Below are 40,419 nucleotides of genomic sequence, written 5' to 3'. Positions count from 1 at the left end.
CTGATACTCCCCTATAAAAATGGCTATTTATCAACTGTTTGTTGTGACATAGCCTAATAAAAAAATACTAAAAAGTGCAAAAAAATGCTTAAAATGTGTAAAGCATTTATGCATAGAAAATGTATAATATAGTCAAGATAGTTATTGTTTAAAGAAGAAAGCGCTATCAGGAAGGAGAGAGAATATGCCAAATATCTTATTAACGAGAATCGACAATCGTTTGATTCACGGTCAAGTTGCAACTCAATGGAGTGGAGTTCTAGGAGCTAACTTATTATTAGTTGCAAATGACGCTGTCGCAAAAGATGAATTCCGTCAAGGTTTGATGAACATGGCTGCTCCAGCTTATGCTCAGACTCGTTACTTCTCAATTCAGAAGACAATCGACATTATTGGAAAAGCAAGTCCTGCTCAAAAAATCTTCATCATTTGTGAAACACCTCAAGATGTATTACGTCTAGTTGAGGGTGGTGTTCCAATTAAAAAATGTAATATTGGAAACATGCACATGTCTGAAGGTAAACGTCAAGTTGCTACTACTGTAGCTGTAAATGACGATGATGTTGCTGCATTCAAGAAATTGCAAGAATTAGGTGTTGAATTAGAAATTCAACGTGTACCTGACATCGCACCTGAAGATATTAATAAACTTTGGAGTTAATCCAAAAAAAGGAGAAAATGAAAAATGAATATTGTAGAAATTGTGTTATTGGCAATTGTAACATTCTTTTTTGCCATCGACCAATTCTCATTAACTGAAATCGTTTATCGTCCTATCATTGCTTGTCCAATTATTGGTGCAATCCTAGGTGATGTAAACACTGGCTTAGTTGTTGGTGGTACATATGAGTTAATGATGGTTGGTAACATGCCAGTTGGTGGAGCACAGCCTCCTAACGCTGTATTAGGATCAGTTGTTGCTATGATTTTCGCTGTTAAAGCAAAAATGGACATTAATGCTGCTTTAGGAGCTTGTATGATTTTCGCTACATTCGGACAATACGTTGTAACATTAACATTTACAATCATGTCTGGTTTAATGGCTAAAGCTGATAAAGCTGCTAATGAAGCTAACCCTAAAGGAATTACAGCTGTATGTAATACTTCTATGGCTATCTTAGGTACTTTATTTGCTGTAATCGCTATTTTAGCATATGTTGGTGGAACTGCTGCTTCTGGTGCTTTACAAAGCTTAAGTGAAGAAGCAAGCTGGTTCATGGGTGGTTTAAGTGCTGCCGGTGGAATGATGCGTTTCGTAGGTTTCGCTGTATTGTTAAAGATTATGCTTTCTAACGACTTGTGGGGATGGTTACTAGGTGGTTTTGCAACTGCATTGCTATTTGGTAACGTTGAAGCTACTGCTTCTGCTTGCTTGATCTTAGTTGCATTCATCGGTGTTGCAATCGCATTATTAGACTTCAAGATTACTTCTATTGAAACAAAAGCTGCGCAGGGAGGTGTAAGTGATGGAATCTAATGCAATGACTTCTTACAAGGATACTACTCCTGCTGCAAGATTAGATAAACAAACTTTAAATAAAATGGTATGGCGTTCTTGCCAATTACAGGCTGCGTTCAACTACGAACGTATGCAATCTGCTGGTTGGTTATGGGCTATGTTACCTGGTTTGGAAAAAATCCACACAAATAAAGATGACTTAGCTGCATCTATGACTCACAATATGGATTTCCTTAATACTCACCCATTCTTCGTAACATTCGTTATGGGTATCGTATTATCAATGGAACAACAAAAAACGGATATTCAGACAATTCGTTCTGTACGTATCTCAACTGCTGCTCCATTAGGTGGTATTGGTGACGCATTGTTCTGGTATACATTAATTCCTATCACTGCTGGTTTAACTGCAAACATGGCTATTGATGGAAGTATCATGGGACCAATCTTATACTTCGTTATCGCATTCGGTGTTGAAATGGTTTTACGTTATGCTTTAATGTACTGGTCATACAACTTAGGTTTAACTGCTGTTAAGATGATGACTGCTAACGCTAAAGCATTCACTCACGCTGCAAGTGTATTAGGTGTATTCGTTGTTGGTGCTTTAATTTCTAACTATGGTGGAGGAACTAAATTAGGTATCTCAATCGCTAATGGTGAAGGTGATCCAATTGTAATCCAAAACTACTTAAATATGATTTTACCTTGCTTAATCGCATTCGCATTCACTATGATGTGCTATGTATTGATTAAGAAGAAAAACTGGACTCCAGTAAAATGTATCGCATTATTCTTAGTAATCGGTATTGTTGGAGCTGCATTCGGAATCTGGGCAGGTTCATATACACCTCTAGTACCAGTTCCATGGTCAGTAGTTGCGTAGGCTAATCTAACGAAGTTAGAATATTTTCTCTCAAATATAAGGTTGTAACGGATTATATCCTTACAACCTTTAATTTTATTTTTAGCTCATTAAAAAATTTTTTGATGATTTAAAAATGAAATTAAGGAGGTACAAATTATGGCTGATAAAAAATATCCAGTTCTTTATGCAACAAGTATTAAAGGAACAATTTTTAGACATTGTGGAGTATACAATACAATTTATTTCAATATTTATAATAATAAGGAATTAGAGGATAAACCTTATTACTTAGAGTATATGGAAAAGACAAGGGAAGAAGTTTATAAGGCAATCCAGAATAAATTTACAATGTCTCAACCATTAAAAGTGACAAATGATCATAAGGTTTTCATTATTTTTAGAGGCAATGTTGATATGCGTGATGTGAAAACTTTCTGCAAAATGATGCTACAGGAATTAGAATATTTTACAGAAGGTATTCATGTAGCAGATTATGCTGAATTAGAAACGATGTTTATGGAGATTGGTCGTGCTCCAAGTTTTTTGAAAGCTTCAAAAGTTGGAGAAAAGTTGACACAAACCGATATTCTTGACAAAATAATGGTACATATGGATGGTCATGATCAACCGCAGGATAATGGTTGTCTGACACCATATACAGATTATGTTGATTTTAAAGAGGAAGAAAAACGACAAAATCTAAAAAAAGAAGAACTCGAAGAAGTAGTTGAGTGGTAAGGAGATATTTATGGCACAAGGTAGAAAGACAAGACAAAAACAACAAGCAGATTTAAAAGGAAGTGTATCTGGTTGGCATGTTTATAAAGATGAACGTGGAAGAGCGGTATATTATGATGTGTTTTCTAAAAATGGATATATTTTAGCAAATAATGAAGATCGATATAAACAATTCAGTATGCGCTTTGTGATGGGAGCTATCGGATTCATTTTGATGTTGATGTTTGATATGCCTATCTGGTTATGTGTTTTAGCTGGTGTTGGAGTATATGGATTTTTAGAATTTAGATTTAGACGATTCTTGAAAAACTTAGCTCGCGTTGAAAACTTTAAGTGTAATGAAAAAATGAAGAGTGAAGCTTCTATTAAAACTTTAGATACGAATAAAATTATTTTGAAAATGGTTCTTTTATTAGCGTTAGCTGTATTGATTATTATTAATGCATATAACGAAAACTATACAGGTTGGATGTTAACTCTTAATTATGTAATTAGTGCATTAACATTTATCTTTGCGTTATATCATGCTAAAGAATTGATTTCAAGAAAGAGTAAGTAAAAGGTTCGGTTGAACCTTTTTTTTGCAAAAAAAATGCGCATCTATAAGATGCGCAATATTTGTTTTAGCGAACTAATTCTTCCTGGTGACTAGCATAAGTATATTCTTCAATTGTATACATAACACGAGCTTTAATTAAATCTTCAGGTGTGTTGTTCAATTTACCTTCACGTACCAATGTATATTGGAAAGGCATATACTGACTTAGCAATGGTAATGGTACTGGGTGTTCTTTTAAGTTTGCCAATAATTTAGCTAAAGCATTCTTAACATTTTCTTGAGGTAAATAGTAACGGCAACGGTCAGAGAATGAATATTTACGTTTGAATGCAATTTCATTTTCTGTTCCATGATAATATGGAGCCCATTTACCAGGGTTTGCTAACATGGCTTTGTCTAATTCTTCACGGAAGTGACTCGTTTCAAATCCATAAACAGCAGCCAATTCTTCTTCAATCATGCATAATGAGAAGATTCCTTCACGAGCGGCATAAGTAAGTCCAGGACCAACTTTTAAGATGCCAACACCATCTTCTACTAATTCACGTAATTTGTATTTAGTTTGATAATCAGTTGAGTGTCCTTCAAATACTAATTTGTCAAAATCTTTAATGCTTGCCATTAAATCTTTAGCACGTCCACGATCGTATTCTTCGCATCCGGCATCTTTTTCTTCAACACCTGGCTGAACAACAGCAGCAATAACGTGGTTCCAAGCATCTGCGATTCCCATATCATCAAATGCTTTTTCAAATGTAGCTACAGTACTTTTGAAGTCTTCAGGCTTTGTAACTTGCATACCAGCATTTTCTTCTTGTGCTCCACCTGGAATTGGAACTTCACTACCGACGATATATACTGGGTGAATTGCTTCTGGATTTTCTTGAAGTAATTCTTGGTAAGCTTCTTCGCAAACTTTAGCTAAAGTAGCTCCACGACGAGCAATTGTTTCATCACTTAAACGAGTATTTGGATCATCATCAGCAACTTTCATACTTGTATCAATATGAATTTTAGTGAAACCAGCACGAACATAGTCGTGTACTAATGTTTTTGCGTATTCCATAGCTTCTGCTTCTGGTTTGTTTGCGACTGTTAATGGTCCTAAGTGGTCCCCACCTAAGAAAATACGATCACTTGATAATCCAGCTTCTTTTGCTTTTTCATGACAGAAGTTGAAGAAATCTTTTGGTGTCATTCCTGAGTAACCACCATTTTGATCTACCTGGTTAGCAGTTGATTCAATTAAAACACATGAATCTTGTTTTTTTGCGGTTTCCATCGCAGCTTCAATAACGAATGCATTACTTGAACAGCATGAATAGATAGCTACGGCTTTACCTTCTTTTTGTTTTTTAACAATGTTTAATAATGGGTTTTGTTTAGGCATTGTATGTCCTCCTTAACTGTTTTTATTATACAGTATCTTTAACATTTTTTCTTCTTTTTAACATAAAGTTAATTAAAAAGTGCAAATATTACTAATTTGTTAAAAATGACAAAAGCATTACTAAAATGTACATTTTATTTTGAAAGCGCTATGCTATAATATTAGAAGAAATATGGAGGAGATAACAATGAAGGTTATTGTATGTGAAAACTATGATGAAATGTCAGCAAAGGCATTTGAAGTCATCAAAGAATTATTGGATGCTAAGAAAGATGCTGTCTTAGGTTTGGCAACAGGATCTAGTCCAGTTGGATTATATAAGGAAATGATCCAATACCACAAAGATGGATATAGCTATAAAGATATTAAATCTTATAATTTAGATGAATATGTAGGAATCGATCGTAAAGATCCTCAATCTTACTATACTTTTATGTATGAAAACTTATTTAAAGATATTGATATTGATTTAAATAATACACATGTTCCTTATGGAAATACAGAAGCTGATTGTAAAGCTTATGAAGATGCTTTAAGTGAAGTATCAATTGACTTACAGGTATTAGGAATTGGACAAAATGGACATATCGGATTCAATGAACCTGGTACACCATTTGAAACATTAACTCACATCGTTGATTTAACAGAAAACACTCGTGAAGCAAATGCTCGTTTCTTTGATAACGATATTAACAAGGTTCCAACACAAGCTATTTCAATGGGAATTGGAACAATTATGAAATCTAAAAAAGTATTATTAGTGGCTAATGGTGAAAATAAAGCAGATGCTATTAAAGCTATGATCGAAGGACCAATCGATACTGCATGTGCTGCAAGTGCATTACAAAATCACGCTGATGTAGTTGTTGTATTGGATAAAGCTGCTGCTAGTAAATTAACTAAATAATTGCGATTATCTTTATAGGATAGGGAATTCATTTCTCTATCCTTTTTATTTGTGTTAAAATTAAGTTGTATGAAAAAATGGATATATAGAATCGTTTTTGTCGTTAGCCTTTGTGTATTTGGGTACAGTGCCTATAATTTATGGGATATATATTCACAGAAACAACAAGTTGCGACACAGACAAAACAATTAGAAAAAAAAGTAATTAAGAAAAAAAGAGAAAATAAAGTAGTAAAGAATGTTTTAGAACCTGATTGGGCAGTACTTCAAGCAGAGAATCAAGATATAGTAGGATGGATCTATGTTCCAGGTTGTGATATTTCTTTTCCTGTTATGCAATCGAAAGATAATGAATATTATTTGAATCATACAGTGAGTGGGGAATATAATAATAGAGGTTCGATTTTTTTGGATGCGAATGCGAATGCACAATTTCAAGATGATAATTCCATTATATATGGCCATTCTGTTGAAGGTGGAGGCATGTTTACCTTGTTAAAGAAGTATTGTGATGAAGATTTTTTTAAATCGCATCCAGTATTTTATTTATTAACACCAGGTGCGAATTTTAACTGTCATGTATTTACATTTGCGAAAACTACAGACGATAGTGTATTCTATACAACGTCATTTGGAGATTATAGACAAGAGACTTTAGATTCTATGAAACAGTCGTCTACATACTTCAATGATTTGGTGAATACAGATCAAAAGTTTGTTTCTTTATCCACATGTGATTTAGATTATGGATTTGATTCGAGTCATCGTTTTGTTTTAACTGGACAACTGGAAAAGACAAGTGACGATATTGTTTTAAAAGATTGATATATGATATACTTGGTGAGGTTTTTAATATGAAAATTTGTTTTGTGACAGGAGGAACAGGGGGTCATATTTATCCGGCTTTAGCTTTAGCAGATAAAATGAAAGAACTTGATTCTTCGACTGAAATATTATTTATTGGAAATGATGATCGCATGGAAAAGGATTTGATTCCGCAAAATGGCTATGCGTTTAAGGCTCTACATACTTCTGGATTAGTAGGAAATGCATTAAAAAAATGTATGGCGGTTTGTCAGATGTTTAAAGCAGAAGGTAAGGCAAAAAAATACTTAAAAGAATTCAATCCAGATGTTGTGATTGGATTTGGAGGATATGTGAGTGCGCCAGTTATTATGGCGGCTCATTCTTTAGGAATCCACACCGTAATTCATGAACAAAACTCCATTGTTGGTAAGGCCAACCAGCTTGTTATGAAGAAAGTGGATGCGATTATAACTTGTTATGAAAAATGTAATGAGGTTTTTCCAAAGGAAAAGATTCATATGTTGGGAAATCCAAGAGCAACAATTGCCAAAGAGGCAACATTTGATGAAGACTATTTTAAATCATTAGGTTTAGATTTAGATAAAAAAACAATTCTTATTGTGATGGGTTCTTTGGGCTCTAGTTCTGTAAATGAATTAATGAAGAGTGCTTTAAAGGATGTCAATGATGATTTACAATTTTTGTATGTCTGCGGAAAAGACAATTCTCAAGATTTGAATTTATTTGAAAGCCAAAAAAATATTCATGTTGTACCATATGTAGATACATTGCGTATTTATGGACATGTAGATGGAATGGTTTGTCGTGCAGGTGCTACAACGCTTGCAGAAGTAACGGCTTTAGGGATTCCTTCTATCGTGATACCAAGTCCTTATGTGGCAAATAACCATCAATTTTATAATGCGAGTATGCTGCTAAGACAACAAGCTTGTCGTATTATTGAAGAAAAGGATTTGAATGCAGAAACTTTGCAAGGTCAAATTGTATCTTTATACGCAAATCCAGTGGTATATGAACAAACACATGAACATGCATTGCAGATGGGTAAACCGAATGCGGCATATGATATTATAGATTTATTAAAAAATATATGTAAAAAGGGGAAATAATATGAGCATAAAGGATCGTTTAATGACGTATGCAGAAGTTTTAGAACATGAGCCTATGAAGAAACATACCACTTTTAAGATTGGTGGTTGCGTAGACTATTATATATATCCCAAAAATTGTACAGCACTAATGTGTGTGCTTGAAATACTTGCACAGGAAAACATTCCATATTATGTACTTGGACGTGGATCTAACGTTTTATGTTCGGATACAGATTTTCATGGTGCAATCATCAATCTAGATCGTACTTTGAATGATTTCTATTTTGAACCAGATGGAGTTCTAGTAGCGCAAGCGGGATGTTCAATTATAAATATGGCAGTAGAGGCCATGAAAAGATCACTAACAGGTTTGGAATGGGCAAGTGGAATTCCAGGCTCGATTGGTGGTGGACTTTATATGAATGCCGGAGCCTATAAGGATAATTTGGCTAATCATTTAATTGATGTCTGTGTTTTAAAAAATAATACAATTTGTTGGATGAAAAAAGATGAATTGGATTATGCATATCGCCATTCTATCTTCCAATCACACAAGGATTGGACTATTTTAGTGGGTCGTTTCCAATTAGAAAAAGGAAACCAAAATGATATTCGTGATTTGATGGATTCTAGACGTGAAAGAAGAATGAGTGCACAGCCTTTGGATAAGCCTTGTGCAGGTAGTGTGTTTAGAAATCCAGAAGAAATTCCAGCTTGGAAATTGATTGAAGAGCTGGGATTAAGGGGCCATAAAATTGGTGGTGCAATGATTAGTGAAAAGCACTGTAATTTTATTGTGAATGATGATTTGAATGCGACAGCTCAAGATGTTCGTGATTTGATTCATGAAATTAAAACTCGAGCAAAAAAAGAATATAATATTGACATGGTTACGGAAGTTGAGCAGTTATATTGGTAAAGAAAAAAGTTAAGCTAACTATTAAACAATCGATTATTTTTAGTCTTGTTGTTATGATGGTAGCTAGTATTTTTGTGTATTATTTTTCTACAGATTCCCATGTCAAGGTTTTATCATGTAAAAACAACTATTATTTGTCAGATAGTGAAGTCTACGATTTGGCAAATGTGAGTACGAAGACACGTATCTATTTAATGCCTTCGATTATATTGGAGAAGAGAGTAGAAAAGATGCCTTTTGTACAGTCTTGTGATGTTTCAAAGAAAAATCGAAAGCTTACTTTTAATGTGCAGGAAAAATTGATGGTTGGCTATTATGTGAAGGATAATAAAAATTATGCCCTTTGCCAAGATGGCTCTTCGATTGAAATAGATGAACAGTATTTAAATATAATTGTACATTTTCCTTTGTTGTCAAATTTTAATGCAAAACAAAGAAAGCAGTTGTGTGAACAATTTCAAAAACATCGAAAAGTGTTAACTCGAGAATTAATTGAAAAGTTTGCAGAAATCGTACCTTATAAAACAAGTTATGATAAAAATATGTTTAAAATCACAATGCAAGATGGGAATATTGTTTATACCAATTTAAAAAGTATAAAAATGTTATCTAAATACCAAAGTGTTTTGACAAAACTAAAAGGACAGTCTGTTTGTCTGGTTTTGGATTCTACGCATTCAACAATTGAAAAGGTGAATTGTGATGATTTAAATTCGAAACAAAAGGTTGAAGAAAAACAGGAAGAGAAGACGGAAAAGGCCGAAAAGACTGAAGCAACAGATGAAAAAACTTTGGAAAATACCGAGGTTCAAGAAGAACAACAGCCAACAGAAGATGAATCTTGGAATCAGGTTGAATGGGTTTATGATGATAACACAGGCGTGTATTATCATGAAGACATTGGAATGTATTATGATCCAAATACAGGTGAATATTATGATGGAAATGGTACATATTATTATTGGGATGAGGAATCTCAAAGCTTTGTAGAAGCGTATTAGGATTTGTGTTTATATTTTAAGTAGAGTATAATTAATAAAAACGGGAGGTTTTATTATGCCTATTAATAAATCAACAGAATACGGAAATATCGAAATTTCATTAGATGCGATTGCCAATTTAGCTGGTGGAGCAATTACTGAATGTTATGGTATTGTAGGTATGGCTAGTCAGAAGACATTGAAAGATGGCTGGGCAGAATTATTGAAAAAAGAAAACTATGCTCGTGGTGTTGTTGTGACACAAGATGAAACGGGATTAGTTTTGAATCTTTATATTATTGCATTACAAGGAATTAAATTAAGTCAAGTTGTGTATGAAGCACAAAAACGTGTTAAATACGTATTGGAGAAAACTTTGGAAGTAAAATGTAACGCTGTAAACATCTATGTCCAAGGTGTTCGTGCGGTAAAGTAGGGGTTAAGAGATGGAAAGAATTAATGGTATTTTATTTAAACAGATGCTTGAATCCGGAATGAATAACTTATCAAATCATTCAGCGGAAATCGATGCATTGAATGTTTTCCCTGTGCCAGATGGAGATACAGGTACAAATATGCATTTAACCGTATCAAATGGTGTAAAAGAAGCACTTAAAACGAATTCAGATTCTGTAAAAGATATTGCGAAAACGTTATCTCGTGGATTATTAATGGGCGCACGTGGGAACTCTGGTGTTATTACGTCTCAGATTTTTAGAGGAATCTATCAAGCAGTTGAAGATTTAGATGATATGGATGCATCCCAATTGGCTCATGCATTGGTTAATGGAAGTCGTGTGGCTTATCGTGCTGTTATGCGTCCAGTAGAAGGAACAATTTTAACTGTTGTTCGTGAAGCTGCAGATTATACATATGCATACACTACAACTGAAGATGTTACAGATTGTATGGATGTTATGAAGAAGATGGTGGAAGAAGCCAATGCTTCTTTACAAAGAACCCCTGAATTATTACCTGTACTTGCAGAAGTAGGTGTAGTTGATAGTGGTGGAAAAGGTCTTTGTGTGATCTTAGAAGGATTCCTAGCTGCTATGGAAGGTCATCCAGTTCAACTTGAAGGTGTAAAAGCAGCTGGTGAAAGTGCACAAGCTAAAGTAGAGGGTGGAGAAGAAGAATATGGATTCTGTACAGAATTTATTTTGAAGTTATCGGAAAATGGTGTTCGTCATTTCTCTGAAACTAGCTTTAAAGATGAATTAGCAACAATTGGTAATTCAATTGTTTGTGTGCAAGATGATGATTTAGTAAAAGTTCATGTTCATACATTAGAACCATTCACAGCGATTAAAATGGGACGTCGTCAGGGTCGTTTTATTAAGTTAAAAGTTGAAAACATGCAAGAGCAGCATGACAATATTATCGAAAAAGAAGAAGAGGAAAAAATGGCAGAACACAAAAAATATGCCATTATTACCGTAGCTCCTGGTGATGGAATCAAGAAGATGTTTACAGAACTTAGAGCTGACATTGTTGTTGGTGGTGGACAAACAATGAATCCGAGTACAGAAGATTTTGTTTCAGCCGTTGAAAAGTTGAATGCAGATCATATCTTCATTTTACCAAACAACTCAAATATTGTTTTAGCTGCTAGTCAGGCTGCACAGGTATGCTCAGATCAAGATATTCATGTACTTCCAAGTAAAACAATTCCACAAGGATTAAGTGCTTGTGTTATGTTTAATCCAGATGTTGAATTAGAAGATAATTTAGCTGAAATGAATGAAGCTATTGAAAATGTTAAATCTGGTGAAGTGACTTATGCGATTAAAGATACAACATATGATGGTCTTGAAATTAAAAAAGATGAATATATGGGCATTTTTGGAAAAGATATTTGTGTATCTTGTCCAGACTGCATGGAAGCAACAAAAAAATTGTTGGATAAAATGTTAGATGACGATAGTGAACTTGTTACTTTGATTTATGGTGATACAGCTACAAAAGAACAGGCTGAAGAAATCGCTGCTTATATCGAAGATAACAGTGATGCAGAAGTTGAAATCCATGAAGGAAATCAACCGGTTTATTCATTTATTATTGGTGTTGAATAGTAACAAGCAATGAATCCATCAGACTTAGTTCTGATGGATTTTTAGTACAATAAATTTTGTAGGGGGTTGCTGAATTTGCTCTCCAGGAATTTAAGGGACGATATATACCCTAAAACGGTTTGTAGCTGAGATTAGGCTCGGACAACATGTTGTTCGGGTCCTTTTTTCAACCATTTTAACGCTTCCGTCATCCTTGTCGATTTTAGTAAAAGAAAAGACCGCTTGATGCGGTCTTGACTGTTTTATGCGTTTTGTTCTTGTTCTTGAAGCTTTGCCTTTTCAACAGGTTGAACTAATTTCTTTCCAGAACCAATGAAGATCATCAATCCTAATGCCATTAATAGAATAGCAAAGAATAATTGTAGTCCGTCTGTCATAAATACGAATCCGCCAGTAACGAATAACTTTAAGCAGATGTTGTATACTGACATTCCTAAGCTTGTCATTGTTACAACTAACATCATAACCATTGGTACATATAACATATATCCTTTACGTCCTGTAACTTTTAAGAATACAGATAACGAAACTAATACCATCGCAGCTAATAATTGGTTAGCACTACCGAATAATGGCCAGATATTTAAATATCCACCTAGGCTTAATAGGTAACCACCGGCTAATGTGATCAATGTAGCAACATATTTATTTGTTAAGAAAGCGACAACACTGTTTGTTTCAGCGTCTTCATTGACTTCAAATAATTCTTGGAATGATAAACGTCCGATTCTAGCGACAGCATCTAATGAAGTTAATGCCAAAGCAGAAACGAACATTGTCATGATGCATAGACCCCATTCTTGAGGGAATCCAAATTGAGAAATCAATCCAGTAACACCAACTGAAAATTTAATAAATGGAGTTGCAGTATCAGCAAAGGCCATAGAAGATAATGTTTCATTTAATACGCCTTTGCTAGCTAAGCTAGTTAAAGATCCAACAACAACGATTACAAGTACAGCAAGTAATGATTCAAGTAACATACTTCCGTATCCAACTTGTAACATATCACTTTCGTTGCGAATTTGTTTAGAACTTGTTTCACTAGATACAAGTGAGTGGAATCCACTAACAGCACCACAAGCAACTGTAACGAATAATGTTGGGAAGATATAGCTTCCTGTTGCAGATTTAAATCCTGTGAATGCAGGTGATGTGATTGTAGGATTTGATACAAATACACCAACAACTCCAGCAACGATCATTCCGATGAATAAGAATGTAGTTAAATAATCGCGTGGTTGTTTTAACACCCAGATTGGTGTGACACTCGCAAAGAAGATATAAACGAATACTAGATATACCCAAGTTTGTTTAGTGAAGTAAACTGGGAATGCGATTCCTAATGCTAACATAGCGACGATTAGTGCAATGCCTAAAACAGCTTGTTTCCATCCAGAAAGCCCCGTTTTCTTTAAGAAGAAACCAAATGCGATCGCAACAAACACATATAGAATTGTGATTGAACTAGCAGCTCCACTAGGTAAAGATTGTGCACCTGTAGCATTGTATCCGTTTAATGATCCTGCAACCATGTCAGCAAAAGCAGCAATAACTAATAAAGTAAATAACCAGCAGAACAAGAAGAATAATTTACGTCCTGTTTTACCAATGTATGTTTCAATGATTTGTCCCATTGATTTACCATGAGATTTAACAGATGCGTATAGAGCACCAAAGTCTTGTACGGCTCCAAAGAAGATTCCTCCGACCATTACCCATAAAAATGCAGGTAACCATCCAAATACCATCGCAAGTACTGGACCAGTTACTGGACCGGCTCCGGCAATTGAAGAGAATTGGTGTCCAAATACTTCCCATTTATTACTTGGAACATAATCAACTCCATCTTCTTTTTCATAAGCAGGTGTCTTAGCTTTTGGATCAATTCCCCATGTTTTAACTAAATAACGTCCATAAACTAAGTAAGCTGTAAGTAATAATGCAGCAGCGATAGCTAATAATAATAGACCATTCATAAATAATTTTTCTCCCTTAAAACTTTCTATTCAAATATTCAAATAATAAAAAAAGACTTCGTCTATCTAAGACGAAATCTAACACTATTCCGCGGTACCACTTAGTTTGCAACTACATTATTGCCACTTAGAACTTCTTAACGCGAAGGACGAATCATCTTACTTATAATTTCAAATGATTAGCTCACAAGTGATAGCTCTAAGGACCGTTGTTATCATTTCACCAAATTTGATACTCTCTTAAACCGGGCTTGCTTAAAGTCGTGTCTTGCTCATTGCTTTGAATATTTGTGTTTGTATAATATACCATCTTGAAAAGTATGTCAATAAAAAATGTAACAAAATGAAAATTAACATTTTCATAATTTACATTAATTACAATTACCATTTATTTGTTAACATGTGAACGTTTGTGCTATAATATAAAAATGTTGTTGGAGGGGAATAGATGATTTATATAACTGGAGACATTCATAGAGAACAAGATATTCATAAAATCAATCCTAGAGAATTTACAGTTGGCAATTCTTTAACAGAAAATGATTATGTTATTATATGCGGAGATTTTGGTTGCGTTTGGGATGGAAGTACAGGGGATAACTTCTGGTTAAAATGGTTAGATTCACTTCCTTGGAACACTTTATTTATTGATGGGAATCATGAAAATTTTGATGTTCTTAATACGTATCCTGTAGAAGAGTATAAAGGTGGTAAAGTACATCGTATTCGCTCGAAAGTATTTCATTTAATGCGCGGTGAGGTTTTCAATATTGATGGTTATAAATTCTTTACTATGGGTGGAGGATTTTCCCACGATGTTAATTATCGTACAGAACATAAAAATTGGTGGAAAGATGAAATTTGTACGATTGAAGAAGCGAAACATGCTTTTGCAACATTAGAAAAAAATAATTGGGAAGTTGATTATATTTTATCGCACGATACATATTCATCGCATCCATTGGCTCATAAATATGAAACGGATATGGCTTTATATGGAGATGATTATTATGATTTACACGATTGTTTAGAAACAGTTGAGAAGAAAACAGATTATAAAATGTGGTTTAGTGGACATTATCATGATGATATGATTCATTATTCGGATTCCGATAAGCCATGTTTGACTTTATTTGATAAAGTTTTATTACTAGATAATATAGATGAAGAAATTAAAAGCCTGGCTAAAATTTAGTCAGGCAATTTATTTAAAGAATGTCTTGAAGATTTTCTTCAATTGTATTTTTTAATGTATCGAATGAATGATCAAATCTTTGTTGATCATTTTCATTTAAGTGTAAACGAATCACTTGTTCTACACCATTTGAACCAACAACGCTTGGTGTTCCAATAAAGTAGCCTTCTTTACCATATTCACCATTTTGATATGCACTAACTGGTAAGATAGCACGTTCATTATTTAAGATACAAGATACGATACGTTTTAATGCCAAACCAATTCCATAGTAAGTGGCGCGTTTTAATTCGATGATTTTATAAGCTTTATCACGAACGTCAATATAGATTTCTTGTAGTTCACTTAAAGAAATGTTATTTTCATCTAAGTATTCAAGTAAGTTTTTACATCCAATATATGAATGGATCCAAGGAACGAAACTAGAATCTCCATGTTCACCCATAATATATGCATGGATATTACTGTCTGCAAATCCTAATCTTTCGCTTAATGCGTGACGTAGACGAGCTGTATCTAATACAGTACCTGATCCAATAACGTGGTTTTTAGGTAATCCACTTTCTTTCCATGCAACATATGTCATGATGTCTACTGGGTTGTTGGCAACAACTAAGATACCGTTGAAATTATTTTCTTTTAAGGCTTTACATACACCTTTTGTGATGTTTGCGTTGATTTTAACTAAATCCAAACGAGTTTGACCTGGCTTTTGAGCAGCACCAGCTGTTAAGACAACAATGTTAGTATCAGCTGCATCTGCATATGTTCCAGCAGAGATTTTCATTTTCGTATCTGCATATACTAGCCCATCATTAAGGTCCATTTGTTCACCTTTTGCCTTGTCTTCATTGACATCGACTAAAACAAGTTCATCGATTCCTTTTTCTGAAAGCATTGAATAGGCAAAACTCATGCCGACAAACCCTGTACCAACAAGCATGATTTTTCTTTTTTTGATTTTTTCAGACATAAACTTCATTCTCCTTCTTATATGTACACAACTATTATAGGTTAGTTTCAACTAAAAAGCCAGTGTATAACTGGCTTAATTAGTTTGGGTTTGGGCTTGTAGAGTAATTTCTACTGTAATCTTCTTAGAATCTCTTTCAACGACCATTTTAATGGTATCTCCAATTTTATGCTTTTTTAGAACATTTTTTACATCACTTGTTGATTGGATTTGTTCACCATCAAAACTAAGAATACGATCATTTTGTTTTAGTCCTGCTTTATCAGCTGCTCCATTTTTAACAATTTGTACGATGTAGCAGCCATCTTCGTATTTTGAATATTGACCTTGATTGTTTGAAGTATAGTCATATAAACTAACATTTAATGCAGGTCTTGAAGTGACACTTCCATTTTGCATAAGCTCTGTGATAATGTCTTGAGCAGGTGTGATTGGAATCGCAAAGCCTAATCCTTCAATTCCAGTTGAACTTTCCTTTGCGTTAACAATTCCAATTAGATTACCGTCAGCATTGAACAATCCTCCACCAGAATTTCCTGGATTGATGGCAGCATCTGTTTGTAGAAGTGTCATAGTTTCATCGTCAATTGTGATTTGTCTATCTGTTGCAGAAATAATTCCCGTTGTAACTGTACCACCAAGTTCTCCTAATGGATTTCCGATGGCAATGGCAGGATCTCCAACTTGTAAAATATCACTATCACCAAGTGTTGCAGCCTGCAAGTTGTTCGCATCCACTTTAATAACGGCTAAATCTGTCTGTGAATCTTTACCAACAACACTCGCGTCATATTCTGTGCCATCTGTAGTTGTCACTTTTAAACTTGTTGCTCCACTTACTACATGGTTATTCGTAACAATATATCCATCTTTACTGATGATGACTCCACTGCCGGCACCTTGTGAAACGTATTGTCCAAAAATGGAATTTCCACTTGAAGCAGATTCAGTTGTGATTTCGACAACACTATCTTTACATTTTTCTACGATGTCAGAAACATCCGATACTTGAACGGTTCCAAAATTGGATTTATTAGTTTGTTGCTGAATAGTGACATTAGCATTATTAGATAGATGGCTTCCGGCATAGCCAGCACCAAATCCAACGACACCCGATAATAGGATTATACCTGCAGTGGTTATAATTTTATTTCGAACAGGGACATATTTTTTGGGCCTAAATTCAGGTGGTGTTTGCATGTTGATTCCTCCTCATATAATATGCTACATTCTGTAGTATACACCAAATTAAACAAAATACATGCATCAAATACGCTATTTTGTCTATACAAATTTTGGATTATTTCTATTCAGTGATATAATAGCGTTATAGAAAGCATGTTTAAGGGAGGTTCCGTATGCCAACAAAAAAAGTTACAAATAAAAAAGTAGTTGATAAAAAAGAAGAAGTTAAAGCGGTAAAACCTGTTGAAGAAAAAAAAGTGGAAACTAAACCTGCAGAAGAAAAGAAAGCACCTGCTGAAAAAGCAACTGCAGAAAAAAAGGCTCCAGCTAAAAAAGAAGAAGCTAAACCTGCAGAGAAAAAGAAAGTAGCTGTTAAAAAAGTAGCTGCAGAAAAAAAGGCTTCAGCTAAAAAAGAAAAAGTTAAACCTGCAGAGGAAAAGAAAGCACCTGCTAAAAAAGTAGCTGCAGAAAAGAAGGCTCCAGCTAAAAAAGCAGCTGCTAAACCAGCTACAACAAAGAAAGCTTCTACTAAAAAGACAACTACTAAGAAAACTACAACTAAAAAGGCTACAACTAAGAAAATGACTAAAGAAGAACAATATGCTAAGTTATCATTGGATACATGCCTAGATTTAGCAAAAGCTATGTCAATGGATGTAACTCGTGAGTCAATTATTCAACAATTAATCTTAAATCCGGATGTAAAATCTGTTTCAGAAAATCTAGTAAACAAATATCAATTGACTGGTAAGTTTAACTTTGAAGAAGATGGTTATGATGAAGGATTAGTAGAAGTACTTGTATCAAAAGTATTTGAGACAGCTGATATCAAACCTCAAAAACCAGAAGATTTACAAGCAGATGTTGCACATGCATTGAATTATAAATTTACAGATGTTGTTGCGGATGGAGAAGAATATAAAGATCAATTTGATACAATGCGTAAAGTATTGATGATTGCACAACACAAAGATATTCATGATTCAAAGAAATTAGAAGAAGAAGTTGGCGTTGATGTAGAAAAGTTTGTCGAAGAATTCATGGATTTAGCTTACAGTGTTTTAAAAACATGGAAATATGAAGATGTAGATTACTATGAACACTTTATTTTCGCAGTATTATCACAATTAGAAGACTTACATAACAAGTACAGTAATCGTATTATGATGGATGTAGCTGATCTATATATCTTGCATGGTGATTATGGATTAGGTGATGCAGATTATGCTTATATCTTAAGAGAAAATCAAATCAAAGATTATATCTATTATCGTTATGCTTCAATTTATGAAGGTGTTGATAAAGATAAGGCAAAACAAATCGCAAACCAAGCTTTGCAGTTTGTAGATGATCGTTTTACATATTATCCAAATATTATTGCAGTTTTAGAAGGTTAAATTGGATTCTACTTGATTTTTAAAGGTGTTTTGCATATGATATAACTTGCGAATACTTTTAATCAAGGAGGATACAATGGCAGCTTCAAAAATTCCTGTGTGGATTAAACAATGCCTTGATCAATATGGTAACTGTGCATGTGGACGTGCAATTACTAAAAAAATTGGTAAGGATAATCTTTTACAGATTCTTGAAAACGAAGGATATCCATGTGAATTGGAAATCTTGAGTGATCAAAAAGACAAAAGTGCATATCCCAAAGATGGAACATATATTTTGACATTAAAAAATCGCCAATCATTATTGGCTGACGAAGATGAAGACGATGAATAAACATCGTCTTCCTTTTTTTATAAATTTTTAATGATTTCCTCTGTGAACTGTTCAGTTGTTGCGCTGCCACCAAGATCTGACGTTAATACACTATGTTCTTCGAACACTTTATTTAAAGCTTTACGGATTTTATTAGAAATCACATCTTGATGTAAATCATCTAACATCATACAAGCTGACAATAATAAAGCGCTTGGATTGGCAATGTGTTTGCCAGCAATATCAGGAGCACTGCCATGTACAGCTTCATACATCGCATATTCATCACCTTTATTGCAGCTAGGAAGTAATCCTAAACCGCCAATTAATCCACTCGTTAAATCGGAAACGATATCTCCATAAAGATTTGGCATGACCATCACATCAAATTGTTCGGGATGAATAACCAACTGCATACAAGTGTTATCTACAATTAAAGAATTGGCTTCAATTTGAGGATAATCCTTGGCAATATCTTCAAAAATATGAAGGAATAAACCATCACTCATTTTTAAGATGTTAGCTTTATGTACACAAGTTAATTTTTTGCGATTATGTTTTACACAATATTCAAAAGCAGCCTTGATAATTCTTGTGCTCGCTTTTTTTGTGATGATTTTATATGCATATACTGTATTCTCATCAATCTGTTCTTCTTTTCCTACATATAGATCTTCAGTGTTTTCTCTAAAAGTTACGATATCTACATTTTCAAAACGAGTAGGAATACAAGGATTCGATTTAGCTGGACGAATATTTGCCCACAAGTCATATTTGTTTCTCAAAGTGACATTCAATGAACGAAAACCTTTACCAACTGGCGTTGTGATAGGAGACTTCAATAGAATTTTATTCTTTTCGTAAGATTCAAACGCTTTTTCTGGTATATATTCTTTCGCTTCTTCATATACCTTTGCACCTACGTTAAAGAATTCATATTCTAAATCTGCTCCTGCAGCATTCAATATTTTGATTACAGCATCCGTAATTTCAGGACCAATCCCGTCCCCTTTAAAAACTGTTATTGTAGTCATTCGTTTTCCTCCATTCCTCCTACATATACATTGGCAGGTCGTATTAATTTTCGGTTTGATTGACGATTCTCTAAATGATGGCTAACCCATCCGGCTGTACGACTGATCGCGAATAGTGGTGTAAATAAGTCGTTTTCAATCCCCAGCAATGAATAAACATAGCCGGAATAATAATCAACATTGGCACATACATCGATGCCTTTTCTTTCTTTCATGACTTCAACGGCAACTTTTTCAAATGCATGGATACAATTGTAGATATCTTCTTGTCCTTTTGATTTTGCGAGCATTTCACATTGTTGCTGAATCAATAATGCACGAGGATCACTCTTCGTATAAATCGCATGTCCAATTCCATAAATTAATCCACTATGATCAAAGAAGTCTTTATCTAACAAACGATTCGCAATCTTTTTTAGTGTTAATTTATCTGTTGTAAATCCAACCTCATGGAAGATAGCTTTAAACATATTGGTAACTTTACAGTTGGCACCCCCATGCTTAGGTCCTTTTAAAGAACCAATGGCAGCCGAAATACAAGAATAGATATCTGTTCCTGTACTCGATATTACGACATTGGCAAAAGTTGAGTTGTTTCCTCCACCATGATCGGCATGAATCATTAATAAAGTATCCAAGATCCTTGCCTCTTCTAAAGTATATTGATCATTCCCTCTAGCCATACATAAGATATTTTCAGCTAGGCTTTTGTCGGGATAAGGATAGGATTTAAAGACTTTGTTGTGGGCATATGAAAATGTGAAAAGTGGAATACTCGCTAGAATGTTTAATCCTTTTATCATTCGTTCTTCTAAGTCATCTGTATCAGCGCTTGGATCTTTTGCATATAACTTCAACACTTCAATTTGAAGTGCATTTAGTATGTTTGGTGTTTCATACTGTAAGTCTACAGGCCCCATTTTAAAGTTCAATAAATAATCTTTAAATTCTTGTAACTGTTCTTCTGTTGGTAATGTGCCAAAAATCAAAAGGAATGCGACTTCTTCAAATCCAAAAATACGATCTTTAGGTTGTTTATCAACTAAATAATTGATGGGATATCCCCTGTAAATTAGTTGTCCATCAATGTTGTATTTCTTTTCATGAACAAATTTATATCCAATAACATCACAAATCTTAGTCAGACCCACCTTAACTCCCGTGCCATTATCATTTCTAAGACCAGCTTTTACACGATATCTAGAGTATAAGGAAGAATCGATATAATTGAGTTCTTCATTAGCTTGATAGATTTCTTTAAGTGTCTTCATTTTCTGAAACCTCCTTTCATGTGTTTCATATTATAACATAAACTTTCATTTTGTTACATTTTTTGTTATAATTCCAAACGGAGGATATTGTCTATGCAAAATTTAACGTATAAGATTCTAGAAAAACATTTATTAAAAGGGAAATTAGAAGCGGGGCAACCTATTGAAATCAAAATGGATCAGACTCTAACACAAGATGCCACAGGAACTATGGCTTATATGCAGTTTGAAGCTATGGGCGTAAAAAAAGTAAAAACAGAATTATCTGTCAGCTATGTGGATCACAATACATTACAGAATGGATTTATGAATGCAGATGACCATGCTTACCTTCAAAGTGTAGCTAGTAAATATGGGATTTATTTTTCAAAACCCGGAAATGGAATTTGTCACCAAGTTCATCTAGAACGTTTTGCCAAACCAGGAAAGACATTGATTGGTTCCGATTCACACACACCAACATCTTCCGCTATGGGATGTATCGCCATTGGTGCTGGAGGATTAGACGTTGCCAAAGCTATGGCAGGAATTGGTTACCGCTTAACATGCCCTAAAGTAGTCGAAGTAAAATTAACGGGTACTTTAGCACATGGTGTTTCAAGTAAAGATATTATTTTAAAATTGTTAGAATTACTAAGTGTAAAAGGCGGAGTTGGAAAAGTATTTGAGTATACCGGAGAAGGCGTTAAAAATTTAAGTGTCTACCAAAGATCTACCATCACAAATATGGGGGCAGAACTTGGTGCAACTACATCTATTTTTCCAAGTGATGAAGTAACTCGTGAATTTTTGAAGCGCCAACAAAGAGAATCAGACTACATTGCTTTAAGTGCAGACGAAGGTTGTCATTATGACGAAACAGTTGAAATCAATCTGGATGAACTTACTCCATTAGCGGCATGTCCAAATTCACCAGATGCTATAAAAAATGTTTCTGAACTAGCCGGAATGAAAGTGGACCAAGTTGCGATTGGATCATGCACTAACTCAGGTTATGAAGATTTAATGAAAGCTGCATCCATTTTAAAAGGGAAAAAGATTGCTCACAATGTAAGTCTTGTGGTTTCACCAGGATCTAGACAAGTTTTAATGAAATTAATTGAAAACGGAACACTTGCGACATTTGTATCTTGTGGAGCAAGAATTCTAGAATGTACATGTGGACCATGTATTGGTATGGGACAAAGTCCAAAGAGTGATGCAGTAAGTTTACGTACATTTAACCGTAACTTTTATGGTCGAAGCGGCACATTAAGTGCAGGCATTTATTTAGTATCACCAGAAGTAGCTGCAGCCAGCGCAATTACAGGAGTCATCACGGATCCAACCACTTTGGAATATGTGGATGAATTTGAAAAAGAACAAAGCTATATCGATGATTCATTGATCTATGCTCCAAGTAAGGATTCAGAAAATGTAGAAATTGTTCGTGGACCCAATATTAAACCACTACCAGTAAATACGCCAATGGATTCAACAATTGATAAAAAAGTTGTAATAAAATTACCAGACAATATCACAACCGATCACATTGCTCCAGCAGGAGCTAAGGTTTTACCGTATCGTTCAAATATCGAAAAATTATCCACATTTGTATTTGAAAATAATAAACCTCATTTCGATGAAGTATGTAAAGAAAATAATGGTGGAATCATTGTAGCTGGAGAAAACTATGGACAAGGATCAAGTAGAGAACATGCAGCACTTGCACCTATGTATTTAGGCATTAAAGCTGTTTTGACAAAATCATTTGCCCGTATTCACTTGGCTAATTTAGTCAACTTTGGCTTGTTGCCACTGATATTTACAGATAAATCAGATTACGATAAAATCGATGAAATGGATGAATTAAAGATAGAAATTGTAAACTCATTATATGATTCATTAGATTTGATCGTTGAAAACGTGACAAAGAATGAAACATACAAAGTACATGCACCAATTAGTCAAGAAGATATTGATATTCTTATGGTGGGTGGCGCATTAAACTACATTCGTAATCAACAATAGGGACGTTTTATCAAGCGTTCCTTTTTCTTGTGATATAATAATGAGGAAATTAGGTGAGAAAATGAAAGAAAAACAGGAACAAATTGTGATGCGTATTTCATTTTGGTCCGGTGTTGTATTTGCGCTTGCAGAACTTATCATGGCAATCTTTTCTAAATCGCAATCTGTTTTGGCAGATACAGTCTATGATTCAACTGAACTTGTCGTGATTGGATTAACGATTTATATTATTCCTTTATTTTATAAGCCGGTTACAGAAAAACATCCCTTTGGATATGCACAACTTGAAAGTATTGTGATTCTTTTGAAAGGATTTATGTTTATTGCGGTTATGATGGCTCTAATAATGAACAATGTTCAAATTATGTTGAATGGAGGGAATGATATTGACCACATGCAGGTATCTTTGTTTGAAACGATATTAACATGCTTTTCTGCACTGATTTTATTGATTTTAATGCGAATTAATAAAAAAGTAACATCTCCAACTGTAGATGTAGAAATTTATGGATGGAAAATCGATGTGTTTTCAAGTATAGGTGTATCACTTGCGTTTTTCCTATCTTCGTTTTTAGGGCACACACCACTCTCTTGTATATCTCCCTATTTTGATCAGATTGTCGCAATCGTCCTTGCCTTAGGCATGATGAAAGAACCAATTCAAATGATAGGAGAAAGTTTTCGTAGTTTGATGTTGTTGAGTCCTGATGAAAAAGAAGTCGCAAAAATCAAAAGCATATCCTCTTCTGTGTTGGATAATTATCCATATGATCCGGTATTTTATGATATTACGACAACAGGAAGAAAAATGTGGATATCCATCTATTTCACAACACGAATTGATATGATGTCGTATACCGAATTGGAAGTAGCCAATCGAGAATTGAAAATAGCACTTCAAGAAGAATATGAAGATTGTTTTGTCGAACTTGTACCCAATGTATTAGCGAATAAAGAGGAGTAATTTGGAATGGAAAATAAAATAGAATTAGTATGTCCTGAATGTAATGAAAAGTTTAATGTTGATATTTTTACGTCGATCAACGTTCAAATGGACAAAGATATGAAAAATAGAGTGTTAAGTGGAAAACTCTTTGATATGGAATGTGCACATTGCCATTCTAAATTCCATATTCCGTATCCAGTTTTATATCACGATATGGAAAAAAAGTTGTTGATTCAATTTACAGAAGAAAAAGAACTGCAACCCATTAAAAAAATCTTAGATCATGCCAATGTAGGTGAAGATTATACAGTACGAATCGTAGATAATGAGCGAGACTGGATCGAGAAGATTTTGATTTCAGATAGTGGATATGATGATCGTATTATGGAACTTTATAAACTCCTTGTACTATCTCAATATGAAGATGCTGATAATGTAAATGCTCTTTATTATTGGAATATTCAAAATTTTGAAAATCCACATTACGTTATGGTATTGGATGAAAAAGAAAGTGATAAGATGCATTTTATGCCGTTTCATGGAGGTGTCTATAAACAAGTGGAAGAAGTCTTTTTATCAGATATTAAACAAGATTATATTGTAGATGCTTCTTGGGCTGTTTCAAATACGAAGTAGGTGATTCAATGATTGAAAGCATTCATGCATGTGTAGATTTATTACACGTGGGATATCGCGTAAAAGATGCATATGATCCGATTATATTAAATGTGTATCATTGTTTACAAATGGAAAATTTGAACGATGAACAATATATGTTGCACATTGATTCCGTGTTAAATAAAAGTATTCATGATTTGAATGAAACGGAAGTATATACCTATATTACATATGTTTTTGAAAAAGAAAATTATGTTCCTTCCTTTTTAAAAAGTGTTATTGAATCTGGGGTGTTTAAAGAATTATTGTTGAGATATTTATCTTTAAAAGAATCAGATACACTTCAATGTGTTAAGTTAAATCGTAACTTATTAAGTAAGTGGCATTATGCGCACATCTCTGAAGAGGTGGCACAGAACTTGACAATCAGTGCTAATGGAAGAGTCTATCTAACAAGGTATGTTATGTCAAAAGAAGGTGTACAGGCTTTAAAAACGCAACAAGCTACGATTTCTAAAGAAGATGCCTATGCCATTTTAGAAGCGATGGCAAGTTTGGATCTAGAGACCAAAGAAGTAGAAGAAAATGGATGGCAATTAAGGATGTATAAAAATGTCGGTGGAAAGAATCGCTTAGTGAAAACAATTGTCCACGATGAAAAGAATCCAAAAGGCTTCAATGAATGGATTCGTTCTTTATTACCTTTTGAGCATCTGTTTGTGTTTGGAGGTTCCTATTATTCATGGGAAAAATAATGTAAAAATTTACATTTTAACTTGACAATTATTTTCATTAAGACTATATTATTTTCAAAGCAATGAAAAGAAATAGTAAAATAGTACTGCTTCAAGAGACTTTCTGGTTGGTGAAAAGAAAGAGTAAGGCTATTTGAACACGTCTTTGAGCTGTAAAGATGAAACTAAGTAGTTTTTAACGTATTCCTGGCGTTATCAGGTTTGAGGCTAATTTATTAGTAAAATAAGGTGGAACCACGTAAGTTAAACTTTCGTCCTTAGGACGGAAGTTTTTTTGTTTATAAGGAGGTTTGTTTACATGCAACAAATACAATTACCACAAGGAATGAAAGATACGATTTTGAATGAGTGCGAAAAGAAAAAATATCTACAAAATACTTTGGAACAGATTTTTGAATCCTTTGGATATGAAGAAATCATTACACCAACGATTGAGTATTATGAAACATATGAAAATGCATTTAAAAACATTCAAACAACAGATATGTATAAATTCTTTGACGAAAATGGAAGAATTCTAACATTAAGAACGGATATGACTGTTCCAATTGCACGTGTTTGTGCATCGAAATTTAAAGATTCAAAACCTCCGTTTCGCTATCGCTATACTTCAAATGTATTTAAAGTACGTCAAAAATTTGCAGGCAAAAGAAGCGAAGTTACAGATTGTGGCATTGAATTGATTGGATTGGATTCAAAAAGTGATGTACAAGTCTTGTGCTGTGCTTTAGAAGTCATGAAAAACTTTAAAAACTATACGCTCGAAATTGGAAATGTGAAATTTTTTCAGGCGGCTTGCAAAGTTGTTCGTTTGAGTACAGAAGAAGTCAATACTCTAGCCAATTTAATTGATAAGAAAAGCATGGTCGATCTGAAATTTTACTTGGATTCATTGTATCTCAGCGAAAAAATTGTGGATTTCTTTATGCACCTTCCGTTCCTATGTGGAGACGTGAATATATTAGATGAAGCATATACGTATTGTTTCGATGATTCATTAAAGGATGTCTTAGATTCTATGAAAGAATGTATCCAATCTTTAAAAGAATTAGGATATTTAGAAAATGTAACCGTCGATTTAGGAAAAGTTGCCCATTTGGATTACTATACCGGAATTATTTTTGAAGGATATGTTTCAGGTGTTGGAACAAGTATCTTAAGTGGTGGTCGATACGACTGCTTATTAAAGAAGTTTGGTCGTGATCTTCCAGCTTGTGGCTTTAGTGTAAAGCTAGATCCACTCATTGATTATGTGGATGTACAATCGAAAAAGAAATATAAATTGTATTATCCACAAGACAAACAGATTGAAGCTATGAAACAAGCAAAAAATTTGAGAAAAGAAGGAATTGTCATTTTAGAACCATCAACAAATGAATCTATTTATGTAGAGGAGGTACAAGCATGAGCTTATCGATTGCGCTCACAAAGGGACGTTTAGAAAAACAAACTGTTGCTATGTTAGAAGAACTTGGTTATGGAGTAGAAGCTTTAAAAGACAAAGGCCGTGCCTTGGTGTTTAAAGATTCTGTACATGACGTTCAATATTTTTTAGTGAAATCCAACGATTGTATTACCTATGTTAATCATGGTGTTGCTGATATTGGTGTTGTTGGAAAAGATACCATTTTAGAAAATGAGAATGATAACTATGAATTGTTAGATTTGAAGATTGGCAAGTGTAAATTCATTGTGGCTAGCCTACCTCAAAATCAGTTGTTTTCAAAAGTAGGACACATTAAGATTGGAACCAAATATCCTCGTGTAGCTAAACAATATTTTTTGTCCAAAGGTATGGATGTTGAAATTATTAAGATTGATGGATCTGTAGAATTAGCACCTATTTTAGGTCTATGTGACGGAATCGTAGATATTATGGAAACAGGAACAACCTTAAAAGAAAATGGTTTAGTTGTGCTAGATACAGTATGTGACATTAGTACACGTGTTATTGTGAATAAAGCGAGCTTTAAGTTAAAACACGAAGAAGTGATGAAAGTAATCAACGATTTAAGTAAGAGGGTGAATGAAGATGTTGACTAGAATTTATAAAGAAGATAAAGATGCATTGAAAGAATATTTGATGTCACGAACACAAGATTTAAGTACAGATGTCTTGGTTACAGTGTCAAATATTATTCAAGATGTAAAAGAAAATAAAGATGAGGCTTGTCTAAAATATACACAACAATTTGATAAGGTAAGCTTAGATACAATGGAAGTATCTCAAGAAGAATGGGATGCACAAATATTAAAATGTGATGATTCGTTTGTAGAAGCAATGAAACTTGCTAAAAAAAATATCGAAGATTTTCATAAACTTCAAAAACAAAATGGATATTTGTTGCAGAAAGAAAAGGGAATCTATTTAGGCCAAAGAGTACTACCTCTTGAAGCAGTAGGAATCTATGTTCCAGGAGGACGTGCACAATATCCAAGCAGTGTTTTAATGAATGCATTACCCGCAAAAATTGCCGGTGTTCAAAATGTTGTTATGGTCACTCCACCAGATAAAAATGGAACTATTCACCCTAATATTGCGTATGCGGCTAAACTTGCCGGTGTAGATAAAATCTATAAGATTGGTGGAGCTCAAGCTATTGCTGCTTTGGCCTATGGTACACAAACCATTGATCGAGTAGATAAAATCGTAGGTCCAGGAAATATTTATGTTGCAGCAGCTAAAAAATTAGTGTATGGAACGGTCGATATTGATATGATTGCAGGGCCAAGCGAAATTTTAGTTATTGCCGATGAAAAGGCGAATGCAGAATATGTAGCAGCCGATCTATTATCCCAAGCCGAACATGATCCAATGGCGAGCGCCATTTTGTTGACTACAAACGAAGAACTTTTGGATTTGGTGAATCAAGAGCTTTTAAAACAAAGTGCTGTATTACCTAAAAAAGAAATAGTGGAACAATCCCTAAAGAACTATGGTAAAGCCATTGTCTGTGATTCGATTGAAGAATGCATTTCTATTAGTAATGAAATTGCACCAGAACACTTAGAATTGATGATTCAAAATCCAATGGAACACCTACAAGAAGTAAAAAATGCAGGTAGTGTTTTCTTAGGCTACTACACATGCGAAAGCATAGGTGATTATTTTGGGGGAACAAACCATGTTTTACCAACTAGTGGAACGGCACGCTTTTCAAGTGCTTTATCCGTAGATAGTTTTATTAAAAAATCATCCTATTTGTATTATTCAAAACACGCAATCGAAGACTATGGAAAATATATTGAAACAATTGCCAGTGAAGAGCACTTACAAGCACATGCTAATGCAGCTAAAGTGAGGGTGAAATAATGAAGGGTTATCAAACACATACACAAACAGGAATTCTATTGAATGCCAATGAGGCAAGTCAAAACGTAGATGATAATGTCAAACAAGAAATTTTAGATGCGATTTCAAACCTTGCACTCAATCGATATCCAGATACAACTTGTCATGAATTACATGATTTATATGCCAATATTATGAATGTTCCATCCTCATGGATCTTATCGGGAAATGGATCGGATCAAATGTTGGGATTTTTGATTCAGTATTATGTACAAGGAAATAAAACACTGTATACATTAGCACCTGATTTTTCGATGTATGACTATTATGTAGAATTGAATCATGCAAAAATTGAAAAATTTGAAACAGCTTTAGATGGATCCTTTGATGTCGATGCATTTATTTCAAATGGGAAAGATAAAAAAGTGGATATGATCTTATTCTCAAATCCAAATAATCCGACGGGACATGCGATTTCGAAATTAGAAATGATTCAAATTTGCGAAGCCTTTTCGAATATCCCAGTCATTTTTGATGAAGCCTATATGGAGTTTGGTAATGAAAGTGCCATTGATTTATTAAAAACATATCCAATGGTTTTTGTTTGTCGAACTCTATCCAAGGCGTATGGACTTGCAGGAATTCGTTGTGGGTTTATGATTTCTTCACAAGTTGAAAAATTAGCTCCACTTTTTATTCCTTATGCACTAAGTAGTGTCACTCAAACGATAGCAAGTGTTGTATTAAGACATGCCGATGCATATAAAGCGAATATTGCGGCTATTATTTCAGAAAGAGAAAGAATATACCGAGAAGTGAAGGATTATAAAACAATTAGTTTCTATCCTTCAAATGCGAATTTCTTGTATGGAAGAACAGATAAAAAAGATATTTTAATGGATATGTTTAAAGAAAAGAACATCACAATTCGAAATTATGCGGATACTAGTTTTCGTATAACGATTGGGACAAACGAAGAAAATGAAATGGTATTAGATGTTCTAAGGAGATTTGAGTATGAGAATAGCTGAAAAAAACAGGGATACAAAAGAAACAAAAATATATGAAAAGATCAACTTAGATGGAAATGGAAATAGCGACATTGGTACAGGAATTGGTTTTTTTGATCATATGTTGACATTGTTTGCGTTTCACTCGAATTTTGATTTAGTTGTAAAAGCGGATGGCGATCTTGAAGTGTGTGATCATCATACAATAGAAGATTGTGGAATTTTATTAGGAAAATTATTTTTAGAAGCTTTAGAGGATAAAAAAGGAATTGCCCGCTATGGAAGTGTGAATCTTCCTATGGATGAAGTTTTATGTAATGTCACATTAGATATTAGTGGACGTCCTTATTTGGTTTTTAATTGCGAATTGATACGAGAAAACATTGGAACGATGTCTTGTGAAATGGTTGAAGAATTTTTTAGAGCCTTTTGTGTGGCAGCTGGGGTAACGTTACATATCAATGTGTACTATGGAAAGAATGATCATCATAAAGTAGAGGCTATATTTAAAGCATTTGGCCGTGCCTTGAAACAAGCTGTAAAAATAGAATCGGATCGTATTCCTAGTTCTAAAGGAGTAATCGAATGATTGGAATTATTGATTATGGCATGTCCAATTTATACAGCGTAAAAAATGCTTGTGACTATTTAGGCTTAGATAGTGTTGTTTCAAAAGATGTTTCTATTTTATCTAAATGCGATAAATTGATTTTACCAGGAGTTGGAGCTTTTCAAGACTGCATGCACACACTCCATTCTATGGGGCTCTATGATTTTATTGTTCAACAAGTAAATAAAGATGTTGCGCTATTGGGGATTTGTCTTGGTATGCAGGCTTTGTTTGAAACGAGTGAAGAAAATGGCTTATGCGATGGTTTTGGCTTTTTAAAAGGTCATGTTTGTCATATGGAAGATCCAAGTGTAAAAATTCCCCAAATCGGTTGGAACGTATTGGAAAGTAATCATCCTCAGGCAATATTTAAAGAAAATACGTATGTGTATTATGTCCATTCATATTATGCCAAAGATATGGATGATCAAGACTTAATTGGATATTCCATGTATGGAAGTATGAAAATACCAGGTCTTGTGATGCATGATCATATTATGGGATGTCAGTTTCATCCTGAAAAAAGTGGAGAAGATGGATTAAAAATATTGGAATATTTTGGAAAGGAGTTCTAAATGATTGTATTACCTGCAATAGATATATTAGATGGAAAACCTGTTCGTTTGTACCAAGGTGATTATGGCCAATCCAAATGTGTGGCGGATGATGTACTTGTTTGTGCTAAAAATTTTGAAGCGGCAAATGTTCGCTATTTACATGTTGTGGATTTAAACGGGGCAAAAGAAGGAAGTCGAGTTAATGAAGATTTGATTTGTGAAATTGTGAAGACATGTGATATACCCATTGAAGTGGGTGGAGGCATTCGTACGATGTCTGCTATAGATTTTTATATAGAAAATGGTATTTCAAGAGTTATTCTAGGAACTTCAGCAATTCAAGATATAGGTTTATTAAAAGATGCGGTTTCAAAATATGGTTCTAAGATTGCGGTTGGACTTGATTGTAAAGACGGATATGTATGTACGTCAGGCTGGTTGGAAACGAGCAAAGAATATTATTTGGATTTTGCAAAAAGAATGGAAGAGATTGGGGTAAAGACATTGATTTGTACAGACATTTCAAAGGATGGAACTTTACAAGGACCTAACTTTGAGATGTTAAAAGCACTTAAAAATCATGTATCATGTAACTTAATCGCATCTGGCGGTGTTCGTGATTTATCACATGTCCAAATATGTAAAGAATTAGGGTTGTATGGTGTAATTACGGGTAAGGCCATTTATGAAAAGACGTTAGATTTGAAAGAGGCGTTAAGCATATGTTGACAAAAAGAATTATACCTTGTCTAGATGTAAAAGATGGGAATGTTGTGAAGGGAATCCATTTTTTGGGTTTAAAAGAAGTGGGAGATCCTGTATCTCTGGCAAAGAAATATTATTTAGGTGGTGCTGACGAATTGGTTTTTTTGGATATTAGTGCCACAGTAGAAAAAAGAAAAACTATGGTTGATATTGTAAAGAAGGTTGCAAAAGAAATCTATATTCCTTTTACGGTTGGAGGAGGCATTTCAACGATTGAAGATGTTCGTGCCATGTTGATGGCAGGAGCCGATAAAGTAAGCTTAAATAGTGCTGCAATTCGTAATCCGGACTTAATTAAAGAGGCAAGTAAACGTTTTGGAAACCAATGTATTGTGCTTGCGGTGGATGCTAAGCGAAGAAAAGATGGTTCGGGTTGGAACGTATACATTGAAGGTGGCAGAAAAGATACGGGTATAGATTGTATTGAATGGATTTTAAAAGGTGTATCTTTAGGAGCTGGAGAAATCTTGTTAACGAGCATGGATGCGGATGGCACTAAGGATGGTTTTGATTTAGCCTTGTATGAAGCTGTATCTAAAGTGGTTCAAGTGCCAGTGATTGCGTCTGGTGGATGTGGAAAGATGGATGACTTTGTGGATGCGTTAAAAGTCAGCGATGCGGCTTTAGCAGCTAGTATTTTTCATTATGAAGAATCGAATGTTCAAAATGTGAAAAAGTATTTAAAAGAAAAAGGAGTGGCAGTTCGTATATGATGCGATTGGATTTTGAGAAACAAAATGGCTTAATTCCTTGTATTGTGCAGGATGTAGATACAAAAAAAGTATTGATGTTGGCATATATGAATGAAGAATCTTACAAAAAAACAATAGAGACAAAATTGGCAACGTATTATTCTCGTTCAAGACAAAGCTTGTGGGTCAAAGGTGAAACAAGTGGACATTATCAACATGTACAGGCAATTCGCATTGATTGCGATCAAGATACAATTTTATTAGAAGTCAAACAAGCTGGTGTGGCTTGTCATACGGGACATTATTCTTGTTTTTATAGAGATGAAAATGGAGATTGTGTAGATGAGTGAATTCGTTGATTTATATGATAGAAATCGAAAGCTTTTAAATCGTGTTGTAGATCGTAATACATATTTATTTCAACCTGGAGAATTCATGATGTATGTTTTGGCTATCTTAGAAAATGAAGAAGGAAAATTTTTGGTTACACAAAGGGCGTTGGATAAAAAATGGGCTGCTGGAGGCTGGGAAATGCCTGGTGGTGGGGCTAAGAGTAAAGAGTCAAGCTTAGATGCGATCAAGCGTGAAGTAAAAGAAGAAACAGGGCTTGATGTTATAAATGGTCATGTTGTATATTCATACTTTAATGAAGATGAAAAAAGACATGATAATTATTTTGTAGATATTTATCATTTTAAGTTTGATTTCCAATTAAGTGATGTAACCTTAAACACTCGTGAAAGTATTGATTGTAGGTGTGTGAGTCTAGATGAATTGGTTGCGATGAATAACGAGGATGAATTTTTACATTTTGAAAGAATTATGAAGGCTTTACAACAGAAAAAATAGGACTAAAATATATATGTAAGTTCTATGACTGAAACACTACCGACTACTTCCTTTATAGGTCATAGACTGACAAAAGGGTAAGCTTGCTTACCCTTTTTATATATGCTATTATTTAATTGGCAGTGTGATGAGCTGCCAAAGGGACATGCAGAGCGTGGTAAACTCTGCGAAGGAAAAGTGGATTAGAGGGTATAGATAAAATGTGGTGGTTTTATCTATACAGAATTTTGTTTGTTCAGAAGAGCATAATAATATAATGGATACAAACAAAATTCATTGTAATATTTATATGAGGATATAAATATTGCGAAAAGCGGTTTAAGGAAGTGATGAAAGCCTTAAACCTCTTTTTTTTGGAGGGTATATGAAGATTTCAAATTATTTTGCGAAAGAAAAAATGGATGATGCTTCGTTTATTCAAACATACATCGAAAAATTAAGCGATTTAACAGACGAAGATATTTGTTGGGCTAATTCAGATTTAGAAGAAGATCATGAGAAGGTGCAGTCATTATTGATGGAAATGGTGCTTTCTTTTTATGCAACAGATTTAGTAGATATGAAAGATTATGAGGCGTATCTGGTAGATAAAGAATATCAATCTATGTCATTTAAAGAGCTTCAAGCATCATTGATTCAATTATTTCATAATGATAGAGTGCATCCGGACAGCCTGATACATAATGGGATTGGAAAAAAAGAATTGTTAGAAATATTAGTCGAAATGAAAAAGCGTATGAGTCATTAATGCATCCAAGTTTGAGGACTTGGATGTTTTCTTTATACGTTGTATAATTATAAAGATGGAAAAGGAGCGTTTTGTATGAATTCAAAAAGTCCAATAGGTGTTTTTGATTCGGGATTAGGTGGAATTAGTGTTTTACATACGATGCATAGTTTACTTCCTAATGAAAATCTGATCTATTTGGGAGATAGTAAATATAATCCTTATGGGACAAAGACAAAAGAAGAAATCACAAAGCGTTGCGTTGCGATATGTGATGAATTGATATGTCATGATGTTAAGGCAATCGTCATTGCGTGCAATACGGCAACGAGTGCTTGTGTTAAGCTTCTAAGAGAAAAGTATGATGTGGATATTATTGGTATGGAACCGGCATTAAAGGTGGCATGCGATCGAGGTGAACATCAACGTATTGCGGTATGGGCAACCCAACTTACTTTGTCAGAAAAGAAGTTTGTGAATTTGATGAATCGATTTAAAGGTGAGCATCATATTATAAAGGTGCCTTGTCCAGAACTTGTAAGAATGGTTGAAGACAATAAACTTGATGATGCATATCTTGTAGAGTCTTGTTTGAAAGAGTATTTAGCAGCTAGTGACTATAAAAATCTAGATAGCATTGTATTAGGGTGTACGCATTTTCCTTTTTACACGAAATATTTGGAAAAGCTTTGTCCAAATGTTCATATTATTGAAGGAAGCGTGGGTACGACTTTACATACAAAAGATTTGTTGGAACAAAAAGGTTTGTTGAATACAAGTTGTGAAGAAGGACAAATTACATGGATGAATACAATGGATTCAAAAATTGAATTGTCAAAATGCTTATTTAAAAAATTGGAGGTAGAGTTATGAGTGAAGTAGTTTGGAATAAATATTCAAAAGAAGAATTTAATGATGTAATGAAATTTAGTGATGGATATATTGATTTCTTATCTGATTCTAAAACGGAAAGAGCTTGTGTAAAAAATGCGATCGCATTAGCGAAATCTTATGGATATCGTGATATCAAAGAGGTTATCGAAAATAAAGAGATTTTAAAAGCACAGGACAAAGTGTATGTAAATATGATGAACAAGTCGATTGCATTAATGCACATTGGTTCAAATCCATTGGAAAAAGGTATGAACATTTTAGGTGCTCATATTGACAGTCCTCGTTTGGATCTTAAACAAAATCCATTGTATGAAGATGGAAACATTGCTTATTTGGATACACACTATTATGGTGGTGTTAAAAAGTATCAATGGGTGACTTTGCCTTTGGCAATTCATGGTGTTGTTTGTTTGAAAGATGGAACAACTGTAGATGTAGCGATTGGAGATAAAGAAAGTGATCCAGTATTTGTGATTAGTGATTTATTGATTCACTTAAGTGCAGATCAATTACAGAAAAAGGCAAATGAAGTGATTGCTGGTGAAGATTTAAATGTAACTGTTGGATCTATTCCGTTAGAAAATGAAGAGAAAGATGCAGTAAAGGCCAATGTTGCTAAAATTTTAAAATCAACTTATGGCTTTGAAGAAGAAGACTTCGTTTCTGCTGAGTTAGAGGTTGTTCCTGCAGGACGTGCTAGAAGCTGTGGATTCGATTTAAGTATGGTATTAGGTTATGGACATGATGATCGTATTTGTGCGTATACAAGTTTGATGGCTCAATTAGAAGCAGAAAATGTAAAACGTACAGCTGTTTGTTTGTTAGTTGATAAAGAAGAAGTCGGATCTCAAGGTGCTACAGGTATGCACTCTATGTTCTTTGAAAACTTTGTTGCAGAAGTTATGGATTGTATGGGTGATTATTCTGCATTAAGCGTGAAACGTGCAATGATGAATTCAATTATGTTGTCAAGTGATGTAAGTGCTGCACATGATCCAATTTACGCTTCGGCATCAAGTCCAAGAAATCAAGCCGAATTTGGTAAAGGTATCGTATTCAATAAATATACAGGAGCTCGTGGAAAGAGTGGATGTAACGATGCGAATGCAGAATATATCGCATTGATTCGTCGTATTATGGATGATCACAATGTAGCTTGGCAAACAAGTGAACTTGGAAAAGTAGACCAAGGCGGTGGAGGAACAATCGCTTATATTTTGGCTAATTATGGAATGCAGGTAATTGACTGTGGTGTAGCTTTACATAATATGCATGCACCTTTTGAATTGGCAAGTAAAGCTGATATCTATGAAGCAAAAAAAGGATATGCAGCATTCTTAACATACGAAGGATAATTTATGGAACCAGTAACTTTGATTGCGACGGATTTAGATGGTACATTTTTGAATTCAAAAAAGCAAGTATCAGATTTAAATCGTGAAGCAGTATCAAAATTGAAAAATCATGGAATTTTATTTGGCATCGCATCTGGACGTCCAGTAGAGACGGTTCGTGCTATGTTGAAAAAATGGAGAATTGAAGATAGTGTTAGTTTTATCATGGGAATGAATGGTGGCGTTGTATATGATTTAAGACAACGTACTAAAGAAGAGTATCATGTTCTTGATGGTGAAGTCGTTTTAGATGTGATTCATTTTTTTGAAGATTTAGACGTTGATTTTTGGATCTTGGAAGGTGCCACACGTTATACAAATCGTACAAGTATTGAAACGCAGGAACATGCACGAATTTTTGGTGAAACAGAAATCGAAATTGATCTTGAACCATATCTAGAAAATAATACATGCAACAAACTGATTATACATTGTGATAAAGATTATATGCCGATTGTCTTAGAACGTGCTAAACAATATAAGAATGAGGCTTGTGTCGGTTTCTTAACAGCAGATAACTTATTCGAATATGTAGATCCTAGAATCAATAAAGGATATGGGATTGAAAAGGTAGCTAAGCATTTTGGGGTCAAACTTGAAAACTGTGTGGCTTTTGGGGATGAACAAAATGATAGGGAAATGCTTGAAAAAGTCGGTATGGGTGTATGTATGAAAAATGGCTCACAGGATGTTAAAGAATGCAGTGCATTTGTAAGTCCTTATACAAATGATGAAAGTGCAGTGGGTCGTTTTATTGAGGAGAATGTTTTTAAGGAGGAAATGGATGTCATACTTTGATGATGTATATTGTGGATTATGTAAAGATATTTTGGAAAATGGAGTTCAAGTACATAATCGCACTGGTATTGACACGATTAAAGTTCCAAGTGCACATTTTCATTTAGATCTATCTAAGGAATTTCCTATTTTGACGACAAAACAGTTATTTATTCGTCAAGCTGTTACAGAAATGCTTTGGATCTATCAGGCTCAAAGTAATGATGTTAGATGGCTTCAAGAAAGAAATGTTCACATTTGGGATAAATGGGAAATTAATGAGGATGGCGACTGGATTGATGAGAATACGGGAAAAGTATTAAAACATTTTGATCCTAGTTTTGCGCATACCATTGGTACGGCTTATGGATTTATTGTAAAAAAATATGATTTGATGAATAAATTGTTGAATTCATTAAAAAACGATAAGGAAGATCGTAGACGTGTTATCTCATTATGGCAGGATAGCGAATTAGATACAGCTGTACTTCCTAGTTGTGTATGGAGTTCAGAATGGGATGTGACGGATGGAAAGTTGAATATTTGGGTACACCAAAGAAGTTGTGATGTTCCATTAGGTTTGCCATTTAATGTAACGCAATATGCAGTTTTATTGATGATGGTTGCCAAGGTTACTGGACTTGAGCCAGGTACGATTGATTGGTCAATCAAAGATGCACATATTTACGTGAATCAAATTGATGGAATTAAAGAACAATTAAATCGTTATGAAACAAAAGGCTCTTTACCAGCACCTAAGTTGTGGTTGAATCCGGATATTCAAGATTTCTATGCATTTGATCCAAAGAATGACGTGAAGTTGATTGGCTATGAGCATATGGGAAAAATTAGTTTCCCTTTAGCACAATAGGAGAATTATGAAATTAACATTGATTGCGGCGATTGGTAAAAATCGTGAATTAGGAAAAAACAATGATATGATTTGGCATTTGCCTCAGGATTTGAAGTTTTTTCGTAAGCAGACTTCGGGACATACAATTGTGATGGGAAGAAAAACATTTGAAAGTCTTCCAGGTATGTTACCTAAACGTCATCATGTCGTGATTTCGCGTTCGTGTTCAGATTTGGGTGAATGTGTCGAAATGTGTTCGAGTGTTGAAGAATTTTTGAAGCGATATAAAGATGTAGATGAGGAAATCTATTGTATTGGTGGAGGCATGATTTATAGTGAGATGTTAGCTTATGCAGATAAGCTAGTGTTAACTGAGATTGATGAGCAAGCGGATGCTGAGGTTTATTTTCCTGAATTTGACAAGTCTTTGTATACAAAAACAATATTATCTGATATCGAAGAGAATGGAATTCACTATCAACATGTTGCATATACTTTAAAATAACCATTTGCAGAGAATTTTTGTGATTCTCTGCTTTTTTGTTTGGCAGATTTATTGTCAAATAAAACTAGGTTAGATACTATACAATCTTTTTGAAAGGAGAATCAACATGAGTGATACTTATTATGTTAAAACATTAGGAGGGTTGGAAATCACAAACGATAATGTAACCGTTAATATTGTCGAATTATTTGGAAAGCAGCTAGTGAATTTATTACAGGTCTTATTGTTTCACAGTGAAAAACCAGTTCAAAAAGATGAACTGATTGATATTCCTCGGCCAGAAAGTAAAAATCCATCTAGTGCATTAAAGTTCTAGATTTTTAGATTGCGTGCTGAATTGAATGAAATTGAATTCTTTAAAGACAAATAGGTTATTATAACGACATGAAAAGGGTATATTTTAAATCAGAATTTAGATTGTAATATTGATTTTGTTCAATTGGAAAAGGCGTATAACCAAATCAACGATGGTTCGGAACTTTTAGACGAAAAAGAGTTCAAGACGGCTAGAAAGATTTTCAGATCAAAGGTCGTTTCTAGGCTTCACCAAGCCAATTGCACTGGATTTTACAGAAACAAGAGATCTTTAGAAAATGTATGTGAAAACGATGATGCGCATATCTTGTTACTTATATACGGAAAAACGCTATGATGAGATGATGCTTATGAATTATCAGGCGGTTTTATTTAAATCATTTAATGAAGGTTTACATTACTATTATATGAAAGGCTTAGTGGCTACACGTAATTATCGTGAAGCGTTGAAGTATTATGATGAATTGAATGATATTTTCTTATCTGAACTAGGTACGGGTTTATCGAAACGTTTTAAACAATTGTACGATATCATTATTGCTGATCATGCCAAAGAAGAAAGTAAAGATATGGAAACAATCATGCGTGAGCTTTCAAGCCATGATCAACAAAACCAAGGCTTCTTCTGTTCGTATGAAATTTTCAAGTATTTCTATGAATTGTTGTTAAAAATGTCTATTCGTAATGAACAAAATTATTATTTGATTATGTTACAGTTTTCAGATGGTACTTTGGATTATGAAAAGATTGGTTTAGATTTTGATGGTGTGAAGCGATTGGTAGGTTCTTGTTTAAGAAGCAATGACTTGTTTACTCGTACAAGTGAAACGCAACTGCTGCTTCTAGTGGATTGTCAAACCGAAGAGAATGCGCACTTGATTATTCAGCGTATTTCAAATAAGTTCTATAGTGTTTGATGTCAGCTTGTTTAATAGATCGTATGATTAAGACAAGAAGTTGTCATATTATTACGATTGAGGATCTAATTGAATTCTTGCATTCGCAAAAAGTCAATTGTATCCCAACGAGAGGTATATCATGATACAACAAGTGATTTAAATGCATTAAAATCGGCATTGCGTGAGGCACCTGAAGTTATTTTATTGGGCGAAATACGCAATGAAGAAACAGTTTCTACAGCGCTTTCCGCGGCTGAAACCGGACATTTAATTCTATCTGCGTTACATACTGTAGGAGCTGTAAATACAATTGATTGTATTATTGATATGTTTCAAGATCATCAAGATCAAGTGCGTTCGCAATTATCAATGATTTTAGAGGCTACATTAGTGAGCAATTAATTCCAGGAAAAGATGGAGAATTGATTCCTGTGTTTTAAATTATGCTGGTCAATCCTGCGATTCGTTCGCAGATTCGTGAGAATAAGATTCATCAGATTTAGAATACAATGATTTCGAATCGACAGAACAGTATGGTTATGATGGATGATGCGATCTATGACTTGTATCAACAAGGTAAAATAACAAAAGATATTGCGATTCAGTATAGTCTGCATCCGGATCGTATGAAAACGAGAGTGCAATAAAGAATGAAAAGTTACATTTCGCTCTTTTTTTCTTTCAATAATATTACATAAGGTATATAATTTGACTATTGTTGTAAACGGGGAGGATTTGTATGGTGCGCCAGTTCGGTGCAGTTGATTTAGTTAGGTGAAACTCCTAACCTGGT

General features: G+C 34.1%; 45 protein-coding genes and 2 other annotated features. Of the genes, 39 read left to right on the top strand and 6 right to left on the bottom strand.

Going from position 1 to position 40,419, the window contains the following annotated elements; all coding sequences use genetic code 11:
* Window positions 1-184: 184 nt before the first annotated feature.
* From agaB to LJE08_RS05255, 5 genes are all read left to right on the top strand, one after another.
* The gene (agaB, locus tag LJE08_RS05275) at window positions 185-661 is read left to right on the top strand and encodes a PTS galactosamine transporter subunit IIB (RefSeq protein WP_003863846.1); all 477 of its coding nucleotides are present in this window, start codon (window positions 185-187) and stop codon (window positions 659-661) included.
* A 24-nt stretch (window positions 662-685) separates the two neighbouring features.
* Window positions 686-1,477: a PTS sugar transporter subunit IIC gene (locus LJE08_RS05270; protein ID WP_117925986.1), complete on the top strand. Its 792-nt coding sequence runs from the start codon at window positions 686-688 to the stop codon at window positions 1,475-1,477.
* A complete protein-coding gene (locus LJE08_RS05265; RefSeq protein ID WP_117925988.1) occupies window positions 1,467-2,345 on the top strand; it encodes a PTS system mannose/fructose/sorbose family transporter subunit IID in 879 nt (292 codons plus the stop codon). Before LJE08_RS05270 ends, LJE08_RS05265 begins: the two co-directional genes overlap by 11 nt.
* Window positions 2,346-2,483: 138 nt before the next feature.
* Window positions 2,484-3,065 carry a hypothetical protein gene (locus tag LJE08_RS05260; RefSeq protein ID WP_117925990.1) on the top strand — a complete coding sequence of 194 codons (582 nt, stop codon included), beginning with the start codon at window positions 2,484-2,486 and terminating at the stop codon, window positions 3,063-3,065.
* Window positions 3,066-3,075: 10 nt separating this feature from the next.
* Complete coding sequence (locus LJE08_RS05255) at window positions 3,076-3,624, top strand: hypothetical protein (protein ID WP_217256052.1); 549 nt, start codon at window positions 3,076-3,078, stop codon at window positions 3,622-3,624.
* A 64-nt stretch (window positions 3,625-3,688) separates the two neighbouring features.
* Here the strand turns inward: LJE08_RS05255 and LJE08_RS05250 are convergent, their stop codons facing one another.
* Window positions 3,689-5,014 (bottom strand): class II D-tagatose-bisphosphate aldolase, non-catalytic subunit, encoded by a 1,326-nt coding sequence (locus LJE08_RS05250; RefSeq protein WP_227402604.1) that lies wholly within the window; start codon window positions 5,012-5,014, stop codon window positions 3,689-3,691.
* A gap of 187 nt (window positions 5,015-5,201) precedes the next feature.
* Here LJE08_RS05250 and nagB point away from each other — a divergent pair, with 187 nt between their 5' ends.
* The 7 genes from nagB to LJE08_RS05215 all read left to right on the top strand — a co-directional run bounded on the left by nagB (window position 5,202) and on the right by LJE08_RS05215 (window position 11,811).
* A complete protein-coding gene (gene nagB, locus LJE08_RS05245) occupies window positions 5,202-5,921 on the top strand; it encodes a glucosamine-6-phosphate deaminase (RefSeq protein WP_117926542.1) in 720 nt (239 codons plus the stop codon).
* 69 nt (window positions 5,922-5,990) lie between these two features.
* Complete coding sequence (gene srtB, locus LJE08_RS05240) at window positions 5,991-6,746, top strand: class B sortase (protein WP_227402603.1); 756 nt, start codon at window positions 5,991-5,993, stop codon at window positions 6,744-6,746.
* A gap of 29 nt (window positions 6,747-6,775) precedes the next feature.
* On the top strand, window positions 6,776-7,858 hold the full coding sequence (gene murG / locus LJE08_RS05235) for an undecaprenyldiphospho-muramoylpentapeptide beta-N-acetylglucosaminyltransferase (RefSeq protein ID WP_117926543.1): 1,083 nt from the start codon (window positions 6,776-6,778) through the stop codon (window positions 7,856-7,858).
* Between the two features lies 1 nt (window position 7,859).
* Window positions 7,860-8,759, top strand: coding sequence for a UDP-N-acetylmuramate dehydrogenase (murB, locus tag LJE08_RS05230; RefSeq protein ID WP_227402602.1), 900 nt, complete (start codon window positions 7,860-7,862; stop codon window positions 8,757-8,759).
* A complete protein-coding gene (locus LJE08_RS05225) occupies window positions 8,753-9,760 on the top strand; it encodes an OCRE domain-containing protein (RefSeq protein WP_227402601.1) in 1,008 nt (335 codons plus the stop codon). Before murB ends, LJE08_RS05225 begins: the two co-directional genes overlap by 7 nt.
* Before the next feature lie 55 nt (window positions 9,761-9,815).
* On the top strand, window positions 9,816-10,175 hold the full coding sequence (locus tag LJE08_RS05220) for an Asp23/Gls24 family envelope stress response protein (protein ID WP_117570682.1): 360 nt from the start codon (window positions 9,816-9,818) through the stop codon (window positions 10,173-10,175).
* Between the two features lie 10 nt (window positions 10,176-10,185).
* Complete coding sequence (locus LJE08_RS05215; protein WP_227402600.1) at window positions 10,186-11,811, top strand: DAK2 domain-containing protein; 1,626 nt, start codon at window positions 10,186-10,188, stop codon at window positions 11,809-11,811.
* A gap of 242 nt (window positions 11,812-12,053) precedes the next feature.
* On the opposite strand, the gene LJE08_RS05210 is transcribed toward LJE08_RS05215, so the two are convergent.
* Window positions 12,054-13,790 (bottom strand): carbon starvation protein A, encoded by a 1,737-nt coding sequence (locus tag LJE08_RS05210; RefSeq protein WP_227402599.1) that lies wholly within the window; start codon window positions 13,788-13,790, stop codon window positions 12,054-12,056.
* A gap of 64 nt (window positions 13,791-13,854) precedes the next feature.
* Window positions 13,855-14,075, bottom strand: a binding site (T-box leader).
* Between the two features lie 163 nt (window positions 14,076-14,238).
* Here LJE08_RS05210 and LJE08_RS05205 point away from each other — a divergent pair.
* Window positions 14,239-14,985: a metallophosphoesterase gene (locus LJE08_RS05205; RefSeq protein WP_117926548.1), complete on the top strand. Its 747-nt coding sequence runs from the start codon at window positions 14,239-14,241 to the stop codon at window positions 14,983-14,985.
* Window positions 14,986-14,998: 13 nt separating this feature from the next.
* On the opposite strand, the gene LJE08_RS05200 is transcribed toward LJE08_RS05205, so the two are convergent.
* Both LJE08_RS05200 and LJE08_RS05195 read right to left on the bottom strand, forming a co-directional pair.
* Complete coding sequence (locus tag LJE08_RS05200; protein ID WP_117926862.1) at window positions 14,999-15,958, bottom strand: L-lactate dehydrogenase; 960 nt, start codon at window positions 15,956-15,958, stop codon at window positions 14,999-15,001.
* Window positions 15,959-16,033: 75 nt separating this feature from the next.
* Window positions 16,034-17,158, bottom strand: a complete 1,125-nt coding sequence (locus LJE08_RS05195) for a S1C family serine protease (RefSeq protein WP_227402598.1) — start codon at window positions 17,156-17,158, stop codon at window positions 16,034-16,036.
* Window positions 17,159-17,316: 158 nt separating this feature from the next.
* Between LJE08_RS05195 and LJE08_RS05190 the strand changes: the two genes are divergently transcribed.
* Together LJE08_RS05190 and LJE08_RS05185 are read left to right on the top strand one after the other, a co-directional pair.
* Window positions 17,317-18,540 (top strand): neurofilament protein, encoded by a 1,224-nt coding sequence (locus tag LJE08_RS05190; RefSeq protein WP_199593095.1) that lies wholly within the window; start codon window positions 17,317-17,319, stop codon window positions 18,538-18,540.
* Window positions 18,541-18,616: 76 nt separating this feature from the next.
* Window positions 18,617-18,874 carry a hypothetical protein gene (locus LJE08_RS05185; protein ID WP_227402597.1) on the top strand — a complete coding sequence of 86 codons (258 nt, stop codon included), beginning with the start codon at window positions 18,617-18,619 and terminating at the stop codon, window positions 18,872-18,874.
* A gap of 17 nt (window positions 18,875-18,891) precedes the next feature.
* On the opposite strand, the gene LJE08_RS05180 is transcribed toward LJE08_RS05185, so the two are convergent.
* Window positions 18,892-19,887, bottom strand: a complete 996-nt coding sequence (locus tag LJE08_RS05180) for an isocitrate/isopropylmalate dehydrogenase family protein (RefSeq protein ID WP_227402596.1) — start codon at window positions 19,885-19,887, stop codon at window positions 18,892-18,894.
* Complete coding sequence (locus LJE08_RS05175) at window positions 19,884-21,158, bottom strand: citrate synthase (RefSeq protein WP_227402595.1); 1,275 nt, start codon at window positions 21,156-21,158, stop codon at window positions 19,884-19,886. The genes LJE08_RS05180 and LJE08_RS05175 overlap by 4 nt, the downstream gene beginning before the upstream one ends.
* Before the next feature lie 93 nt (window positions 21,159-21,251).
* Between LJE08_RS05175 and LJE08_RS05170 the strand changes: the two genes are divergently transcribed.
* From LJE08_RS05170 to LJE08_RS05055, 24 genes are all read left to right on the top strand, one after another.
* A complete protein-coding gene (locus LJE08_RS05170) occupies window positions 21,252-23,168 on the top strand; it encodes an aconitate hydratase (protein ID WP_227402594.1) in 1,917 nt (638 codons plus the stop codon).
* Window positions 23,169-23,229: 61 nt separating this feature from the next.
* Window positions 23,230-24,132, top strand: a complete 903-nt coding sequence (locus LJE08_RS05165) for a cation transporter (RefSeq protein ID WP_186998625.1) — start codon at window positions 23,230-23,232, stop codon at window positions 24,130-24,132.
* 6 nt (window positions 24,133-24,138) lie between these two features.
* Window positions 24,139-24,750, top strand: coding sequence for a CpXC domain-containing protein (locus LJE08_RS05160; RefSeq protein WP_227402593.1), 612 nt, complete (start codon window positions 24,139-24,141; stop codon window positions 24,748-24,750).
* Window positions 24,751-24,758: 8 nt separating this feature from the next.
* Window positions 24,759-25,487: a hypothetical protein gene (locus LJE08_RS05155; RefSeq protein WP_117924016.1), complete on the top strand. Its 729-nt coding sequence runs from the start codon at window positions 24,759-24,761 to the stop codon at window positions 25,485-25,487.
* A gap of 53 nt (window positions 25,488-25,540) precedes the next feature.
* Window positions 25,541-25,749, top strand: a binding site (T-box leader).
* 36 nt (window positions 25,750-25,785) lie between these two features.
* The gene (gene hisZ, locus LJE08_RS05150) at window positions 25,786-26,895 is read left to right on the top strand and encodes an ATP phosphoribosyltransferase regulatory subunit (protein WP_117924017.1); all 1,110 of its coding nucleotides are present in this window, start codon (window positions 25,786-25,788) and stop codon (window positions 26,893-26,895) included.
* The gene (gene hisG / locus LJE08_RS05145) at window positions 26,892-27,530 is read left to right on the top strand and encodes an ATP phosphoribosyltransferase (RefSeq protein WP_117924019.1); all 639 of its coding nucleotides are present in this window, start codon (window positions 26,892-26,894) and stop codon (window positions 27,528-27,530) included. Before hisZ ends, hisG begins: the two co-directional genes overlap by 4 nt.
* Window positions 27,520-28,800 carry a histidinol dehydrogenase gene (gene hisD / locus LJE08_RS05140; protein ID WP_227402592.1) on the top strand — a complete coding sequence of 427 codons (1,281 nt, stop codon included), beginning with the start codon at window positions 27,520-27,522 and terminating at the stop codon, window positions 28,798-28,800. The genes hisG and hisD overlap by 11 nt, the downstream gene beginning before the upstream one ends.
* On the top strand, window positions 28,800-29,810 hold the full coding sequence (locus LJE08_RS05135; RefSeq protein WP_117924021.1) for a histidinol-phosphate transaminase: 1,011 nt from the start codon (window positions 28,800-28,802) through the stop codon (window positions 29,808-29,810). Before hisD ends, LJE08_RS05135 begins: the two co-directional genes overlap by 1 nt.
* Window positions 29,797-30,378 (top strand): imidazoleglycerol-phosphate dehydratase HisB, encoded by a 582-nt coding sequence (hisB, locus tag LJE08_RS05130; RefSeq protein WP_117924023.1) that lies wholly within the window; start codon window positions 29,797-29,799, stop codon window positions 30,376-30,378. Before LJE08_RS05135 ends, hisB begins: the two co-directional genes overlap by 14 nt.
* Complete coding sequence (hisH, locus tag LJE08_RS05125) at window positions 30,375-30,974, top strand: imidazole glycerol phosphate synthase subunit HisH (protein WP_117924025.1); 600 nt, start codon at window positions 30,375-30,377, stop codon at window positions 30,972-30,974. Before hisB ends, hisH begins: the two co-directional genes overlap by 4 nt.
* Entirely contained in the window at window positions 30,975-31,685 is a 711-nt protein-coding gene (gene hisA, locus LJE08_RS05120; protein WP_227402591.1) for a 1-(5-phosphoribosyl)-5-[(5-phosphoribosylamino)methylideneamino]imidazole-4-carboxamide isomerase, read from the top strand.
* Window positions 31,679-32,434: an imidazole glycerol phosphate synthase subunit HisF gene (gene hisF, locus LJE08_RS05115; protein WP_186998618.1), complete on the top strand. Its 756-nt coding sequence runs from the start codon at window positions 31,679-31,681 to the stop codon at window positions 32,432-32,434. Before hisA ends, hisF begins: the two co-directional genes overlap by 7 nt.
* Window positions 32,431-32,763 (top strand): phosphoribosyl-AMP cyclohydrolase, encoded by a 333-nt coding sequence (gene hisI / locus LJE08_RS05110; protein WP_227402590.1) that lies wholly within the window; start codon window positions 32,431-32,433, stop codon window positions 32,761-32,763. Before hisF ends, hisI begins: the two co-directional genes overlap by 4 nt.
* Entirely contained in the window at window positions 32,756-33,262 is a 507-nt protein-coding gene (locus tag LJE08_RS05105; protein ID WP_227402589.1) for an NUDIX domain-containing protein, read from the top strand. The genes hisI and LJE08_RS05105 overlap by 8 nt, the downstream gene beginning before the upstream one ends.
* 364 nt (window positions 33,263-33,626) lie before the next feature.
* Window positions 33,627-34,010: a hypothetical protein gene (locus tag LJE08_RS05100; RefSeq protein WP_117924042.1), complete on the top strand. Its 384-nt coding sequence runs from the start codon at window positions 33,627-33,629 to the stop codon at window positions 34,008-34,010.
* A 75-nt stretch (window positions 34,011-34,085) separates the two neighbouring features.
* On the top strand, window positions 34,086-34,862 hold the full coding sequence (murI, locus tag LJE08_RS05095) for a glutamate racemase (protein ID WP_227402588.1): 777 nt from the start codon (window positions 34,086-34,088) through the stop codon (window positions 34,860-34,862).
* On the top strand, window positions 34,859-36,238 hold the full coding sequence (locus LJE08_RS05090; protein ID WP_217256038.1) for an aminopeptidase: 1,380 nt from the start codon (window positions 34,859-34,861) through the stop codon (window positions 36,236-36,238). Before murI ends, LJE08_RS05090 begins: the two co-directional genes overlap by 4 nt.
* Before the next feature lie 3 nt (window positions 36,239-36,241).
* Window positions 36,242-37,075 (top strand): Cof-type HAD-IIB family hydrolase, encoded by an 834-nt coding sequence (locus LJE08_RS05085; protein WP_117924049.1) that lies wholly within the window; start codon window positions 36,242-36,244, stop codon window positions 37,073-37,075.
* The gene (gene thyA / locus LJE08_RS05080) at window positions 37,062-37,925 is read left to right on the top strand and encodes a thymidylate synthase (protein ID WP_117924051.1); all 864 of its coding nucleotides are present in this window, start codon (window positions 37,062-37,064) and stop codon (window positions 37,923-37,925) included. The genes LJE08_RS05085 and thyA overlap by 14 nt, the downstream gene beginning before the upstream one ends.
* A gap of 7 nt (window positions 37,926-37,932) precedes the next feature.
* Window positions 37,933-38,412, top strand: coding sequence for a dihydrofolate reductase (locus tag LJE08_RS05075; protein WP_117924054.1), 480 nt, complete (start codon window positions 37,933-37,935; stop codon window positions 38,410-38,412).
* Window positions 38,413-38,518: 106 nt separating this feature from the next.
* Window positions 38,519-38,728 carry a hypothetical protein gene (locus LJE08_RS05070; RefSeq protein ID WP_117924056.1) on the top strand — a complete coding sequence of 70 codons (210 nt, stop codon included), beginning with the start codon at window positions 38,519-38,521 and terminating at the stop codon, window positions 38,726-38,728.
* Window positions 38,729-39,005: 277 nt separating this feature from the next.
* Window positions 39,006-39,644, top strand: coding sequence for a BTAD domain-containing putative transcriptional regulator (locus LJE08_RS05065; RefSeq protein ID WP_227402587.1), 639 nt, complete (start codon window positions 39,006-39,008; stop codon window positions 39,642-39,644).
* Window positions 39,645-39,713: 69 nt separating this feature from the next.
* Window positions 39,714-40,028, top strand: a complete 315-nt coding sequence (locus LJE08_RS05060; RefSeq protein WP_227402586.1) for an ATPase, T2SS/T4P/T4SS family — start codon at window positions 39,714-39,716, stop codon at window positions 40,026-40,028.
* A 107-nt stretch (window positions 40,029-40,135) separates the two neighbouring features.
* A complete protein-coding gene (locus LJE08_RS05055) occupies window positions 40,136-40,273 on the top strand; it encodes a hypothetical protein (protein WP_227402585.1) in 138 nt (45 codons plus the stop codon).
* Window positions 40,274-40,419 lie beyond the last annotated feature (146 nt).

The organism is Holdemanella sp. DFI.5.55 (assembly GCF_020593575.1).
Lineage (GTDB): Bacteria > Bacillota_I > Bacilli_A > Erysipelotrichales > Erysipelotrichaceae > Holdemanella > Holdemanella hominis.
The sequence above is the reverse complement of the archived record's forward strand: the minus strand, read 5'-3'. Positions and strand labels throughout refer to the sequence as shown.

What these genes read in the sequence shown, in the direction of transcription:
- agaB (WP_003863846.1), top strand. Translation starts at nt 185, where the DNA reads ATGCCAAATATCTTATTAACGAGAATCGACAATCGTTTGATTCACGGT.
- LJE08_RS05270 (WP_117925986.1), top strand. Translation starts at nt 686, where the DNA reads ATGAATATTGTAGAAATTGTGTTATTGGCAATTGTAACATTCTTTTTT.
- LJE08_RS05265 (WP_117925988.1), top strand. Translation starts at nt 1,467, where the DNA reads ATGGAATCTAATGCAATGACTTCTTACAAGGATACTACTCCTGCTGCA.
- LJE08_RS05260 (WP_117925990.1), top strand. Translation starts at nt 2,484, where the DNA reads ATGGCTGATAAAAAATATCCAGTTCTTTATGCAACAAGTATTAAAGGA.
- LJE08_RS05255 (WP_217256052.1), top strand. Translation starts at nt 3,076, where the DNA reads ATGGCACAAGGTAGAAAGACAAGACAAAAACAACAAGCAGATTTAAAA.
- LJE08_RS05250 (WP_227402604.1), bottom strand. Translation starts at nt 5,014, where the DNA reads ATGCCTAAACAAAACCCATTATTAAACATTGTTAAAAAACAAAAAGAA.
- nagB (WP_117926542.1), top strand. Translation starts at nt 5,202, where the DNA reads ATGAAGGTTATTGTATGTGAAAACTATGATGAAATGTCAGCAAAGGCA.
- srtB (WP_227402603.1), top strand. Translation starts at nt 5,991, where the DNA reads ATGAAAAAATGGATATATAGAATCGTTTTTGTCGTTAGCCTTTGTGTA.
- murG (WP_117926543.1), top strand. Translation starts at nt 6,776, where the DNA reads ATGAAAATTTGTTTTGTGACAGGAGGAACAGGGGGTCATATTTATCCG.
- murB (WP_227402602.1), top strand. Translation starts at nt 7,860, where the DNA reads ATGAGCATAAAGGATCGTTTAATGACGTATGCAGAAGTTTTAGAACAT.
- LJE08_RS05220 (WP_117570682.1), top strand. Translation starts at nt 9,816, where the DNA reads ATGCCTATTAATAAATCAACAGAATACGGAAATATCGAAATTTCATTA.
- LJE08_RS05215 (WP_227402600.1), top strand. Translation starts at nt 10,186, where the DNA reads ATGGAAAGAATTAATGGTATTTTATTTAAACAGATGCTTGAATCCGGA.
- LJE08_RS05210 (WP_227402599.1), bottom strand. Translation starts at nt 13,790, where the DNA reads ATGAATGGTCTATTATTATTAGCTATCGCTGCTGCATTATTACTTACA.
- LJE08_RS05205 (WP_117926548.1), top strand. Translation starts at nt 14,239, where the DNA reads ATGATTTATATAACTGGAGACATTCATAGAGAACAAGATATTCATAAA.
- LJE08_RS05200 (WP_117926862.1), bottom strand. Translation starts at nt 15,958, where the DNA reads ATGTCTGAAAAAATCAAAAAAAGAAAAATCATGCTTGTTGGTACAGGG.
- LJE08_RS05195 (WP_227402598.1), bottom strand. Translation starts at nt 17,158, where the DNA reads ATGCAAACACCACCTGAATTTAGGCCCAAAAAATATGTCCCTGTTCGA.
- LJE08_RS05190 (WP_199593095.1), top strand. Translation starts at nt 17,317, where the DNA reads ATGCCAACAAAAAAAGTTACAAATAAAAAAGTAGTTGATAAAAAAGAA.
- LJE08_RS05185 (WP_227402597.1), top strand. Translation starts at nt 18,617, where the DNA reads ATGGCAGCTTCAAAAATTCCTGTGTGGATTAAACAATGCCTTGATCAA.
- LJE08_RS05180 (WP_227402596.1), bottom strand. Translation starts at nt 19,887, where the DNA reads ATGACTACAATAACAGTTTTTAAAGGGGACGGGATTGGTCCTGAAATT.
- LJE08_RS05175 (WP_227402595.1), bottom strand. Translation starts at nt 21,158, where the DNA reads ATGAAGACACTTAAAGAAATCTATCAAGCTAATGAAGAACTCAATTAT.
- LJE08_RS05170 (WP_227402594.1), top strand. Translation starts at nt 21,252, where the DNA reads ATGCAAAATTTAACGTATAAGATTCTAGAAAAACATTTATTAAAAGGG.
- LJE08_RS05165 (WP_186998625.1), top strand. Translation starts at nt 23,230, where the DNA reads ATGAAAGAAAAACAGGAACAAATTGTGATGCGTATTTCATTTTGGTCC.
- LJE08_RS05160 (WP_227402593.1), top strand. Translation starts at nt 24,139, where the DNA reads ATGGAAAATAAAATAGAATTAGTATGTCCTGAATGTAATGAAAAGTTT.
- LJE08_RS05155 (WP_117924016.1), top strand. Translation starts at nt 24,759, where the DNA reads ATGATTGAAAGCATTCATGCATGTGTAGATTTATTACACGTGGGATAT.
- hisZ (WP_117924017.1), top strand. Translation starts at nt 25,786, where the DNA reads ATGCAACAAATACAATTACCACAAGGAATGAAAGATACGATTTTGAAT.
- hisG (WP_117924019.1), top strand. Translation starts at nt 26,892, where the DNA reads ATGAGCTTATCGATTGCGCTCACAAAGGGACGTTTAGAAAAACAAACT.
- hisD (WP_227402592.1), top strand. Translation starts at nt 27,520, where the DNA reads ATGTTGACTAGAATTTATAAAGAAGATAAAGATGCATTGAAAGAATAT.
- LJE08_RS05135 (WP_117924021.1), top strand. Translation starts at nt 28,800, where the DNA reads ATGAAGGGTTATCAAACACATACACAAACAGGAATTCTATTGAATGCC.
- hisB (WP_117924023.1), top strand. Translation starts at nt 29,797, where the DNA reads ATGAGAATAGCTGAAAAAAACAGGGATACAAAAGAAACAAAAATATAT.
- hisH (WP_117924025.1), top strand. Translation starts at nt 30,375, where the DNA reads ATGATTGGAATTATTGATTATGGCATGTCCAATTTATACAGCGTAAAA.
- hisA (WP_227402591.1), top strand. Translation starts at nt 30,975, where the DNA reads ATGATTGTATTACCTGCAATAGATATATTAGATGGAAAACCTGTTCGT.
- hisF (WP_186998618.1), top strand. Translation starts at nt 31,679, where the DNA reads ATGTTGACAAAAAGAATTATACCTTGTCTAGATGTAAAAGATGGGAAT.
- hisI (WP_227402590.1), top strand. Translation starts at nt 32,431, where the DNA reads ATGATGCGATTGGATTTTGAGAAACAAAATGGCTTAATTCCTTGTATT.
- LJE08_RS05105 (WP_227402589.1), top strand. Translation starts at nt 32,756, where the DNA reads ATGAGTGAATTCGTTGATTTATATGATAGAAATCGAAAGCTTTTAAAT.
- LJE08_RS05100 (WP_117924042.1), top strand. Translation starts at nt 33,627, where the DNA reads ATGAAGATTTCAAATTATTTTGCGAAAGAAAAAATGGATGATGCTTCG.
- murI (WP_227402588.1), top strand. Translation starts at nt 34,086, where the DNA reads ATGAATTCAAAAAGTCCAATAGGTGTTTTTGATTCGGGATTAGGTGGA.
- LJE08_RS05090 (WP_217256038.1), top strand. Translation starts at nt 34,859, where the DNA reads ATGAGTGAAGTAGTTTGGAATAAATATTCAAAAGAAGAATTTAATGAT.
- LJE08_RS05085 (WP_117924049.1), top strand. Translation starts at nt 36,242, where the DNA reads ATGGAACCAGTAACTTTGATTGCGACGGATTTAGATGGTACATTTTTG.
- thyA (WP_117924051.1), top strand. Translation starts at nt 37,062, where the DNA reads ATGTCATACTTTGATGATGTATATTGTGGATTATGTAAAGATATTTTG.
- LJE08_RS05075 (WP_117924054.1), top strand. Translation starts at nt 37,933, where the DNA reads ATGAAATTAACATTGATTGCGGCGATTGGTAAAAATCGTGAATTAGGA.
- LJE08_RS05070 (WP_117924056.1), top strand. Translation starts at nt 38,519, where the DNA reads ATGAGTGATACTTATTATGTTAAAACATTAGGAGGGTTGGAAATCACA.
- LJE08_RS05065 (WP_227402587.1), top strand. Translation starts at nt 39,006, where the DNA reads ATGTATGTGAAAACGATGATGCGCATATCTTGTTACTTATATACGGAA.
- LJE08_RS05055 (WP_227402585.1), top strand. Translation starts at nt 40,136, where the DNA reads ATGATTTCGAATCGACAGAACAGTATGGTTATGATGGATGATGCGATC.